Raw genomic sequence first — 55,866 nt, 5'->3', positions numbered from 1 at the left:
ATAGCCCCACAGCTTCGCGGCCAGCGGCAGCGTCTCCCGGCGGCGGCGCTGCTTCGCCAGCAGCACCTGCCGCGCCTCCGCGTCCTCGCCGCTGTTGCGCAGGACCGTCGCCAGGCGTTCGTACGGCTCCGGGGAGTACTCCGGAGTCGCCGACTCCACCCACTCCAGGCGCTTGCTGAGCGGGAAATCCTCGTACGAGACCAGGTTCTCGTACACGAACCCCGCCATCGCGAGACCGCCGGGCCCCGGCCAGCTCGCAGCCAGGTCCACCAGCGTCACCACCTTCGCGCCGTTCAGCACGACGCGCCCCTCCTGCGGGCACTCCGCGTTGAACCGCAGCTCCGGCGCGGCGATTCTGCGCAGCGACAGCTCCTCCAGAGGGCTCAGCACGAACCGCGCGTGGTGCAGGTCGATCGCGTCGCCGAAGCGCCCGTCGTCCAGCCGCACCCCGCCGTGGCACTCGAAGCGCTGCATCCGCGTGCCCCGCGCGGGCGTGGCCGTACTACCGGTCCCGAACGGCGGAGTGGATCCCGGATTGCCCGTGGACTCGCTCACCCACGCGCCCGTCATATGGAGCGTCCGCTCCACGCTCAGCTGCGGCGCGTTCAGCGCGCGCCGCTCCGCCGCCGCCCGCAGGCGACTGCCGCGCAGGCTCAGCGAGACCCCGATCTTCGCGCCGCGCAGGCTGAACTCGCCGTATATCTCCATCAGCTCGGCCTGTAAGTCCTGCGCGACCGACAGCCCGTCGGCGGTGATCGCACGGCCCCGCCGGTCCGGCCTGACGTTGATCTGACTGATCAGCAGGTCCGTGCCGATCTGCGCGTCCGTGAGCCGGATGCCGTGCTCGACCCGGCAGCGTGGCAGATGCAAATCACCCTCCGTACGCAACCGGGCCGCCTCCAGCCGCGGTATCGCGCAGCCCACCATCCGTACCGTGGTGAAGTGCGCCTCCGGCATCAGCACCTCGCTGTCGAAGCGGCAGCCGTTCAGCTCGACATACGGGGCGATATTGCCGCCCGCGAGCTTGAGGGTCCCGGTGATCTGCACCCCGCGGAGCTTGAGCGCGGCGACCCGGCCCGGCCGCGCCGACGGACCGCTGAGCAGCAGCCGGGCGACCGCGGACGCGCTGACGCTGCGCTCGTCGCCCCAGGGGCGTGGGGAGAACGGATCGTTCAGCAGCGGATTGGCCTCGCTCAGATCGCAGGTCGATCCGTTCCGGAAGGCGTTCCACATCCGCTGCTCGGTGGCCGTCAGCCCATCCGGAAGTACGTCGTCCGGCGGCACTGTCACTACCTGTTCCTCCGCTTCTCTCGCCTGTAAAGGCTCGTACAGCTGTTCTTCCCGCTCAGTAACGGAGCGAACGCTAGTAGTCATTCGCAACGGCTGGGGCCACCGTGGCGTGTATCAGCCAGTGATACGGACGACCAGGGGCGGATTTCGGTCTGCGAGAATTGATTCCGTGCTGCAATCTCACTTTCTGGCCCGCATCGATCTGCGCGGCGACGCCCTCCCCGACGGCGGAGCCCTGCGCGACCTCCTGCCCCGAGCCGAGTTCGACGTGGCAGCCGCCCTGGAAAAGGTGCGGCCCATCTGCGAGGACGTACGCCATCGCGGCGACGCGGCGCTGATCGAGTACGCGGAGAAGTTCGACGGCGTGCGACTGAAGCGCGTACGGGTGCCCGCCCAGGCGCTCGCCGACGCCCTGGAGCAGCTCGACCCGCAGGTGCGGGCCGCCCTGGAGGAGTCGATCCGGCGCGCCAGGATCGTCCACCGCGCGCAGCGCCGCAGCGAGCACACCACCCAGGTCGTCCCCGGCGGCACCGTCACCGAGAGGTGGGTCCCGGTCGACCGCGTCGGGCTGTACGCGCCGGGCGGCCGGTCCGTCTACCCGTCCTCCGTGATCATGAACGTGGTGCCCGCGCAGGAAGCGGGCGTCGAGTCCATCGCCCTCGCCTCCCCGGCGCAGAACGAATTCGGCGGCCTGCCGCACCCGACGATCCTCGCCGCCTGCGCGCTGCTCGGCATCGACGAGGTGTACGCCGCCGGCGGCGCCACGGCCGTCGCGATGTTCGCGTACGGAACCGAGGGCTGCGCCCCCGTCAACATGGTCACAGGCCCCGGCAACATCTGGGTCGCCGCCGCCAAGCGCTACTTCGCGGGCCGCATCGGCATCGACACCGAAGCGGGCCCCACCGAGATTGCGATCCTCGCCGACCACACCGCCGACCCGGTGCACGTCGCCGCCGACCTGATCAGCCAGGCCGAACACGACCCGCTGGCCGCCGCCGTCCTCGTCACCGACTCGGCGGACCTCGCCGACGCGGTCGACAAGGAGCTGGAGCCGCAGGTCGCCGCGACCAAGCACATCACGGACCGGGTTGTGCCCGCCCTGTCGGGCAGGCAGTCCGCGATCGTGCTCGTCTCGGACCTGGAGGACGGCCTGAAGGTCGTCAACGCGTACGGCGCCGAGCACCTGGAGATCCAGACCGCCGACGCCGCCGCCCTCGCCGCCCGGGTCCGTAACGCGGGCGCGGTCTTCGTCGGCCCGTGGTCGCCGGTCTCCCTCGGCGACTACTGCGCGGGCTCCAACCACGTCCTGCCGACCGGCGGCTGCGCCTGCCACTCCTCCGGTCTTTCCGTCCAGTCCTTCCTGCGCGGCATCCACGTCGTGGAGTACACGCGCGACGCGCTCGCCGAGGTGAGCCGCCACGTGGTGACGCTGGCGGAGGCCGAGGACCTGCCCGCGCACGGCGCGGCGGTCAAGGCCCGCTTCGACGACTGGAAGGTGCCCCAGCAGTGACCGGCATCGACGTGACCCGTATCGACGATCTGCCCATCCGGGACGAGCTGCGCGGCAAATCCCCGTACGGCGCGCCCCAGCTCGACGTACCCGTCCAGCTGAACACCAACGAGAACCCCTACTCGCTGCCCGAGCCGCTGGTCGACCGCATCACCGAGCGCGTCCGCGAAGCCGCCCGTACGCTCAACCGCTACCCCGACCGGGACGCGGTCGAGCTCCGCACCGAGCTGGCCCGCTACCTCACCCGCACCGCCGGGCACGAGGTCGGCCTCGCCAACGTCTGGGCGGCCAACGGCTCCAACGAGGTCATCCAGCAGCTGCTGCAGACCTTCGCCGGACCCGGCCGTACCGCCATCGGCTTCGAGCCCTCGTACTCCATGCACGGCCTGATCGCCCGCGGCACCGGCACCGGCTGGATCTCCGGGCCGCGCAACGACGACTTCACCATCGACGCGACCGCCGCCGCCGCGGCCATCGCCGAGCACCGTCCCGACGTGGTCTTCATCACCTCGCCCAACAACCCCACGGGCACGGCGGTCGAGGCCGGGACGGCCCTCGCCCTGTATGAGGCGGCGCAGAGCGCGAAGCCCTCACTGGTCGTGATCGACGAGGCGTACGTCGAATTCAGCCACCGACCCTCCCTCCTGCCGCTGATCGAGGGCAGGCCGAACCTGGTGGTCTCGCGCACCATGTCCAAGGCCTTCGGTGCGGCCGGTCTGCGCCTGGGCTATCTTGCCGCGCACCCCGCCGTGGTCGACGCCGTCCAGCTGGTGCGCCTGCCGTACCACCTCTCCGCCGTCACCCAGGCCACCGCGCTCGCCGCGCTGGAGCACACGGATACGCTGCTGGGGTACGTAGAGCAGCTCAAGGCCGAGCGGGACCGCCTGGTCTCCGAACTGCGTGACATCGGCTACGAGGTCACCGACTCCGACGCGAACTTCGTCCAGTTCGGACGATTCCAGGACGCGCACGCGGTGTGGCAGCAGATCCTCGACCGGGGTGTCCTGGTCCGGGACAACGGCGTACCGGGCTGGCTGCGGGTCACCGCGGGCACCCCGGCAGAGAACGACGCGTTCCTCGATGCGGTGCGCGCACTCAAGAAGGAGCAGAATCGATGAGCCGCGTAGGCCGGGTCGAACGCACCACCAAGGAGACGTCCGTCGTCGTCGAGATCAACCTCGACGGCCGCGGGAAGGTCGATGTCGCGACCGGGGTCGGCTTCTACGACCACATGCTCGACCAGCTCGGGCGCCACGGCATGTTCGACCTCACCGTGAAGACCGAGGGCGATCTGCACATCGACTCGCACCACACCATCGAGGACACCGCCCTCGCGCTCGGCGCCGCCTTCAAGCAGGCCCTCGGCGACAAGGTCGGCATCTACCGCTTCGGCAACTGCACCGTGCCGCTGGACGAGTCCCTCGCCCAGGTCACCGTGGACCTCTCGGGCCGCCCGTACCTCGTACACACCGAGCCCGAGAAGATGGCGCCGATGATCGGCGAGTACGACACGACGATGACCCGGCACATCCTGGAGTCGTTCGTCGCGCAGGCCCAGATCGCGCTGCACGTCCACGTGCCGTACGGCCGCAACGCCCACCACATCGTGGAGTGCCAGTTCAAGGCGCTGGCCCGCGCGCTGCGGTACGCCTCTGAGCGCGACCCGCGCGCCGCCGGGATCCTCCCGTCCACGAAGGGCGCGCTGTAACTCCATGACCGGCCTCAACACCATCCTCATCATTGTCGGGCTTTTCCTCGCGGGCGGTGTGTACTCCTTCCACAAGCAGGAGATGCCCAAGGGCGTGATCGTGCTTCTCTCCATCGCCTCGGTGATGTGCCTGGTCGCCGGTGTCATGCGGATTCAGGGGATCTGGGAATGAGCGCAGCGAAGAAAGTCGTGGTGTTCGACTACGGATTCGGCAATGTCCGCTCCGCCGAGCGCGCCCTCGCCCGGATCGGCGCGGACGTCGAGATCACCCGCGACTACGACACGGCCATGAACGCCGACGGCCTCCTCGTCCCCGGCGTCGGCGCGTTCGCCGCCTGCATGGAGGGCCTCAAGCAGGCCCGCGGCGACTGGATCGTGGACCGCAGGCTCTCCGGCGGACGTCCCGTCATGGGCATCTGCGTCGGCATGCAGATCCTCTTCGCGCGCGGCATCGAGCACGGCGTGCAGACCGCGGGCCTCGACGAGTGGCCCGGCACGGTCGGCCCGCTGAAGGCCCCGATCGTCCCCCACATGGGCTGGAACACCGTCGAAGCGCCCGCCGACAGCCGCCTCTTCGCCGGTGTCGACCCCGACGCCCGGTTCTACTTCGTACACTCCTACGCCGCGCACGACTGGGAGCTCGAAGTCACCAACCCCGCCATCCGCGCGCCCCAGGTCACCTGGGCCACGCACGGCGAGCGCTTCGTCGCCGCCGTCGAGAACAGCGCGCTGTGGGCGACCCAGTTCCACCCCGAGAAGTCCGGCGACGCCGGCGCCCAGCTGCTGACCAACTGGATCGAGACGCTGTAATGCCTGAGGCTGTAACGCAGAAGCTTGAACTCCTCCCCGCGGTTGACGTACGCGACGGCCAGGCCGTCCGCCTCGTGCACGGCGAGTCCGGTTCGGAGACCTCGTACGGCTCCCCGCTGGAAGCCGCCCTGACCTGGCAGCGCGCGGGCGCCGAATGGCTGCACCTGGTTGACCTGGACGCCGCCTTCGGCACCGGCGACAACCGGGCGCTGATCGCCGAGGTCGCCGCGGCGATGGACATCAAGGTCGAGCTGTCGGGCGGCATCCGCGACGACGCCTCGCTGGCCGCCGCGCTGGCAACCGGCTGCACCCGGGTCAACCTGGGCACGGCCGCGCTGGAGACCCCCGAGTGGGTTGCCAAGGTCATCGCCGAGTTCGGCGACAAGATCGCGGTCGGCCTGGACGTACGCGGCACCACGCTGCGCGGTCGCGGCTGGACGCGCGACGGCGGCGACCTGTACGAGACCCTCGCCCGGCTCGACTCCGAGGGCTGCGCCCGCTACGTCGTCACCGACATCGCCAAGGACGGCACCCTCCAGGGCCCGAACCTGGAGCTGCTGCGCAATGTGTGCGCGGCGACCGACAAGCCTGTCGTCGCGTCCGGCGGCGTCTCCTCGCTGGACGACCTGCGCGCGATCGCGGCGCTGGTCCCGGAGGGCGTCGAAGGCGCGATCGTCGGGAAGGCGCTGTACGCGGAGGCGTTCACGCTGGAAGAGGCCCTCGAGGCGGTAGCGGAATGAGCGAGATGAGCAGCGGTTCTGTACGGCGTATCGGCTCGAAGGGTCCCTGGGAGGACGCCATCGGCTACTCCCGCGCGGTCGAGCTGCCGAACGGCCTGGTCCTGGTCTCCGGCTGCACGTCGGTCGTGGGCGGCCAGATCGCGGACGGCTCGCCCTACGAGCAGACCATGACCGCGTTCGCCGTCGCCTTCGACGCCCTGAAGGAGCTCGGGCTCGGCGCCGCGGATGTGGTGCGTACGCGGATGTACCTCACCCACGCCCGCGATGTGGACGAGGTCGGCCGCGCCCACAAGGAGCTGTTCGACGCGGTCCGCCCGGCCGCGTCGATGCTGATCGTCTCCGGCTTCATCGACCCGAGTCTCGTCGTCGAGGTCGAGGTCGAGGCGTACCGAGGAGGTGTGGAGCAGTGACTCTCGCTGTCCGAGTCATCCCGTGCCTGGACGTGGACAACGGCCGGGTCGTCAAGGGTGTCAACTTCCAGAACCTGCGCGACGCGGGTGATCCCGTGGAGATGGCCAAGCTGTACGACGCCGAGGGCGCCGACGAGCTGACCTTCCTGGACATCACGGCCTCCTCCGGGAACCGGGAGACGACCTACGACGTGGTGCGCCGCACCGCCGAGCAGGTCTTCATCCCGCTCACGGTCGGCGGCGGCGTCCGCGCGGCGGACGACGTCGACAAGCTGCTGCGGGCGGGCGCCGACAAGGTGGGCGTCAACACCGCCGCGATCGCCCGCCCCGACCTGATCCGTGAGATCGCGGAGCGCTTCGGCCGTCAGGTCCTGGTCCTGTCGGTCGACGCCCGGCGCACGCCGGAAGGTTCCTTCGAGGTCACCACGCACGGTGGCCGCAAGGGCACGGGCATCGACGCCGTCGAATGGGCGCACCGGGCCGCCGAGCTCGGCGCGGGCGAGATCCTGCTCAACTCGATGGACGCGGACGGTACGAAGGACGGCTACGACACCGAGATGATCGCGGCCGTACGCAAGCACGTCACGGTCCCGGTCATCGCCTCGGGCGGCGCGGGCAAGCTCGCCGACTTCCCCCCGGCGGTCGCGGCGGGCGCGGACGCGGTGCTGGCCGCGTCGGTCTTCCACTTCGGTGACCTGCGCATTTCCCAGGTCAAGGAGGCCCTGCGCGAGGCCGGACACCCCGTCCGCTGATGGTCGCCCACCGCTCGCCAGTTCGATGATTCGCTCGTAGTAGTGACTGCGGTAGTGATTGGGGTACCGGCTGCCCTAAGCTGCTCGCATGCCTGGAATCACGATCGAATTCACCGAAGAAGAACTGGCCGAGCTGCGTGCGGAGGCCAAGGAGCAAGGCGTCGCGATCAAGCGGCTGGCCCACGACATACTGACCGAGGACGTGGTGCGCCGACGGCAGAAGCAGCGCTTCATCGAGGGCGCTACGGAGAAGGCTCGCGAGCTCATCGTGGAGTTCGACCAGAGGTTTCCGAAGGGGCTCCGGTGACCCTGTACGTCGACGCCGGATGGGTCCTCAACATTCAGATCGAGGTCTCCCCGGAAAACACCCCCATCCGCGACTGGGGCGCGCTGCAGTGCATGGCCGTACGGCATCGGTACGAGCGCCTTGCCGGTGAGCCGTACTACGAGGAGGTCGCAACGAGGGCCGCGACCTTCCTGCACACTTCCCTGCGGCTGCGTCCGTTCACCGACTACAACGCTTCGATCGGCATGGCCTGTGCCTGGGAGTACATGGTGCAGTCCGGAGAGCCGATCACGCCGTTGTACGGCGACATGGCGAAGCTCGTCACGGACATCCGCAGCGACGAGGCGGACCTGCAAGAGGCCGCCCGTCTGCTGCGCTCATGGAAGGTCTGAGACGTAAGGGCCATGACCCCGCGCTGAAGACTCCGGCCGGAGGGAGATTCCGGCTGGAGGGAGCTACATCCCGAACGCCTTGATCTCCTCGTGCAGCCGGGTGATCGCCGCCTTGTCGCCCTCCAGCTCCACCCGCGCCGTGTCCTGCCGGCCGAACGCGAACATCGTCAGCTCGCCCGGCTCCCCGGTCACCGTCACCACCGGGGTCCCGCGGTGCGCGACCGCCGTCTGCCCGTCCGTACGGCGCAGCACCAGGCCCACCGGGGACTTGCGGCCCAGCAGCCGGGCCGCCTTCTCCAGCCGGACCCACAGGGCGTTCTCGAAGACCGGATCCAGCTTCCGCGGCGTCCAGTCTGGCTGCGCCCGCCGCACATCCTCGCTGTGGACGTAGAACTCCACGGTGTTCGCCGCCTCGTCGAGCTGCTTGATGCCGTACGGGGACAGCCGCGGCGGTCCCGTACGGATCAGCTGGATCAGCTCCTCGTACGGCTTCGCGGCGAACTCCGCCTGCACCCGTTCCAGACGGCTCTTGAGCGCGGGGATCAGTATCCCGCCGGCCGCGTCCGCGCGGCGCTCGCGCACCACCACATGGGCGGCCAGATCGCGGGCCGTCCAGCCCTCGCACAGGGTCGGAGCGTCTGGACCCGCCGCTTCCAACAGATCGGCGAGCAGAAGCCGTTCACGCTTCGCATGGGTCGACATGACGCCAGCGTACGGCGGCGCCACCCGGTCCGCCCAGTGGACGCACCGTCCACCGGCCCTGCCGTAACCGGCACAATGGCGGTATGACCAGCAGTATCCCCAGCAATGTCCCCAACGGCCCGCTCGATCCCGCCGTCGCCGCCCGCCTCAAGCGCACCGCCGACGGCCTGTTTCCGGCCATCGCCCAGCAGTACGACACCGGCGAGGTGCTGATGCTCGGCTGGATGGATGATGAGGCCCTGCACCGCACCCTGACCACCGGCCGCTGCACCTACTGGTCCCGCAGCCGCCAGGAGTACTGGGTCAAGGGCGACACCTCCGGCCATGTCCAGCACGTCAAGTCCGTCGCCCTCGACTGCGACGCCGACACCGTCCTGGTCAAGGTCGACCAGGTGGGCGCCGCCTGCCACACCGGGGCGCGCACCTGCTTCGACGCCGACGTACTCCCGCTCGGTCACGACGTACTCCCGCTCGGCGACATCGTGCCGTCGCCGGGCCAGTAGGGTCGGGCGCCATGGATCTCGACACCTTCCGCAAGCTTGCCACCGACCGTCGCGTCATCCCCGTCAGCCGCAAGCTCCTCGCGGACGGCGACACCCCGGTCGGGCTCTACCGCAAGCTCGCCGACGAGCGCGAAGGCACCTTCCTGCTGGAGTCCGCCGAGAACGGAAGGTCCTGGGCCCGGTACTCCTTCGTCGGCGTACGCAGCGCGGCGACCCTGACCGAACGCGACGGCCAGGTGCGCTGGCTCGGCACCCCACCCGTCGGCGTACCGGTCGACGGCGACCCGCTCCAGGCCCTGCGCGCGACCGTCGAGGCCCTGCACACTCCCCGCAATCCCGACTCCGGGATGCCGCCCTTCACCGGCGGCATGGTCGGCTATCTCGGGTACGACATCGTCCGCCGCCTGGAGAAGATCGGCCCCGGCGAGCGCGACGATCTCAAGCTGCCCGAGCTGACCATGATGCTCACCTCGGACCTCGCGGTCTTCGACCACTGGGACGGCACCGTCCTGCTGATCGCCAACGCCATCAACCACAACGACCTCGACACCGGCATCGACGAGGCGTACGCGGACGCCGTCGCCCGCCTCGACGCCATGGAGGCCGACCTCGGGCGTCCGGTGGCCGTCACGCCCGCCGTCCTGCCGCCCTCCGAGCTGCCCGAGTTCTCCGCGCTGTGGGGCGGCAAGGACTACCAGGACGCCGTCGAGGACATCAAGGAGCGCATCCGCGCCGGGGAGGCCTTCCAAGTCGTGCCGTCGCAGCGGTTCGAGACCCCCTGCAGCGCGAGCGCGCTGGACGTCTACCGGGTGCTGCGGGCCACCAACCCCAGCCCGTACATGTACCTCCTCCGCTTCGAGGGCTTCGACGTCGTCGGCTCCAGCCCCGAGGCGCTGGTCAAGGTCGAGGACGGGCACGCCATGGTCCACCCCATCGCCGGGACCCGGCCGCGCGGCGCGACGCCGCAGGAGGACCAGGCTCTCGCGGATGAGCTGCTGGCCGACCCCAAGGAGCGCGCCGAGCATCTGATGCTGGTCGATCTCGGCCGTAACGACCTCGGCCGGGTCTGTGAACCGGGCAGCGTCGAGGTGGTCGACTTCATGTCGGTCGAGATGTACTCCCATGTCATGCACATCGTCTCGACCGTGACCGGCCGGGTCGGCGCGGACCGTACCGCCTTCGACGTACTGACCGCCTGCTTCCCCGCGGGCACGCTCTCCGGCGCGCCCAAGCCCCGCGCGATGCAGATCATCGACGAGCTCGAACCCTCGCGGCGCGGACTGTACGGCGGCTGCGTCGGCTATCTCGACTTCGCGGGCGACTCCGACACCGCGATCGCCATCCGCACCGCGCTGCTGCGCGACGGCACGGCGTTCGTACAGGCGGGAGCGGGTGTGGTGGCGGACTCGGACCCGGTCGCCGAGGACACGGAGTGCCGGAACAAGGCCGCCGCGGTGCTCCGCGCCGTCCACACGGCGAACCGCCTCAACGGCTGAACGAGCCGTAGGGGATAGTGGGGTACGTGAGTGCTGTACCTGTACCCCAGCCCGTCCCTCAGCCCGCCACCAACGCCTCCACCACCAACGCCTCCACCAGCGACGCCTCCGCGGCCGTCGCCACAAGCAGCCGCCGCAGCCTTGCCGCCGCGCTGCTCCTCGGCGCGGTCGGCGCGACCGTCGTGCTGCTCGCCTCCGGCCAGGTCTGGGCCGAGGGCACGGCCGCCGTCGCCGGCGGCACGCTGCCGCTCGACGCCAAGGGCGGCGACGTCACCGGCGTCCCCACCGCCCTCGCCATCGTCGGCCTCGCCGCCCTGGTCGCCGTCTTCGCCGTACGCAGCGCGGGCCGGTTCCTCGTCGCCGCCCTGCTCACCCTGAGCGGCGCGGGCGCGGCCATCGCCGCGTACCTCGGCGCCTCCGACAGCGCCGCCCTCAACGCGGAGGCCGCGAAGGCGACGGGCGACACGGCCGCCACGGTCGACGCGCTCACGCACACCGCCTGGCCCTACGCCACGGTGGCGGGCAGCCTTCTGATCCTGCTCGCGGGCCTGCTCGCGCTGCGGTACGGCAGGAGCTGGCCTGCCATGTCGGGCCGCTACGAGCGCGACGGCACCCCCCGGCCCCGCAAGGCCCCGGTCGTGGACCCGGAGCGGCCCGAGGACCTGTGGAAAGCCCTGGACCGCGGCGAGGACCCGACACGAGAAGCGTGACCCCCAGCGTGACCCCCGGCCGCGTCCATGTCCCGGCGTACAGGACAATGACAGTTGAGCGTCCGGCTCAGCACACAGAGCACAGGCTCACCACAGGGCAACAGCAACAAGGAGCGAACTCATGGCGGGCAGCAACCACGGACACACCCCGGCCGCCTGGACCGGTGCCACCATCTGTTTCATCGGCTTCTGCGTCGCAGGCGTCTTCATGGTGGCGGCCAATCCCCTGGGCTTCTGGGCCGGTATGGCCATCATCCCGATCGGCGGAGTGGTCGGCCTCGCCATGAAGGCCGCGGGCCTCGGCATGCCGAAGGAGCCGGAGAGCCTGACGCGCGCCAGGGCGGCAGCGGGGCAGAAGCAGCCTGAGGCCCAGACCTCCGAGGGCCAGACCGCCAAGTCGCACGCCCCCGAGGCGCAGACGACCTCCTCCTGACGCACCACGCACCACGCTCGGCGCAGCCCGGCGGTCGCAGGGCTGCGCCTTTCCCTATGAACGGGGAGAATCACCGGGTGGACGCCACGCCTTCCTCCGCCACACCCGTACCGCCACCGCCACCCGCACCCGCCCCGCTCGCGCGGCGCCTGGCCCCGCCGCTGGCCGCCCTCGCCGGGGTCGCCGCGGCCTTCACGTACGTCGGCACGGTCGATCCGAATGAACCCGGCCACTATCCGGTCTGCCCGCTGCTCCGCTACACCGGGATCTACTGCCCCGGCTGCGGCGGCCTGCGCAGCGCCCACGCCTTCATCCACGGCGACCTGGCCACCGCCTTCGGGGCCAACGCCGTGGCCGTCGTCGGCTACGGCGTCTTCGCCGTGGTCATGGTCATGTGGCTGATTCACGCCGTACGGGGAGCGCCCCTCAGGCCGTCCTGGAGGGGTGCGATCGCGCCAGTCTGGTGGTGGGCGCTGGGGGGCGTGCTGCTGGTCTTCAGCGTGGTCCGTAACCTGCCGTTCGGGGCCGCTCTCGCTCCCTGAGCCCGCCATGAAGCCCCAGGTGAGAGCGTTGGCGTCAACCGGATGCGAACCCTTGGCCCTCCTGCGGATACCATCGACATGGCTGATCCTCACCCATTGATCCCGATCCATGATCCTGAGATCCTGATCAACTCCACCGTCCCGGAAGGGGGCCGCTCGCGTGAGTGTGCTCGACGAGATCATCGAAGGCGTACGCGCCGACCTCGCAGAGCGGCAGGCGCGAGTCAGCCTTGACGAGCTCAAGCAGCGCGCCGCCAAGGCACCCGCGGCGAAGGACGGCGTCGCCGCACTGCGCGGCGAGGGCGTCACCGTCATCTGCGAGGTCAAGCGCTCCAGCCCGTCCAAGGGCGCGCTTGCCGCCATCGCGGACCCGGCGGCACTCGCCGCCGACTACGAGGCGGGCGGCGCGGCCGTCATCTCCGTACTGACTGAAGAGCGTCGCTTCGGCGGCTCGCTCGCCGACCTCGAAGCCGTCCGCGCCAGGGTCGACATCCCGCTGCTGCGCAAGGACTTCATCGTCACCGCGTACCAGCTGTGGGAGGCCCGTGCCTACGGCGCAGACCTGGTGCTGCTGATCGTGGCCGCCCTTGAGCAGGAGGCGCTGGTCTCGCTGATCGAGCGTGCCGAGTCGATCGGGCTCACCCCGCTCGTCGAGGTGCACGACGAGGACGAGGCCGAGCGTGCCGTCGCGGCCGGAGCGAAGATCATCGGCGTCAATGCCCGCGATCTGAAGACGCTCAAGGTCGACCGCTCCACCTTCGAGCGGGTCGTCCCCGAGATCCCGGCGCACATCGTCAAGGTCGCCGAATCGGGCGTACGCGGTCCGCACGACCTGATCGCCTACGCCAACGCGGGCGCCGACGCCGTGCTCGTGGGCGAGTCCCTGGTCACCGGCCGCGACCCGAAGTCGGCCGTCGCCGACCTGGTCGCCGCCGGCGCGCACCCGGCGCTGCGGCACGGCCGGAGCTGACCGACCGATGGCCGCCGCCACCGCCGACGCCTGCGCTGTCGCCCTGCCGGGCCGCCCGGCGGCGACGGCGTACGCGATCGTCGGCTTCGGCGGCGTCGGCCGTCCCGGTGGGGACCAGGCGGCGAGCGCCGTACGTGACCCGTACGCGCGCCTCGCCCGCGGCTGCAAGCCCCGCGGCTGCCGGGCCCCGGCCCGCAGGGTGCACGGCCGCCGCGTGCGGTACGTCATCGGCTCCGAGCCCGGCCAGGTCAACGGCATGCGATGGCGCGCCCGCGCCGCGCACCACCGCCGTTAACACGCTCTGACACGCCCTCGCGCGCCTTCGCACGACCGCGCACGCCCTGGCCGTGACAGACGTAGGCAAGGTGCTCGGCGTCCCGTGTCCCTTGCAGACCAGGCCCCCTTTCGAGGAGTACGTCGGATGTCTTCTGACTTCTTCATTCCCGACCCCGCAGGTCAAGTCCCCAACGCCGAGGGCTACTTCGGCGCGTTCGGCGGCAAGTTCATCCCCGAGGCGCTGGTCGCCGCGGTGGACGAGGTCGCCGTCGAGTACGACAAGGCCAAGTCCGACCCGGCCTTCATCGCCGAGCTCAACGACCTGATGGTCAATTACACCGGCCGCCCGAGCGCGCTCACCGAAGTGCCCCGGTTCGCCGAGCACGCCGGCGGCGCGCGGGTCTTCCTCAAGCGGGAGGACCTCAACCACACCGGCTCGCACAAGATCAACAACGTGCTGGGCCAGGCGCTGCTCACCCGGCGTATGGGCAAGACCCGGGTCATCGCCGAGACCGGCGCGGGCCAGCACGGCGTCGCGACCGCGACCGCCTGCGCCCTCTTCGGCCTCGAATGCACCATTTACATGGGCGAGATCGACACCGAGCGCCAGGCCCTGAACGTCGCCCGGATGCGAATGCTCGGCGCCGAGGTCATTCCGGTGACCTCCGGCAGCAGGACCCTGAAGGACGCGATCAATGAGGCGTTCCGGGACTGGGTCGCCAATGTGGACCGTACGCACTACCTCTTCGGCACGGTGGCCGGTCCGCACCCCTTCCCCGCGATGGTGCGCGACTTCCACCGCGTGATCGGCGTGGAGGCGCGCCGCCAGATCCTGGAGCGGGCCGGGCGGCTGCCGGACGCGGCCATCGCCTGCGTCGGCGGCGGGTCCAATGCCATCGGGCTGTTCCACGCGTTCATCCCGGACGCGTCCGTACGCCTGGTGGGCTGCGAGCCCGCGGGCCACGGCGTGGAGACCGGGGAGCACGCGGCCACCCTCACCGCGGGCGAGCCCGGCATCCTGCACGGTTCGCGGTCGTACGTCCTCCAGGACGAGGAGGGCCAGATCACCGAGCCCTATTCGATCTCGGCCGGACTCGACTACCCGGGCATCGGCCCCGAGCACGCGTATCTCAAGGAAACCGGGCGCGGAGAGTACCGGGCCGTGACCGACAAGGCCGCGATGGAGTCGCTGCGGCTGCTCTCCCGTACCGAAGGGATCATTCCGGCGATTGAGAGCGCACACGCGCTGGCCGGAGCCCTGGAGGTCGGCAAGGAGCTCGGCAAGGACGGGCTGATCCTCGTCAATCTGTCCGGCCGCGGCGACAAGGACATGGACACCGCTGCCCGCTACTTCGGGCTGTACGACGGCGAGGGGGACGCGAAGTGAGCGGCAACATCGAGCTGTTGAACACCACCTTGGCGCAGGCCAGGAGCGAGAACCGGGCGGCGCTCATCGCCTACCTCCCGGCCGGGTTCCCGTCCGTCGAGGGCGGGATCGCGGCTGTCAAGGCGGTGCTGGACGGCGGCGCGGACGTGATGGAGGTCGGGCTGCCGCACAGCGACCCGGTCCTGGACGGCCCGGTCATCCAGACCGCCGACGACATCGCGCTGCGCGGCGGCGTCAAGATCGCCGATGTGATGCGTACGGTCCGCGAGGCCCACCGGGCCACCGGCAAGCCGGTCCTCGTCATGACGTACTGGAACCCGATCGACCGGTACGGCGTCGAGCGCTTCACCGCCGAGCTTGCCGACGCGGGCGGCGCGGGCTGCATCCTGCCCGATCTGCCGGTGCAGGAGGCCGGAGTGTGGCGCGAGCATGCCGAGAAGCACGGCCTCGCCACGGTCTTCGTCGTCGCGCCGAGCAGCAAGGACGAGCGGCTGGCGAAGATCACGGCGGCCGGTTCCGGCTTTGTGTACGCGGCGTCGCTGATGGGCGTCACCGGCACCCGCGAGTCGGTGGGCGAGCAGGCCCAGGACCTGGTCCGGCGGACCAGGGCCACGACCGAGCTGCCGGTCTGTGTGGGCCTGGGGGTGTCCAACGTGGCGCAGGCGGCGCAGGTCGCCGGCTTCGCGGACGGGGTGATCGTCGGGACGGCGTTCGTCAAGCGGATGCTGGACGCGCCGGACGAGGCCGCAGGTCTTGAAGCGGTACGGGAACTGGCGGGCGACCTCGCCAAGGGGATGCGCCGGGGCGCGTAGCCGGTACGTGGCTCGTAGCTCGTACGGGTGGTTATGGGACCGGGGAGGCACGCGAGTGCCTCCCCGGTTCGTTTGTGGGTCGTGAGCGAGAAGAACAGTGGGATGCACCCAGAGCGAAACAAGTCCGCGCGCGAGCGGCTCCAGCAGGAGCGCGCCCGCGAGAAGAAGCGCGAGAAGCGCCGCCGGACGCTGATCGTGTCGGCGGCTGTGGTGGCCGTGATCGGCCTCGCCGCCGTGGTCGGCGTGATCGCCGCCAACGCCGGAAAGGACGACGGCGACTCCGAAACCGGTCCGCTGCTCGCGCCCTCGGGAGCGCAGGGCGAGGACCAGCTCGCGATCCCGGTGGGCGCGAGCGACGCGCCGTCCACGCTCACGGTGTGGGAGGACTTCCGCTGTCCGGCCTGCGCCCAGTTCGAGAACGGCCTGAGAGACACGATTCACGAACTGGAACAGGCGGGACAGATCAAGATCGAGTACCACCTCGCCACCATCATCGACGGGAACATGGGCGGCAGCGGCTCGCTGCGCGCGGCCAATGCGGCGGCGTGCGCGCAGGACGTCGGCAAGTTCGCCCCGTACCACGACGTTCTGTACCAGAACCAGCCGCCGGAGACACAGGACGCCTTCGGCGAGAACAGCAGGCTGATCGAGCTGGCGGGCAAGGTCGAGGGCCTGGACACGCCCGCGTTCCGCAGCTGTGTGGAGGAGGGCAGGCACGACGGCTGGGTGAACAAGTCGAACACCGCTTTCCAGGGCGGCGGCTTCAGCGGCACCCCGACCGTGCTGCTCAACGGAGAGCCCATTTTCCCGAAGAAGGGCTCCGAGCAGATCTCCGTCGCCAACTTCAAGAAGTGGATCGCGGAGGCGAACCAGGGCAAGAAGCCGGGCACCAAGAGGCCGACCCCGACCCCGACCGCCGCAAGCTCCTGATATATCGGGCTTTGTCGGCGTGGCTCGTTATCCACACGTTGCCGGGTGGGTTGCCGCGCGTCCCACCCGGCAGGGTAGCGTCGGTCCTGCCATGGAACTTGCCTACATTCCCAGCCCGTCGACCGGCGTGATCCATCTTGGACCGGTCCCACTGCGCGGCTATGCGCTCTGCATCATTCTCGGTGTCTTCGCGGCCGTCTGGTTCGGCAACAAGCGCTGGCTCGCACGGGGCGGCAAAGCCGGCACCGTGGCCGACATCGCCGTCTGGGCAGTGCCCTTCGGTCTTGTCGGCGGCCGGCTCTACCACGTGATCACCGACTACCAGCTGTACTTCAGCGAGGGTGAGAACTGGGTCGACGCCTTCAAGATCTGGGAAGGCGGCCTCGGTATCTGGGGCGCGATCGCGCTGGGCGCGGTCGGCGCCTGGATCGGCTGCCGCCGCCGCGGGATCCCGCTGCCCGCCTGGGCGGACACGCTCGCGCCCGCCATCGCCATCGCGCAGGCGATCGGCCGCTGGGGCAACTGGTTCAACCAGGAGCTGTACGGCAAGCCGACAGACCTGCCGTGGGCCGTCAAGATCACCGAGGGTGCGAACCGCGAGGCGGGCCTCTACCACCCGACGTTCCTGTACGAGTCGCTGTGGTGCATCGGCGTGGCCGTACTGGTCGTCTGGGCCGACCGGCGCTTCAAGCTCGGACACGGCCGGGCGTTCGCGCTGTATGTCGCGGCGTACTGCGTGGGCCGCGCCTGGATCGAGTACCTGCGGGTGGACGCGGCGCACGAGGTGCTGGGCCTGCGCCTCAATGTGTGGACCGCGATGGTCGTCTTCGTGCTGGCGGTCGTGTACATCGTGATCTCGGCGCGGGTACGGCCGGGACGCGAGGAAGTCGTGGAGCCGGAGAAGGCCGAGCCGGAAGGCGACGACACAGGCGAGGCGGCCGAAGCCACCGAGGACGCCAAGGACGCCGAGGACGCCGACGACGCCAAGGACGCCGACGACGCCAAGGACGCCAAAGCCGAAGAGGACACCGAGGCTGCCGAGGCCGCTTCGGAGGACAAGGCAGACGCGGAGTCGGCCAAGAAGGGCTGACCGCAGCATCACGCGAGGGAGCGACGAGGCCGCCGGGACCGAAGGTTCCCGGCGGCCTCGCGCTTTGTGTGTGTTTGTATGTGTGCCCCCTACGACGGCTCCCGCCGGGCGAGGGAGAGAGTGCGCCGAGCGGCGGCGACCACCGCCGCGTCGACGAAACGGCCGTCCGGCAGGGCGAGCGCGCCCTGGTCCGTGGCCGCCGCTTTGACGATCTCCTCCGCCGCCTCGATCTCCTCGCGCGTGGGGCGGAACGCGCGCTCGATGACCGGCAGCTGGCGCGGGTGGATGGCTGCCCGCCCCAGGAAACCCAGCGAGCGGCCGTGGGCGCACGAGGCGTAGAGAGCGTCCAGATCCCGGATGTCGGGGAAGACGGACTGTGTCGGCGGCGCGAGACCGGCCGCGCGGGCGGCGATCACGGTACGGGTGCGCGGCCAGTCCAGGCCCGCGCCGTCCCGTACCCCGAGGTCGGCCCGCAGGTCCGCTTCGCCGAGGGCGATGCCGTGGACGGCGGGGTGGGCGGTGGCGATCGCGTACGCGTGCTCGATCGCGAGCGCGGATTCGAGGAGTCCGTACAGGGGGACACCGGGGGCGCGGGCCGCGATCCGCTGAATGTCAGTGGCGTGTGCGACCTTGGGAATACGCAACGCACAGAGGCCCGGGAGTCCGGTGAGGGCCTCGATGTCATGGGGGGTGTTGATGCGGACATGGACAGGGAGCGGTTGGAGGGACGAGAGAAGTTCGGCGGTGGCGGCCAGTGCGTAGTCCTTGCGGCCCGGGGACACCGCGTCCTCCAGGTCGACGATCACGGCGTCCGCGCCGGATGCCAGGGCCTTGTGCACGACCTCGGGGCGGTCGCCGGGGGCGTACAGCAGGGTGAGGGGCGTGGTCATAGGGCGCCTTGGGTGCGCAGTGCGGCGATATCGGCCCGGGACAGGCCCAGTTCGGTGAGGACCGTGTCCGTGTCGGCGCCGTGCGGCCGGCCCGCCCAGCGGATGGCGCCGGGGGTGTGGGACAGGCGGAAGAGGACGTTCTGCATGCGCAGGGGCCCGAGTTCGGGGTCGGGGACCTCGGTGATGGTGTCCAGCGCCCGGTATTGGGGGTCTGCCATGACGTCGCGAATATCGTAGATCGGAGCGATCGCCGCTTCGGCCTTCTCGAACGCGGCCAGGGCTTCATCGCGGGTGTGGCGGGCGATCCAGCCGCCGACCGCCTCGTCCAGTACGTCCGTGTGCTCGGCGCGGCCCGTGCCGGTGGCGAACCACGGCTCATCGATCAGGTCCGGGCGGCCCACCAGGTGCATCACGCGTTCGGCGATGGACTGGGCGGAGGTGGAGACGGCCAGCCAGGAGCCGTCGGCCGTGCGGTAGGTGTTACGGGGAGCGTTGTTGCGGGAGCGGTTGCCGGTGCGCTGCTGGACGTAGCCGAGCTGGTCGTACCAGAGTGGCTGCGGGCCGAGGACGGTCAGAATCGGCTCGATGATCGCCATGTCGACCACTTGGCCGCGCCCTGTCGTGGTGCGGCCGGTGAGCGCGGTCAGCACGGCGTACGCGGTGGCGAGAGCCGCGATCGAGTCGGCGAGGCCGAATGGCGGGAGGGTGGGCGGTCCTTCGGGTTCGCCGGTGATGGCGGCGAAGCCGCTCATCGCCTCGGCGAGGGTGCCGAAGCCGGGGCGATGGGAGTACGGGCCGAACTGACCGAAGCCGGTGACGCGGGCCAGGACGAGACGGGGGTTGACCGCGCTCAGCTCGTCCCAGCCGAGCCGCCACTTCTCCAGGGTGCCGGGGCGGAAGTTCTCGATGACCACATCGGCGGTGGCCGCGAGGCGCAGCAGGGTCTCGCGGCCACCGGCGGTGGACAGATCGAGGGTGACGGTGCGTTTGTTGCGGCCGAGCACTTTCCACCACAGGCCGACGCCGTCCTTGGCCGGGCCGTGGCCCCGGGAGGGGTCGGGGCGGGTGGGGTGCTCGACCTTGATGACCTCCGCGCCGAAGTCGCCGAGCATGGTGGCGGCGAGGGGGCCCGCGAAGAGGGTGGCCAGGTCGAGGACGCGCAGTCCGCCCAGGGGAGCGCTGATGGGTGTCATGAGGCGCCGGTTTCCGTGGCGTCGATTTCCGTGCGGTACGGCATGGAGGTGGAGGCCCCGTGGCGCTGGACGCACAGGGCCGCGGCGGTCGATGCCCAGGTGAGGGCCTGCTGCATGGGCCTGCCCTCGCCGAGCGCGACGGCGAGGGCGCCGACGAAGGTGTCGCCCGCCGCCGTGGTGTCCACGGCCCTGACCCTGGGGGCGGGGACGGCGAAGGGCTCGGTCTCCCGGCTCGCGTACAGGCAGCCGGCGGCGCCGAGCGTGATCACGACCTCGGGGACCTGAAGCAGCAGGGCCTCGGCTGCGATGTGCGGGTCGGCGACACCGGCGAGGATCGCCGCCTCGTGCTCATTGGGGACCAGCAGATCGGTGACGGCGAGGAGTTCGGGAGGGAGGGGCTGGGCGGGTGCGGGGGTGAGCACGGTCCGTACGCCGTGGCGGCGGGCGGCTTCGGCGCCGTCGAGCACGGCGGTCAGGGGGAGTTCGAGTTGGAGGAGCAGCGAGTCGGCGGCGGCGATGCGGGCCTCGTCGCCGGGGGTGAGGGAGGTGACGGTGCCGTTCGCGCCGGGGATGACGACGATCGCGTTGCCGCCTTCGTGGTCGACGACGATATGCGCGGTGCCGGAAGGGCCTTCGGCCGTACGGAGATGCTCGGTGTCTACGCCGGAGGAGACGAGCGTCTGCCGGAGCCGTACGCCGAAGTCGTCCGAGCCGACCGCGCCGATCATCGCGACGTCGCCGCCGCTGCGGGCGGCGCGGGCGGCGGCGACGGCCTGGTTGGCGCCCTTGCCCCCCGGGATCGTACGGAACTCACGCCCCGTGACGGTCTCGCCGCGCTTCGGCGCGTGCGCGACGTACGCCACGAGGTCCATGTTGGTGCTGCCGAGCACCACGATGCCGGTCATGGGCGGAGTGCCTCCTGGTGCGTGAGGTGGGCGAGGGTGTCGAAGCCGATGGAGTCGAAACCGGCGACGGAGGTGGTGAGGCGGTTCTTCAGGGGCGCGGTCCAGCGGTCGGGGACGGCGTCCGGGTGCCCGGCGAGCAGCCCGGCGATGGACCCGGCGGTCGCGCCGTTGGAGTCGGTGTCCCAGCCGCCGGACACGGCCCGGCAGATGGAGCCGGAGAAGTCGCCGTCGGCGTGGGTGAGGGCGGCGGCGAGGAGGGCGGCGTTGGGGATGACGTGAACCCAGTGGTAGGTGCCGTAGGCGGCGTGGATGCGGTCGACCGCCTGCTCGAAGTCCTGCCCTCTGCTCGCCAGCGCCATGTCGATGCCGAAGCGGACGGCCCGGGCGAGGCGGGAGCGTGGCGGGACGACGGAGAGGCCGGTCCGCAGCGACTGGTGGACATCGCTCCGGCCGCCCGCCACGGCGGCGATGGTGGCCGCGATGAACATCTCGCCGTACAGGCCATTGGCGGTGTGGGTGAGCGAGGCGTCGCGGTACGCCTGTGCGGCGGCGGTCGCGGGGTCGCCCGGGTGGGTCCAGCCGTGGATGTCGGCGCGGATGGCCGCCCCGATCCATTCGCGGAAGGGGTTGTGGTGGCGGGCGGTGAGAGGGGGCTCGATCCCGGAGAGGAGGTTGCGGTAGGCGACGCGTTCGGCCGTGAAGGTACGGCCCGCCGGGAGCTCGTCCAGCCAGAGGCGGGCGAGGTGGTCGGTGGTGAAGGCCTTTGTGTGGCGCTGGAGGAGCAGCAGATTGAGGAGGGGATAGTTGAGGTCGTCGTCCTCGGGCATGCCGTCGATGTTCTCGGCGAGGGAGTTGGCCGCGCTGCGCCGGTTCCAGGGGTACGCGGCGGTGAGCTCGGCGGGCACGCCGGTGGCGGTGAACCAGGTGGTGAGGGGCCAGTTGCCGGTGGCGCGGGCGAGGTCGCGGATGGCGGTGAGGGGCAGCTTCTCGACGGGTTTGCCGAGCAGACACCCGGCGGCGCGGCCGAGCCAGGCGGCGTGGAGGGCGTGCGGGTAGTCCTTCCCCGGGTCGTGGCGCGGACCGGGCTGGGTCTGCCGGGTCGGCCGGGTCGGCCGGGTCGGCCAGGTGGGGCACGCGGCGATGATCGCGGGCAGGTCGGACGGTTCGTCGTTCGCCAACGGGGAGGACAGTAGGGCCAGTTCGTCCAGGAACTGTTCGGCCAGGGCCCGGAGTTCGGCGGGGGCCGGGTCGGGGGAGGCACCCGCGCGGGTGGGGGCGAGATGGCCGCCGACCGCCAGCCAGCGGGCGCGGATCTCGTGGGCGTCGCGGCCGTCCTCCGCCGCCTGGCGCAGTTCGTGGCCGAGCAGGTCCTCGGGCTGTACCCAGGTGAGGCGCAGGCCGCCGGTCATCGCGCCTCCGCCAAGGGCCCGGCCGCCCCTGTCGCGTCGGCCGCCCCGGTCGAGCCCTCTGCCCCGGCGTTTGCCTCTGCCCCGGCGTCCGTCTCCGCCAGGCGGGCGAACGCCGACTCGTGGGCGCGGCGGCGTTCCGTATCGCGGGCGAAGATCTCACGGGCCACCGCGGCCAGTTCCGCCGCCGGGGCCCGCAGATCGAGGCGGCTCGCCTCGGTGACCCGTTTCGACCAGTCCCGCGGGACGGCGGCCTCGCCGTACAGCGCACCCGCCAGCGCCCCGGCCATCGTCGCGATCGAGTCGCAGTCCCGGCCGTAATTGACCGAGCCCAGGACCGTACGGCAGTAGTCGCCCCCGCCCACCAGCAGCATCCCGAGTGCGATGGGGAGTTCCTCGATGGAGTGCAGCCGGGAGGGGCGGCGGGCGGCGAGGGACGGGGCGCGGTAGTCGGGGCCGACCGTGTCGAAGGGGGCCACCGCCGTACGAAGGGGTTCGAGGGCCGACTCGAAGTGCGAGTGGCGGGCGGCGACTTCCGTCACTGCCTCGATCGCCGCGCGCGTGCCGTCCTTGGCGAGGTGGAGCGCCGCGTCGACGACCGTGGTGGGCGTCGCGCCGGGGGCGCAGGCAGCGGCGACCGCCGCCGCGAAGACGCCCGCCGCCTCCCGGCCGTACGAGGACTGGTGCGCGCCCGCGATGTCGAGGGCCTCGGCGTAAGCGGCGGCCGGATGGGCCGCGTTGACCAGGCCCACCGGTGCCATGTACATCGCAGCGCCACAGTTGACGATATTGCCGACGCCCGCCTCACGCGGGTCGTTGTGCCCGTAGTGGAGGCGGGCGACGAGCCATTTCTCGGCGAGGAAGACGCGTTGGAGCGGGAGCGCCTCGGCTTCGAGCTCAGGGATCCAGCGGGGGTTCGAGATCAGGTCGGGGACCAGGTGGTCGGCGACGGCGTACGCGTCGAGGTGGTCGCGCACGGTCGCGTACACGCGGATCAGCGCGTGCGTCATCAGGGTGTCGTCGGTGATGTGGCCGTCGCCCTTGTGGTACGGCGCGATGGGGCGGGCGGTGCGCCAGGCGTCGCCGTCCCACGGGCCGACGACGCCCTGGACGCGGCCGCGGTGCCGTTTCACGATCTGCTCGGGGGAGTAGCCCTCGACCGGGCCGCCGAGCGCGTCGCCGACGGCTGCTCCGGTCAGGCTGCCGCTGATCCGTTCATCAAGTGTGGGTGTCGTCATGTCGGGATTGTCCACCCGTGGCGGTCAGTTCTGCGTGTGCGAGCAGCCCGGCGAGTTCCACGAGATCCGTACCGGCGAGCCGGGGGAGCGCGCAGCCCGCGAGGACGCGGCAGGCGTCGCGCCAGCTGACGGGTACGGCGTCGCCGCCGCCGAGTACGCCGGTCAGCGCGCCGGCCAGCGCGGGGGCGGAGTCGGCGACCCGGGAGAGGCAGACGGCCGCGGGTACGGCTTCGGCGACTCTGCCGCGGGCGGCGGTGGCGAGGGCGAGGGCGACCGGGACGGTCTCGGCGGCGGCGATGCCGTAGCTGTAGACGTGGTCCACGATCTGATGCTCAAGCAGGGGTACGAGGGCGAAGGCGCTGCTCGCGTCGCGGGCGAGTTTGACGGCGTGGTGGGCGTTGCGGCCGATCTCGGTGGCGTCGGGGAGCTCGGCGAGTGCGGTGTCGACGGCGGTGTCGACGGACGCGCCGCCGAGGGCCGCGGCGACGGCGGCGGCCATGGCGCGGGCGCCGTGCACCCCGTCCCCGTCCTGCGTGTAGCGCGCGTCGAACTCGGCGAGCGCGGCGGCGGCGGTGGGGTCGCCGGGGTGGGCGACGGCGAGGACGGCGGCGCGTACGCAGGCGGCGTCGTCGAAGTAGTGCGGGTTGTCGTGCCCGGTCGCGGGCGGACGCAGCCCGGCGGCGAGATTGCCGAGCCCGGCGCGTACGGAGATCCGGGCGCGGAGGTGGAGCACGGCGGACTCGACCTCGGGGGCGCGGTCGGCGGCGGCGGCGACCTCGCTGGCGAGGGAGTTCCAGGCGAGATCGACGGCGGCGCGGGTGCGGCGGGCCGGGGCGAGCCCGGAGAAGAGGTGCCCGGCGGCGGTGAGCACGGTCTCGGCGGCGAAGGCGGCCCATTCGGCGTCGTCGGAGGGGCCGAGGCGGAGGGGTTCGGGGGGCTGGTTGAGGGCGATGGGGACGGGGAGGGTGGTGGTGGAGTTCTGCTCGGCGAAGGTATCGAGCTCGCGGGTGAGGCGACGGGTCCACTCGGGCATCCGCGCGGCCCGATGCCGGGCGGCGGGCCACCCGGCGGCATCCCCTGCGGCGAGCCCGAGGAGCAGCCCTTCGATGGCCCGCACGGGCTGTTCGCGCGGTGCCTCGCGGTTTCGCGCCGGGGCGGGTGGCCTTGGGGCGGGGCGCGAGGGGGTGGCCGGTGGCTCGGGTGGGGGTTGTTTCCCCTCCCCGCCCCTTCCCGTAACTGGGGCGCCGGTCCCAGACCCCGGTGGTCTCGGCGCTGCGCGCGAGGGGGTGGGCTGTGCCCCGGGTTCCGCGCATGGGGTGCCCTGGCCTTCGTGGGAGCGGGTGGGCTCGCTGGGCCCAGCCCCGGAGGGGCCGGAGGGCCGGGCTCCGGGGCTCCGCGTGGCGCCGTCGGGTGCGGGCCCGGGCGCCACGGAGGGTCGGTCTCCGGGGCGCGGGCGGGTGGCGCCGTCGGGTGCGGGCCCGGGCGCCTCGGAGGGCCGGGCTCCGGGGCGGCGGGTGGAACCCTCGCCTACGGGCCCGGAGGGGCCGGAACCGAGGGGCCCGTACCGTTCTCGGGGGCTCATCGCTCCGCCCGCTGGTCGTCGTCCGGGGTGAGGAGTTCCGCGATGTCCAGTACGTGGTAGCCGCTCATCGACGGGAGGCAGCTGCCCCGTACCGGGCCGATCGCCGAGGACCATTCCGGGGGAATCGACCCGGCTCCGCCCAGCGCTCCCGCCAGCGAGCCCGCCACCGCCGCCGTCGTGTCCGCGTCGCGGCCCATGTTGACCGCCGTCAGCACCGACGTACGAAAGTCCCCGCGGGCCGCCGCGAACGCCCCGAACGCCAGGCCCACCGCCTCCGGCGCCAGATCCGTCCACGGATAGCCGCCGATGACGACCGACGAGCGGACCGCCCGCTCCATCGAGAGCGTGTCCGCGTGGTGGGTGCGCTCCGCCGTGATCACCGCGCGGCGCAAGGAGCGCGCCGTCCAGGAGTCCATCGGGACCACGGACAGGGCCGCCCCGATCACCCCCGCCGGGCCCGTGCCCGTCATCGCCGCGGCGACCCCCGCCGCCACCGCCTGGCCGCCGTAGATGCCCTCGCCGTCGTGGCTCACGCAGCCGTCGATCGCCACCAGCCGCGCCGCCTCCGCCGGGTGGCCCGCCGCGTACACGCCGAACGGCGCCGCCCGCATCGCCAGCCCGTCGCTCCAGGCGTGCCGGTGCTGCGCCGAGATGGGCGCCGCCAGCCCGCGTCGCAGGTTCTCCAGCGTGCCGCGCTCGCTGAAGCCCGCCCCCCGGAATGGGCCTTCGTCCAGGTCGGCGATCCAGTGGTGCCACGCCTTCTCCACATGGGCGACGGTCAGGGCCGAGCCGTGCCGGGCCAGGAGGAGGCCGGAGAAGATGGCGTACTCCGTGTCGTCCGTGCCCGCCGGGTCGTCGCTGACGAAGCCTTCGATACGGCCCCAGCGGCGGCGGATCTCCGAGGGCCGTAAGTTCTCGGCGGGGGCCCCGAGCGCGTCGCCCACCGCCAGGCCCAGCATCGCCCCGCAGGCCCGGTCACGGAATGCCGCAGGCGAGCCCGACGCAACCCCCGCAACCGGCATCGCATTCATGGAGGACATGGAGGATCTCTGCCACCCCCACCGCACGACGAGTCTGCGAAGCCCTTCTGTCACCCGCCCGAACGCAGGTAAGTACGGCCTGCCTTGCTGGCGAGCCCCTTACGTAGAGCGTATTTTCGAATCGTGTCCATCATTGAAAACGAAGCGGCCCTCCACGTGGCGCACCGCGACAACCACACCCACCGTGACGTCAGCGGCGGCTGGCTGCGCCCCGCCGTGTTCGGTGCCATGGACGGACTGGTCTCCAACCTCGCCCTGATGACCGGCGTCGCGGGCGGCGTGGGTGCGGGCGGCGGCGCGGTCTCCCCGCACACGATCGTTGTCACCGGGCTCGCCGGACTCGCCGCGGGCGCATTCTCCATGGCCGCCGGCGAGTACACCTCCGTCGCCTCCCAGCGCGAGCTTGTCGAGGCCGAACTGGACGTCGAGCGCCGCGAGTTGCGTGCCCACCCGGTCGATGAGATGGAAGAGCTGGCCGCGCTGTACGTCTCGCGCGGCGTGACCCCCGCCCTCGCCCGCGAGGTGGCGATGCAGCTCTCCCGGGACCCCGAACAGGCCCTGGAGATCCACGCCCGCGAAGAGCTCGGCATAGACCCGGACGAGCTGCCCTCGCCCACCGTCGCCGCGGTCTCGTCCTTCGGCTCGTTCGCGCTGGGCGCGCTCCTGCCCGTACTGCCCTACCTCCTCGGCGCTACCGCCCTGTGGCCCGCCGTGCTCCTCGCGCTCGTCGGCCTCTTCGCCTGCGGAGCGCTCGTCGCCCGGGTGACGGCGCGCGGCTGGTGGTACAGCGGTCTGCGGCAGCTGACCCTCGGCGGCGCGGCGGCAGCCCTCACCTACGGGCTCGGGGCGCTCATCGGCGCTGCTGTGTGAGCCGCGTGAGCCGTGGGACCGGCGGCTTCACTATCACTGGCCCGCGGGAATAGCGCGGCCTTCCGCAAGGTTGTGACGTACATCTGCGGCAGACCTGTGTCCAGAGGCGGCCTTGAGTGCGAGACTATGCGTCGCGATGCATAAGTGGCCGTAACTCGATGGTTTCGCGCTCTTAACCACGGGGCATGACCCGTGAACGCTGTGGGCAATGAAGCCTGCTCTGCGACGGGTCTGCGGACGGCGATCTGTCCGCCTGTGACCCACCTCCACCGCTTCGCGCGGTGTCCGCATGTTGGAACGAACTATCCGGTTTTCGAGAAGCATTCCATCATGTAACCTGCACGAAATTTCGCAGAGGGCCAACGTCGTCCCTCGGCAATTCTCTATGCCACGACGACGACGGGAGAGCCGATGCGTTCCGACGCCTGGTCGCCCATGGACGGTCGCCCCGCCCCCCAGGGCATGTACGACCCCCGTAACGAACACGACGCCTGCGGCGTCGGGTTCGTGGCCACCCTCACCGGTGTTGCCAGCCATGAGCTGGTCGAGCAGGCGCTGACCGTACTGCGCAACCTTGAGCACCGTGGTGCCACCGGCTCCGAGCCCGACTCGGGTGACGGTGCCGGCATCCTGTTTCAGGTCCCGGACGCCTTCCTGCGCGAGGTCAGCGGTTTCGCGCTTCCCGATGCCGGTGCGTACGCCGTCGGAATCGCTTTCCTCCCCACGGTCACGGACGAGAACGCGGACGCCGTCTCACAACTCGAGACGATCGCCGCCGAAGAAGGCCTGACCGTCCTCGGCTGGCGTGACGTCCCCGTCACCCCCGAGCTCCTCGGTAACGGCGCCCGCGCCACCATGCCCGCCTTCCGCCAGCTCTTCGTAGAAGACGGCGTAACGAGCGGTATCGAGCTCGACCGCAAGGCCTTCGTCCTGCGCAAGCGCGCCGAGCGCGAGGCCGGGGTCTACTTCCCCTCCCTCTCCGCCCGCACCATCGTTTACAAGGGCATGCTGACCACCGGCCAGCTGGAGCCCTTCTTCCCGGACCTGTCCGACCGGCGCTGCGCCACCGCCATCGCGCTCGTCCACTCGCGCTTCTCCACGAACACCTTCCCGAGCTGGCCGCTCGCCCACCCGTACCGCTTCGTCGCCCACAACGGCGAGATCAATACGGTCAAGGGCAACCGCAACTGGATGCGCGCCCGCGAGTCCCAGCTCGCCAGTGACCTCTTCGGCGCCAAGAAGGCCGAAGAGCTGGAGCGGATCTTCCCGGTCTGTACGCCGGACGCCTCCGACTCCGCCTCCTTCGACGAGGTCCTGGAGCTGCTCCACCTCGGTGGCCGTTCGCTGCCGCACTCCGTGCTGATGATGGTCCCCGAGGCGTGGGAGAACCACGACTCCATGGACCCGGCCCGGCGGGCCTTCTACCAGTACCACGCCACGATGATGGAGCCCTGGGACGGCCCGGCCTGCGTCACCTTCACCGACGGCACCCAGGTCGGCGCGGTCCTCGACCGCAACGGTCTGCGCCCCGGCCGCTACTGGGTCACCGACGAAGGCCTCGTCGTCCTCTCCTCCGAGGTCGGCGTCCTCGACATCGACCCCGCGAAGGTCGTCCGCAAGGGCCGCCTCCAGCCCGGCCGGATGTTCCTCGTCGACACCGCCGAGCACCGCATCATCGAGGACGACGAGATCAAGTCGTCCCTCGCCGCCGAGCAGCCGTACCAGGACTGGCTGGAGGCCGGTGAGATCGAGCTCGGAGACCTTCCCGAGCGCGAGCACATCGTCCACACCCACGCCTCGGTCACCCGCCGCCAGCAGACCTTCGGCTACACCGAGGAAGAGCTGCGCGTCATCCTCGCGCCGATGGCCCGCACCGCCGGTGAGCCGCTCGGCTCCATGGGCACGGACTCCCCGATCGCGGCCCTCTCCGAGCGGCCCCGACTGCTCTTCGACTACTTCACCCAGCTCTTCGCACAGGTCACGAACCCGCCGCTGGACGCCATCCGCGAGGAGCTCGTCACCTCGCTGCGCTCCTCGGTCGGCCCCCAGGGCAACATCCTGGAGCCGACCGCCGCGACCTGCCGCAATGTCACGCTGCCCTTCCCGGTGATCGACAACGACGAGCTCGCCAAGCTCATCCACATCAACGCCGACGGCGACATGCCCGGCCTGACCACCGCCACGCTCTCCGGTCTCTACCGCGTCAGCGGCGGCGGCGACGCCCTCGCCACCCGTATCGCCGAGGTCTGCACGGAGGTCGACGTCGCCATAGAGGACGGCGCGCGCCTCATCGTGCTGTCCGACCGCCACTCCGACGCCGAGCACGCGCCGATCCCCTCGCTGCTGCTCACCTCCGCCGTGCACCACCACCTCATCCGCACCAAGCAGCGCACGCAGGTGGGTCTGCTGGTCGAGGCCGGCGATGTACGCGAGGTGCACCATGTCGCGCTCCTCATCGGCTACGGCGCGGCGGCCGTCAACCCGTACCTGGCGATGGAGTCCGTCGAGGACCTGGTCCGCGCCGGTACGTTCATCGAGGGCATGGAGCCCGAGCAGGCCATCCGCAACCTGATCTACGCCCTCGGCAAGGGCGTCCTGAAGGTCATGTCCAAGATGGGCATCTCGACCGTCGCCTCCTACCGTGGCGCGCAGGTCTTCGAGGCCGTCGGCCTGAACGAGGCCTTCGTCGAGAAGTACTTCAACGGCACCGCCACCAAGATCGGCGGCGCGGATCTCGACGTCATCGCCAAGGAGGTCGCCTTCCGCCACGCCAAGGCGTACCCCGCCTCCGGCGTCCCCTCCGCGCACCGCGCGCTGGAGATCGGCGGCGAGTACCAGTGGCGTCGCGAGGGCGAGCCGCACCTCTTCGACCCCGAGACGGTCTTCCGCCTCCAGCACGCCACGCGCACGCGCAGCTACGACATCTTCAAGAAGTACACCGACCGGGTGAACGAGCAGTCCGAGCGCCTGATGACGCTCCGTGGTCTGTTCGGCTTCAAGACCGGCGCAGACCAGCGGCCCTCGATCCCCCTCGAAGAGGTCGAGCCGGTCTCCGAGATCGTCAAGCGCTTCTCCACCGGCGCCATGTCGTACGGATCGATCTCCAGCGAGGCGCACGAAACCCTCGCCATCGCCATGAACCGCCTCGGCGGCAAGTCCAACACCGGCGAGGGCGGCGAGGACGCCGACCGCCTGTACGACCCGGAGCGCCGCTCCTCGATCAAGCAGGTCGCCTCCGGCCGCTTCGGCGTCACCAGCGAGTACCTCGTCAACGCCGACGACATCCAGATCAAGATGGCGCAGGGCGCCAAGCCCGGCGAGGGCGGCCAGCTGCCCGGCCACAAGGTCTACCCGTGGGTCGCCAAGACCCGGCACTCCACCCCGGGTGTCGGTCTGATCTCCCCGCCCCCGCACCACGACATCTACTCCATCGAGGACCTGGCTCAGCTGATCCACGACCTCAAGAACGCCAACCCGGCGGCCCGCATCCACGTGAAGCTGGTCTCCGAGGTCGGCGTCGGCACCGTCGCGGCGGGCGTCTCCAAGGCGCACGCGGACGTGGTCCTCATCTCCGGCCACGACGGCGGCACCGGCGCTTCCCCGCTCACCTCCCTCAAGCACGCGGGCGGCCCCTGGGAGCTCGGCCTCGCCGAGACCCAGCAGACCCTGCTGCTCAACGGCCTGCGCGACCGCATCGTCGTCCAGACCGACGGCCAGCTGAAGACCGGCCGCGACGTCGTCATCGCCGCGCTGCTGGGCGCCGAGGAGTTCGGTTTCGCGACCGCGCCGCTCGTCGTCTCCGGCTGCGTCATGATGCGCGTCTGCCATCTGGACACCTGCCCGGTCGGCATCGCCACGCAGAACCCGGTCCTGCGTGACCGGTTCTCCGGCAAGGCCGAGTACATCGTCAACTTCTTCGAGTTCATCGCCGAGGAGGTCCGCGAACTGCTGGCCGAGCTGGGCTTCCGTACGGTCGAAGAGGCCGTCGGCCACGCCGAGCTGCTCGACACCGAGCGGGCCGTGGACCACTGGAAGGCGCAGGGCCTGGAGCTCGAACCCCTCTTCTACGTCCCCGAGCTGCCCGAGGGCGCGGTCCGCCACCAGACGATGGAGCAGGACCACGGTCTGGGCAAGGCCCTCGACAACGAGCTGATCGAGCTCGCCGCCGAGGCGCTCAACGCGACCACCGCCGAGGACGCCCAGCCGGTCCGCGCGCAGATCGCGATCCGCAACATCAACCGCACGGTCGGCACGATGCTCGGCCACGAGGTGACGAAGAAGTTCGGTGGCTTGGGCCTGCCCGAGGACACCATCGACATCACCTTCACCGGTTCGGCGGGCCAGTCCTTCGGCGCGTTCCTGCCGCGCGGTGTGACTCTCCGCCTGGAGGGCGACGCCAACGACTACGTCGGCAAGGGCCTCTCCGGCGGCCGTGTCATCGTCCGCCCGGACCGGGGCGCCGACCACCTCGCCGAGTACTCCACCATCGCGGGCAACACCATCGCCTACGGTGCGACAGGCGGCGAACTGTTCCTGCGAGGCCGCACCGGCGAGCGCTTCTGCGTCCGCAACTCCGGCGCCACGGTCGTCTCGGAGGGCGTGGGCGACCACGGCTGCGAGTACATGACCGGCGGCCACGCGGTGGTGCTGGGCGAGACCGGACGTAACTTCGCGGCCGGTATGTCCGGCGGCGTCGCGTACGTCATCGACCTCGACCCGGACAACGTCAACTCCGGCAACCTCGCGGCGGTGGAGACGACCCTCTCCGACGCCGACAAGCTGTGGCTGCACGACGTCGTGCGCCGCCACTACGAGGAGACCGGCTCGACCGTCGCGGCAAAGCTGCTAGCCGAGTGGACCCTCGCGGTGGACCGCTTCAGCAAGATCATCCCGACCACGTACAAGGCAGTGCTCGCCGCCAAGGATGCCGCTGAGCTCGCCGGTCTCTCCGAGCAGGAGACCACCGAGAAGATGATGGAGGCGGCGACCAATGGCTGACCCCAAGGGCTTCCTGACCACCGGCCGCGAAGTCGCCAAGACCCGCCCGGTCGAGGAGCGCGTCAAGGACTGGAACGAGGTCTACGTTCCCGGTTCGCTGCTCCCGATCATCAGCAAGCAGGCCGGGCGCTGCATGGACTGCGGCATCCCGTTCTGCCACGACGGCTGTCCGCTGGGCAACCTCATCCCCGAGTGGAACGACTTCGCGTACCGCGGGGACTGGTCGGCGGCGAGCGAGCGGCTGCACGCGACCAACAACTTCCCCGAGTTCACCGGACGCCTGTGCCCGGCTCCCTGCGAGTCGGCGTGCGTCCTCGGCATCAACCAGCCCGCCGTCACCATCAAGAACGTCGAAGTCTCGATCATCGACAAGGCGTGGGACACGGGCGACGTCAAGCCGCAGCCGCCGGAGCGCCTGTCCGGCAAGACGGTCGCGGTCATCGGCTCGGGCCCGGCGGGCCTCGCCGCCGCCCAGCAGCTGACCCGCGCGGGCCACACGGTCGCCGTCTACGAGCGCGCCGACCGTGTCGGCGGCCTGCTGCGCTACGGCATCCCCGAGTTCAAGATGGAGAAGGTGCACATCAACCGCCGCATCGAGCAGATGCGCGCGGAGGGCACCAAGTTCCGTACGGGCGTGGAGATCGGCCGCGACATCGACGCGACGAAGCTGCGCAGGCGGTACGACGCGGTGGTCATCGCCGCCGGCGCCACCGTCTCGCGCGACCTGCCCGTCCCGGGCCGTGAGCTGAACGGCATCCACTTCGCGATGGAGTACCTGCCGCTCGCCAACAAGGTGCAGGAGGGTGACTACGTCACCCCGCCGCTCACCGCCGAGGGCAAGCACGTCGTGGTCATCGGCGGCGGCGACACGGGCGCGGACTGCGTGGGCACGGCCCACAGGCAGGGCGCGGCCTCGGTCACCCAGCTGGAGATCATGCCGCAGCCGGGCGAGGAGCGGAACGCCAACCAGCCGTGGCCGACCTTCCCCATGCTCTACAAGGTCACCTCCGCGCACGAGGAGGGCGGCGAGCGGGTCTACTCCGTCTCGACCACGCACTTCGAGGGCGACGAGGACGGCAACGTCCAGTTCCTGCACCTCATCGAGGTGGAGTTCAAGGGCGGCAAGCTGGAGCAGAAGCCCGGCACGGAGCGCCGGATTCCGGCGCAGCTGGTCACCCTCGCGATGGGCTTCACCGGCACGGACCAGGAGAACGGTCTGGTCCAGCAGTTCGGCCTGGAGCTGGACGCGCGCGGCAACATCGTGCGGGACGCGGACTTCCAGACCAACGTCGACGGCGTGTACGTGGCCGGTGACGCGGGTCGCGGCCAGTCGCTGATCGTGTGGGCGATCGCCGAGGGCCGCTCGGCGGCGCGCGGCGTGGACCGCCACCTGACGGGTGTGAGCGAGCTGCACGCGCCGATCCGTCCGACGGACCGTTCGCTGACGGTCTGACGTACCCCAGATACGTCCCGTACAACGGCGTACGGAACTGAGCACGGCGCCTGCCTGTCCCCGACCGGACAATGGTGGGCGCCGTGGTGCGTTCCGTGACCGGAAGCCCTGCACTCCGAGCGGTGGTGTGCACGTCCTGCACGAACCCGTAGCATGCCGTGCGGGCGAGCTGGGGGTGGGGCATGAGCTCACGGCGTGGACGGTTACGGAGAGTGCTGGGGCGCGGACTGATCCTGTTGTGCGCCCTGCCCGTCTTCCTCTGCGGCCTGGGATCCTCCCCGGTCACAGCTGCTACCGGTGGCCCCTTGAGCGGTGAACTCGTCACCTCCTCGGACATCATCGAATCAGGCCGCCCGGCGGATCTCCTGATCTCCATCCAGAACCGGCAGTCCGTCCCCGTGACACTGCATCGCCTCGATGTGATGACGTCTGCTGGGCTCAGGACCTGTGCCTGGCAGCGGACCGGACCGGACGCCGCCGGCGCGACGATCTGCGACGGCACTCCGCCGCCGCTCTCCACGACCCCGGGCCGCCGCGTGGAGCCGGGTGACAGTGTCATCTACCGCTACGAGCTGCGAACCGGCGGGCGTACGTGGCCGGGGGCCAAGCTGATCGTCGTCGCGGTGCACGGCGATTACGTCCTCAACGGCAAGGCCAAGCGGGCCTCGCTCACGCTCAGTAAGCGGGTTCAGTCCACCGTACTGGGCGAGGCGCAGTTCATCAGCGGTATCGGAGTTCCCTCGTTCCTCCTGCTCCCGGGGTTCCTGCTGCTTGCCACGTATCGCCTCCTCGCACGGCGAAGCCGTCAGGCTGACGCCGGTGTGCCACAACTCGACGTCAACGCCATCGAGTTCATTGCCCTGTCGGCATCACTTTCGATTCTGGCGATACCGTTTTTTTGGGTTGTCTCGTGGCTGGCCGGAGAGCCCAGAACGTATCTGGACGGCTACGACACCCGGGATCTGCTGAGCGTGTGGATCGGTTCGGTCCTTGCCGGGGCTGTCGCCTTCTCCGTGCCCGCTTCTGTGGCGGGTCTTCGTCTGAGGTTGCGGACTCCGCAGCCGACGGACAGCCCGGAGCAGGCGCTGAGCCGACTGGCCAGGGCCGGCGAAACGCTCAACCGGACGCAGATCCGGTTCCGCCACGCCGGTCCCAGTGGTGACGTACCGGCGCAGGCGTTCGTCTACGCGGCTCCGGCTGCCGAAGGAGAGCCGTACTGGGCGATGCCCGCCATCCAGTACACCTGTGAAGCGGAAGCCCCGCCGGAGGTTCAGCGAGAACTGCTGGAATTGCTTCGTGGCGGCGACTCGGCCAAGGGGGTCCGCGATTTTCTGCACCGGCACTCGAGGGAAGTGAAGCTTGCCTGGGAACCGGGAATACTCCCGGGTCCGGTCCAGGTGAGTGCCGCGCGAGTGCAGGCCGAGGTCTCCGCCGCCCCGCTGCTGCGCATGGTGGTTCCGCAGGCCCGGTGACGAGAGGGAGGGGCGGTCCCGGAGACCGCCCCCGGCGCGAACGCCTGGATGACCCTCCTCCCACCCGGGGAAACCCAGGCCACCGGTGAGCCACGTCACGGGAATTGGATCGAATCGAAAGGAAGGGTACGGGATCAGATGGAGGTGTCAAGCCTGTGCTGCGAGTCCAGCAGGTCCGCCTGACATACACCTGGGTCAGGACCACCCCTTGGTTGTTGAACGAGGCAATCCGCGCGTCTTCAGCACCCGCGATGACGATGCCCGCCGACTACGCGCGCGCCTTCGAAGCCGTCAGGAACGGCAGCGCGGGCCAGGAGCCCAGCACACCCACCGGCCCCTGGCCGCTCAGCGCCAACGGCCGGGCGCTGAGCGTCCCTTGGGTCCTGCGCGACGGAGCATTGGCAGAGATCGTCAACGTGTGGCAGAGGGCCCTGGGCTCGCGCGACTACGCCTCGCTCAGCACCCAGCGATTCTGGCGCGCGCAGATCCCCCTGGCCGCACCCCGCCCACCCGTGCAATTCGCTTCACCACAAGGCCGGACGGCTGTGACCGGGGCCGCCCTGTGCCATCCGCTGGGCAACTCCGTCGCGGTCACGGTCATTGTCAAGGGCGATTATGGCGTCGACGAGCTGACAGCGCGCGTGGCCGAGATCGACCAGAAGGCACGGTTCGGTCTGGCCGACGATCACACTGCCGAGACCTACTCTCTCCGCACCCTCGGCCCCGAACTGCTGCGTCGGCTCAACGCGCACCGAGTCCGCGAGACACCGGATGCCGAAGAACAGGAAGGGGAGCCGTTGGTCATTGTCTCTGTCGTACAGGCGAATCCGGACAGCACGGACGAGGAGTGCCGCGCGTCGGAAGGCAGCGGAGTGCACCATCTGCTGCATGCCCTGGCGACTCGCACACACCTCGCGGAGTGTCCGATGCCGAGGCATCTCGGGAGTCACAGTCTGCCGGGTCGTACGCACCAAGGAGGAGGCGTTCACTACCGGCTGGACCGGGCACGAGTCGTCTGGGCCCCCTACCGGTTCAGAAGGTCCGACCGGAGCCGCTGGCTCGGCTGCTATCACCAGAACCTTGCACTGGCGAGCATGCTCACCGACTCCTGGCTGGGTGTGATCGCCTGGGCCGCGGACACGATCTCCAACGGACCTCTGCCACCGGGAGGATTCGAGGTCACAGAGCGATGCGCCATGCTCCTGGGCCTCGTTTACGAAGAGAACGCCCGACCGGCCCCTGTCTACCGCACACGGAGCACTGCCGCACAGATAGTCGACAGTGGACTGGTGCCCGCGCTGCAGGACGTGCGGGGATACGTCGGTGCTCTCAAGAAGCTCAAGCCTGCTTTGTTGACACCCGGATGAAAGGCAAGGTACCTCGTGACCATGCAATCAAACCCGCAGAACGGACCCATCGAGCGTGGCGTGTATGAACACTTCACGGGCAATCGCTATCACGTCGACGGCTTCGGCTACTTGGTGCTGGGCGACGGCCAGGAGGAAACAGTCGGCGAGCAAGTGGTGGTGTACCACGCCATGTTCACTTCGGAAGCCTATGGAAAAGAGGCGGTCTGGGTCCGGCCGCTCAAAAACTTCACCGAAGAGATCATGGTCGACGGCCGACCGGCCAAGCGCTTCCGTTACCTCGGTGATGAGGGGGCCGGTCCTTCGGAATGAGCGCGTCGGAAGGGCTCACCGCGGTGTCAGACGATAGGTCAGAGCCTGTACCGCGACCACACAGAGCCATGTCCACCAGGGCAATCCCGCCAGGGCCACCCAGACAGCGGAGGTAGCGGCCAGGCCGACAGGATAAACGAGAGGGGTGTGCTTCTTGTAGCGCATACGCACGGGAATCGACGCAACCCCCTCTCGTGCGTCCTTGGCCGCGTCACGTACATCTCCGAGGAGATTGCGCATCGTCATCAGGACGAACACCAACAGGACGGCTTCGGCATCGGCTCCGGCCAAGGGCGCGATCAGGGCGATTTTCAGACCTCCGTTGAGCAGCGGCGATATCGCTGCCAGCATCGGTATCCGTTTTTTGAGCGAGTATCCCGCGGCCAGTGCAAGGAAGGGTACGCACGCTGGGTCGGCGACCAGAACCGTACCCGCGATCGAGGGAACAGCCCAGGCCGGCCAGGGCCAGTGAAGCCGTCCCACGTCACGGTGCTGCCACTCCAGATGGATGAGAAACCCGAACCACAGACAACTGAGGCCGAGCAGTTGGCGCGGCTGCGCGTCGAGCGACAGGAAGAGCAGGACCAGATCGACGTACGAGTAGATGCGTAACTGCCCCAGGTAGTTGAGCGCACGCTCCATGACCCCCCCGTATGCAAGCGACGGTGGTTCAGATTCTGAATACGGACTTACCGTCCATGAACTCGTCGAGCGCCGCAACCCCCAATTCGCGCCCTTGTCCCGAGAGTTTCACCCCTCCCCACGGCACTTCGGTTGCGAAATATCCGAAGCAATTGACCCAGCAGGTGCCCACACGAACCTCGGTGACGAATCGGTCGGCGAAATCCAGGTCCGACGTCCATACCGACGCGGACAGGCCGTAGTCGGTGTCATTCGCCGCCGTGATGGCTTCTTCCGTGCTGTCGACGGGATATACGCAACCGACGGGTCCGAAGACCTCTTCGCGTGTGATCCGCATGCTGCTCGTGGCCCCGGTCACGATCGTCGGCGCGTAGAACAGGCCGCCCTGGTCCGCCCCTTTTCCTCCCGTCGCACAGTCGGCGCCTTCCTTGAGGGCGCCCTTGACGTAGCTGTCGATGCGTTCGAAGTGCGCCCGGTCGATCTGCGGTCCCTGCTCGGTCTTCTCGTCGAGCGGATCTCCGAGACGCCTCGCCTCCGCAGCGGTCACCACTCGGTCGAGGAACTCCTCATAGATGCCCCGCTGGACGTAGGTCCTGCTGCCCGCGCAGCAGTTCTGCCCCTGGACGTCGAACATCGCGGTGATCGTCCCGTCCACCGCCGCGTCGAGGTCGCAGTCGGCCATGACGACATTGGCGCCCTTCCCGCCGAGCTCAAGTGTCAGACGGGGCATACGGCTCGCAGAACCGGCCACGATGGACCGTGCCGTTTCCTGTGAGCCCGTGAACGTGATCTTGTCCACGCGGGGGTCGGCCACCAAGGCGCGTCCCGCGACATCGCCGGTACCGAGTACCACATTGACGACACCTGGCGGGAAGCCCGCTTCCGCCGCCAGAGCTGCCAGCGCCTGAGCGGAAAGGGGGGCCCGCTCGGCGGGCTTGATGACGACTGTGCAGCCGGCGGCGAGCGCCGGGGCGATCTTCCACGAGATGCACGCGAACGGGAAGTTCCACGGAATGATCGCCGCGCATACTCCCACGGGCACGCGGCGCACGAAGACACTTGCCTCGCCGACCTTGGGCATGGACGTCGTCCGGGCCTGGAGCATCGCCTGTGCGTAGTAGCGGTACACCTCGGCGGACTGCGGAACGTCCCAGCCGCGCACACCCGCCAGGCGCTTTCCGGTATCCGTCGCCTCCAGGAGGGACAGCCTCTCGGTGTCGCGCTCGATGAGGGCGGCGAACCGGTCGAGAGTGTCGGCGCGCTCCTGAGCGGTCATCCGGGGCCATGGCCCTTGGTCGAAAGCGGCGCGCGCGGCGGTCAGCGCGGCGTCCACGTCGGCCGGACCCGCGGCCGGCAGTACGGCCAGAGTCCGCTCCGTCATGGGGTCGGTGTCCGTGATCTCTCCACTGCCCACGGGGTCTGTGAACTCGCCCGCGATGAACGGCCGGAGGTCGAGACCCGGGATGAGGGACGAGACGACCCGGTCCCGGAGTTCAGTGGCAGAAGCCTTACTGGTCATGAGCTTCCTCTCGGCTGCTTTCGGCCCGTCAGGGGATTACCAGGATGTCGTCGAAGAGTTCTTGCGGATAACGTACGAAGAGTGACTGGCGCGGGAAAAGGAACTGCGGACACGAGGCGGGAAGTGTCAACTGTTCCTGAGGCGTGTGAAAAATTCTCGCCGCGTCCGCCTCGGTCTGCCCCGAATCTATCCAGGACTCTTTTTCCCGAGCGTTGATGAAATCAAGATTATCGGCCAGGGCGTGCGTGCTTCCGATTTCGATCGCCCAGTTCGCCCGGTCGCCCGACAGGGCAAGCCAGGGGAAATAGCCGATGCCGCCGCCGTAGTAACTGTAGTCATCGCCTGCGTTAGTGCTCGGAGGTTGTACGAGACGCACTTCCGTGTGCAGTTTCCGATACACCCGTAGCACATGCCAGAGGGTGGCCAGCATGATGAGTGGAACGTCACGAATATCTTCCGCAGGAAGCGGTAGGAGCCGTTGGCTGAAATAGTCGGAGCGACCCCTCCCGATTTCCCCGGAAGTCCGCATGAAATGGTGATAGCAGGATGAGAAGAGCCATAAGTTGGCAGTGCCGAAGAGGGACTCCGGGCAGTAGTTCCGTACGACGTCAAGGCAGTCCGACGCCTCGTACATCCGGTGCCTGATCACGCTGAGTCCGGCCGCGAGACCGGTCTGGAAGCTGATCTTCTGGAACATCGGCGGGTCGAATTCGCCGCGCAACCGGGGCAGCTTCGTCTCCAGCAACGACCAGCCGCTCTCGCCAATCTGGTCGACGCTCCGCTGTGGGTGGAAGAAGTCAGGGATGAGCTGACTCAGGTCCGGGACCATGAGGAGCTCCGGGCTGGACAGAGTGGCGAAGTAGTCCGCCACCCAGCGGGACCCCCAGAGCAGGGAGAAGGTGGCCAGATTGAGCGTGTTCTGGACTGGTATGTAGATCGCCTCGGAGTTGGCTCGCCAATCCGTCCGGGCGAAGTACTGACTCAGATCCAGGCCCCACCAGTGGAACCGCTCGAACGGTGACACCATCAACAGGTCGGCGGGTCGTTGCGCCGTATTCTTCTGGACTGCGAGTGCCAGCATCAGGGGAGAGCCGCTCCGGCTGAACTCAAATAAGCTTTGCAGATCCCGCCGCTTGATTCTCAGCTTGATGCAACGGCCGCCGAGTGAACTGTTGTCCACGAACTCCAGCCGTGAAGTGGACTTGATCTGCCATTCCAGAGTTATGTTTTCGGAGTCCTTCCACAGGGATGGCACCGTAACTCTTAAGTCCACCTTCTGGGTGTCCGGAATGACATGTGAAACCTGTGGGGCCCCACTACCGGTCGTCCACCAGTCGAGCATGTCGTGAAACGTGCGTTCGGCGATATGGCCACGCTGTTCCGCGTCTTGGCCGGTGATGGCGGTTTTGGTAGGCAATGTCCCCACCTAAATGATCATTCGGCTCGGGAGGCCAGGCGTGTGTCAACTGGAAATTCTGGCAGAGAGTACCGCAAGGGGGTACCCGTACATGTGTTCCTGCGGGTGCGGGTCGCCTACGGCGGGCCTGTTCCCCACCCCGCCCCTTCCCGAACTGGGGGCTCCGCCCCCAGACCCCGCGCCTCAATCGCCGGCGGGGCTTGAGTTGCCGGCGATTGAGGCGTAGGTCAAGCCTGCGCGGCGTACGAGACGAAGGTCGTCCACGAGTCGGGGGAGAGGGCCAACTGCGGGCCCTGCTGGTGCTTGGAGTCCCGGATGTGGACGGTGGTGGGGCAGGTGGCGACCTCGACGCAGTCGCCGGAAGCGCTGCTGCTGTAGCTGGACTTGTGCCAGGAGAGGGCAACTTCCACGCAGTCGTCCCCAGAGGCGCTGCTGTAGCTGCTCTTGAACCAGGCCAGTTCGGTGGTGCTCATAGATCTCCTCGCATCCGGTGCAACAAGCTCACTGTGTCTTCAGGGGTGAGAGCTTGTGACCGCATCGTGGCATACCGCATCTGGAGAATGCTGACCACTTTCGGGTCCGAGATTAATTGGCCACTCTCCTGCCCCTCGCAGTAGGCGTACCACTTGTTCTCCGGTGTCTCCAGCAACCGCATCGGACCTGCCAGCCCGGCGTGGCTCTCCCGCACCGTAGGCATGATCTGGATCTCGACGTTCCGGAGCTTGGCGAGCTCCAGAACGTGGTCGATGAGTTCGCGAGTGACGTCCGCCCCGCCCGTACGGCGCCGGAACAGGTGCTCTTCCAGGATGAAGCTGAACGCCGTGTTCGGCCGCTCGCGGAGCAGCCGCTGCCGTTCTTCTCGTGCTACCCAGTTGACTTCGATTTGCTCGTCGCTCATCGGTGGCAGCTGGTCCGAGAACAGGGCCCGTAGGTATGGTCCGGTCTGCAACAGGCCGGGGATCAGGCGGCATTCGTACGTGTGCAACGTGATCGCCTTGGCTTCGAGCCGCGCCCACTGCCGGAACCACGCCGCCAGCCCGTTCTTCCGCGTCAGATACTTCGCCGAGTTCCGCAACGCCCCAGTGTTGCCCAGCGCTGCCTCCGCCCGCTCCACGAAGTCCTCGTCGGCCATGCGCCGCCCCAGCTCGATCGACGCGACCGTGTGTTTGGAGAACCGCACCAGCAGCGCGAACTCCTCGCGGCTGAGACCCGCGTGCTCGCGCAGGGCCTGGACCACCGCGCCGAAAGTCCGCAGACTGTCCGTGGCCTCGGGCTCCCCGCCACCCGGGCCGTTCTCGTCGACCGCCATATCCGGCCACCTCCCGCACGTCTGTCCCTTGACACACATTCAACAGCCCATGCTCACGGGGAGTTACGAGTACTGTCTACCCCTTGTGCGCGTACGCTGACGCAGCGTACGCGGCGCTGACCTGGAGAATCGGTCCGCCCACGCGCCAGATTGGGCCCATGAACCTGTCTGGGACCCGTACCGACTCCGAACCGGCCCTCACCGTACGTGTGTTCACGCAGTGCTTCAGCGCGACGGCGCGCGGCGCACGCCTCGCCCGCCGCCTCGCGCTGCACCAACTACACACCTGGGGAATCCCGTACGGCACTGAACTGTCCGACAAAGCAGCCCTGTTGGTCGCGGAACTGGCGTCGAATGCCGTCACTCACGGCCGCGTACCGGGCCGGGACTTCGAGCTCCGGCTGACCCTCACGCCGGGGTACTTGTGTATCGAGGTCTCCGACACCCGCGCGGAACGCCGCCCACCGGCGCCCGGGTCGGTGCTGCCGCCACCGCCTCTCGCCGAGTCGGGGAGGGGACTGGTTCTGGTGGAGGCGCTTGCCGACCGGTGGTCGGTGCTGGAGCGCACCCCGGTCGGCAAGACGGTCCGCGTGGAACTGGAACTGCCCGTCAGCCGAGCGGGTTGAAGGGGATGCCGGCCGGCATGGCCTTCTGGAGGAGGCCGTTGAAACTGGCGTCCTTGAGCCCGAAGTTGGCACTGCCGAAGTTGGCGTTGCTCAGCTTGTCGCGGACGCCCGCGGGGTAGCCGTTCCAGCCGACCAGGGCGGGCGACTGCCACTTGCCGTAGTGGTTCTCCGGCGGCTCGTCGCCGGCGGTCGCGAGGCGGAAGGCGTGCGTGCTGATGCCGTCCTTGTGGTACACGATCTTGGCGCGCGTGCCCTCCCACCGGACCTGGGTGCTGTTGTAGACGGAGAAACCGCCGTGGGCGGAGGTGGACACGTACTTGGCCTGGTCGTTCTGCACCCAGACCACGACGTGCTCCCAGTCGTGGCGGTGCCCGCCGATACTGCTGCCCGCCAGGGCCTGGTCCTTCTCGAAGTAGAGGTCGTAGACGATGGCGCACCAGCCGTTGTTGCACTTGGCCCGTGAGTAGCCGTTGGTGTTGTCGAGATCCGACTGGTCGCGGCAGTTGCCGTTGAGTGCCCCGGTGGGGTTGAGGCCGCCGTTCAGGTTCCCGTTGGCGTCTATCGCGGGAGTGGAGTAGCAGCCGTCCTTGTCGTAGTCGTAGACCGGCTGGAATCTCTTTTCCTGGGCATCCGCGTTGGAGGGCAGGGCGGGGGGCGGGGCGGCGAACGCGCTGCCCGGGAAGGCGACGACCAGCGCCAGGGCGCTGCCCAGGACGAGCGAAATCTTACGGATACGGTTGTGGCTGCGGGAGTTTTTCCGCACGGGGTTCTCCTGATGAGCTGCGGGGGGTGTTTGACATGCGCAGCTCATCCTCCGGGCGGACGTTGAAGTGTCAATGCCCCCTGGGGTGAGCGGTGATGACGGGCTGACCAATACCGGAAGCCGGGCCCGGCGGAATGTCCGCCGGGCCCGCTTTACCACTTACCTGTAGGTGACGTCCGAGGTGGCGTACAGGCAGTTGGTGCTGTCGGGGCCCGTCCCGACAGCGGTGTTGTTGTTGTACTTCTGGCAGGGAATGATCTTCCGGCTGCTGTCGCCGATGATGGTGATCTTGCGCAGCGTCGCGACGTCATTGCGATTGACGTTGATGCCGACGATCCGCGAACCGGGGGCCGTCACCTCAACGGTGTTGAGGTTGACCTTCCGCGTGTACGACGTGGAGCAGTCGCCGCACGAGCGGTACAGGGTCTTGAAGTCCTGCGCGGCGAAGTTGGAGATGTTGAGCGTGCCGCCGCCGTTGTGCTGGAAGATCTTGTCGGAGGCCTTCCGTGCACCTCCGCCGGTGACGTTGTACGTGGAACCGTTGGGGCCGCGGAAGGTGGCGGCGTCCTCGCCGACGTCCTCCCACCAGACGTTCTGGAGGGTGCAGCTGCCCTCGCAGTGGATGCCGTCGGCGCCGGGCGGGCCGATGATGACGTTCTTCAGCACCGTGCCGGCGGCGAGCTTGAGGATCGGCAGCTGGTCTTCGGCCTGGTCACCGGTGCCGAGGGCGCCGCTGCCGTAGAGGCGCTTCATCGCGTAGTCCTTCGTGCCGGACAGCGAGATGGTGGCGGTGACGGGCTGGCTGCCGTTGGCGGAGGGCCAGGTGGCGGCGGTCGCCGTGGTGGACAGGGTGACGTTTGCCGCGAGGGCGGCCCCGGTCATGCCGAGGGCGGCGCCGAACGCGACGAGGGCGCGGCGGGGGGTGAGGGTGCGGCGGTATGCGGTGCGCAATGCGGCTCTGCTGGTCATGGATCCCAATCCTTGGTGGAACGGTGGGGGTGGACCTTGCGCTTGCGCTGGTCAGTCGCCGCCGGACGGGGATGGGTTGCTGCACCGTGGAGTTTTTTTATCTTCAACGTGAGAGCGTTCTCAGCGCTTGCCCGAACGGCTCGCGCGTGTGGCCGACGTCTTCTTAGGTGCCCGTCCTCCGGCAGCCGGATGTCGAGCATCGCCCGCCGGCGGACCCGGCACGGTACCGGCCTGGGCACCCACCGCTGGGTGGGACGGGCCGACATTCATGAAGCTTTCCTCGAACTGGCCTGCTGCCTGATCACCTGGCCCGGCGATGAGGATGTGTGACTGATCCCGGAATCCGACTCCGGCTCCGGCTCAGCGGATGACTCTCCGACCTACGCCATCCAGGGGACATTTAATGCCCGCTTTTCCAATTCCACGGTGAGCGCCTTCCGGTTGAGGCAAATTACTGGTGACGATCGGGGTGACAGGAGGGATGCGCCGCACCGAGGTGGATCGCCGCACGGATGAGTGACAGCCGACTGGCTCAATATTCGCCATGCATTCGTTGATGCATATTGATCAATTCCCGCGACATCACCCGAGTGAGTCGGAACGGGGTTGGGTGTCTGCGTAATATGCCGCCGACAGAAGAGGCGATTCCATTCAACGAGGAACGCCGGAAGTCACCATCCCCCCACAGGAGTTGGCTCCTCGATGACACTGAATATTCCCGATGCGCCGCGTCGGCGCACAATGACGGCTTGGATCGCGGGGGTACTCACCCTGCTGGTCGCCGCTGCCGTTGTGGCAGTGACACCCACCAAGGCAAATGCGATCGCGACACCTGTACCTCTTGGTACGGCAGCCGACTTCGCCGTATTGGGCGGCCAGTCGGTCTCCAACACAGGCCCTTCGGTAATCACCGGAAGCGTCGGCGTGAGTCCGGGATCGTCCATCACCGGATTCCCGCCGGGGATCGTCGTGGACGGGACTTTCCACCGTAACGACGCAGTGGCCATGCAGGCCCAGGATGACCTGACCACGGCGTACAACAACGCCGCCGGACAGGCATCGGACGCCACCCTTCCCCCGGATGCCGGTGGCCTGACGCTGGTTCCGGGCGTCTACACAGCCCCTTCCACTCTCGGGCTCACGGGCACGCTCACCCTGGATGCCGGTGGCAACCCGGACGCCGTCTGGGTGTTCCAGGTCGGTTCGGCGCTGACGACGGCAAGTGCCAGCAACGTGGTCCTCGTCAACGAGGCATCGCCGTGCAATGTGTTCTGGCAGATCGGAAGCTCAGCCACCCTCGGCACCGACACCAACTTCGTGGGCACCATCATGGCCCTGACCTCGATCACTTTGAACACGGGGGCGAGCATCGAAGGCCGGGCGCTGGCCCGCAATGGGTCCGTGACGCTGGACAGCAACCAGATCACCAGGCCGCTGTGTGAGGACGACACCACCACTACCGGTGATGACGCTGCGGGTGATGATGCGGCCGGTGATGACGCTGCGGGTGACGATGCTGCGGGTGATGACGCGGCCGGTGATGACGCGGCGGGTGACGATGCTGCGGGTGATGACGCGGCCGGTGATGACGCGGCCGGTGATGACGCGGCGGGTGACGATGCTGCGGGTGATGACGCTGCGGGTGACGATGCTGCGGGTGATGACGCTGCGGGTGACGATGCTGCGGGTGATGACGCGGCCGGTGACGACGCGGCGGGTGATGACGCGGCCGGTGACGACGCGGCGGGTGATGACGCGGCCGGTGACGACGCGGCGGGTGACGACGCCGCCGGTGACGATGCTGCGGGTGACGACGCCGCCGGTGACGACGCGGCCGGCTACGACGCGACCGGCTACGACGGGAACGGCATCCCCGACGACGGATGCTTCCCAGGCACCTGCGAGAGCCCGGGGAAGCCGGGCAAGCCGGGGAAGCCGGGCAATCCTTGGAAGCACGAGGGGAGGCCCAAGTTGCACGCTCACCACTGAGTGAGTTCTTCCCCCGCAGTTCGGTGGGAAGGGTGAGTCGCGCGTAGGCCCTTCGGCGGAGTGTGCGCAAGGAGGGTCGCCCCCACACGCGAGTAAGACGGGTGGCGCGCGGCGGATCGTCATCGATTCCGTCGCGCGCCACCCGCGGAAGTAGGAGAAGCAGGTGCGAGCAGTCATGACGGGAAGGACCGGGTGGGGCCGTGCTGGGCGGCGTTGAGTCGACGAATGCGAAGCAACCGCAGCGGACCGGCGCTGAGCCGGCAGCGCAGGACGGTGGCGGGGGACCGCGTAGAACTCGTGGGATTTCAGGGCTACCCCGCCTGCTGACCGCGGGAACGGGAGCCGCGGTGGCCCTGTGTCTCGCAGTGACTCTGTTCCATGTGCTCCTGGTGTTTCTGTACGTGGTGCCCCCGAACACCATCTCGAAGGCGTACAGCCAGCAGATCAACGGGTGGGTCCGGCCCTTGTTCCAGCAGAACTGGCGGCTCTTCGGCCCGAATCCGCAGTCGGTCAACCGGAAGATGTCGGCGAGGGTCAGGCAGACAGCACCGGGCGGCACCACACAGGTGAGCGGCTGGATCGATCTGACCGCCACGGACGATGCTGCCGTCAAGCACAACGTCTTCCCGAGCCATACGGCACAGAACATGCTGCGCCAGGCTTGGAACACTTACCTCAAAACGCACGGCGGCGACGACCAGCCGCGCTCGGAGCGGGCTGTGATGATCGAGAAGTATCTGCGCAACATCGCAGCGGACCGCGTCGCCGCCCAACGTGGCGGCACCTTCGACTCCATCCAGCTGCGGGTGATCACGCTGCCCATCGCCGCGCCCCGCACAGCGGAGGGATCCCGCCCGGCCGCCGCGGCACCGGCGCGGGCCGTAACCCGGTATCTGCCCTGGTGGAAGGTGGCCTCGCATGGAACGGACTGATCAGGCACCAGTCGTGGCACCCACAGCGTCCTCAGGCGCCACCGAGCGGGCGGCCGTACACATGCCGCAGCGCGTACTCAATCGGATCCATGCGTTCCTCGTCCTCCTGACCGAGCGGCCGGTCTCCCTGTACGCGGCGGCAGCGCTGCGCATTGGGTACGGGCTGCTCTATCTCGCGTTCCTGCTCCGCGAGTTTCCACACCGCGACGAGATGTGGGGCCCCGGTTCACCGTGGACGCCCGAGCTGGCCAGGCAGATGTACGACCAGAGCGGGTGGGCCAGCGTCCTCATCCTGTCCGACAGCCGGGTGTACTTCGAGATCTGCTACGCCGTGGCTCTCGTCACGTGTGCGCTGTTCTTGCTGGGCTGGCGGACGCGGGCGGTGTCCGTGCTGTTCGCGGTCGTGGTGGTCTCGTTCCACGCCAGGGCGATCTTCATGGCGGACGGCGGGGACAATCTCATGGTCCTCATGGCCGTCTACCTCGTTTTCACCGCGTGCGGCCGGCGCTGGTCCCTCGACGCGCGCAGGACCAGGCTCCGGGCGTCGGCGGGCAAGACGGCAGGCCCGCACGGCGGCGGTGTCCGGAACCAACTCCGAGACGCCCGCATCATCTTGATTACCGTGCTGCACAACTGCGGCATGTTCGTCATCGCCGCCCAGGTCTGCTTCCTCTACGGATGCGCAGGCCTGTACAAGGTGCAGGGCCCCAAGTGGGGCAACGGCACCGCCCTCCACTACGTCCTGAACATCGACGTGTTCCGGCCCTGGCCCGAGTTGTCCCAGATGATCGACGGCCATCACCTGCTGATTGCCGTCGTCGGCTATCTGACGGTGCTGGTGCAGGTCGCCTTTCCGTTCGTCCTGTTCGGCAGGCTCAAATACCCCGTCCTGATCGTGCTGCTGGGCATGCACGTGAATATCGCGGTGCTCATGGGACTGCCGCTCTTCTCCGGCGCGATGATCGTCGCCGACGCCGTGTTCCTGCCGGACCGCTTCTATCGCGCCGTAGGGGGGCTGTTGCGGCGCACCGTCCAGCGCGCAGGCGTCATGAGAGCGGGAGCCCCGCCCGGGACAGCACCCGCCGCGGTACCGCAGCAGCCCGGACCGGCCGGCTGACGCAAAAAAAGAGCGCGGCTATGTAGACCGGACGAGGCGGAGTAGTGCGCGTCGTAGTGCGCGTCACGGAGCAGGCTGCCGAGCAACGGTGACGTAGCCTCAATTCTCCCGTGATGTGGTACGGACGGACCGAATGGAGACTCGCATGGCGGCCATCAGCCTCCGCAAGATCGAGGAAACCGCGCCCGCGCTGGTCAGCCTCTACAAGAGCGCCGGGGTCTCCCTGGAGAAGCACCGGCTCAGCGGAGAACGCGCGGCCGTCTATCTCGTACTCGACTACTCCGGCTCCATGAAGGACTACTACAAGGACGGCAGCGTCCAGGCCCTCGCAGACAGGGTGCTCGGGCTGTCGGCCCATCTCGACGACGACGGCCGGGTGCCCGTCGTCTTCTTCTCCACGGACATCGACGCCGTCACCGACATAGCCCTGGAGAACCACCACGGGCGCGTCGACGAGATCGTGGCGGGCCTCGGGCACATGGGCAAGACCAGCTACCACCTGGCCATGGACGCGGTCATCGACCACTACCTGGACAGTGGCTCCACCGCGCCCGCGCTCGTCGTCTTCCAGACGGACGGCGGGCCGATCAACAAGCACGCCGCCGAGCGCTATCTCTGCAAGGCGGCGAAGCTGCCGCTGTTCTGGCAGTTCATCGGCTTCGGCAACACGCGCAGCTCGCAGTTCAACTTCCTGCACAAACTGGATGAGCTGGCTGTGCCGGCCAAGCGCGCCGTCGACAACGCCGGGTTCTTCCACGCCGGGCTCGACCCCCGGCAGGTCCCGGACGCCGAGCTGTACGACCGGTTGGTGGCGGAATTTCCGCTCTGGCTGGCCGCCGCCCGCGCGCAGGGCATTGTCCGATGACGGCGCGGATGCGGGTGCTGCGGGCTGCCGACCGTACGGCCGTCCCCTGGAAGAACGGCGGCGGCGTCACCCGCGAGATCGCCGCCTCGCCCGAGGGCGCTCCCATGGACGATTTCGACTGGCGGATCAGCCTCGCGGAGGTCGGTGCGGACGGGCCATTCTCCGTGTTCCCTGGCGTCGACCGCACCCTGACCGTGGTCGAGGGCGCGGGGATGGACCTCATGGTGGGCGGCGAGCACCACATCGTGGACGAGCAGTACTGGCCCCACGACTTCCCCGGAGACCTGGAGACCGACGGCCACCTCCTGGAGGGGCCCGTCGTGAACCTCAATCTGATGTACCGCAGAAGCCGTACACAGGCGGAGACCGCAGTCGTACGCGGCACCGTCCGGCTGCTGGTCCCCGAGGGTGGGGCGGTCCTCGCCGTGGCACTTGAGGACGGCGCTGTGCTCGACGCTCCGGAAGGTGTGGAGCTTGGGCGTTACGACGCGCTGGTGGCGACGGGCGAATCGCCGGGTGTGCTGCGGACACAGGGGTACGCGATGGTGGTCACGCTGTCGCCCGCGTGAACGCCGCTTGAACGGGGGCTATGCCACCCCGGGCACCCAGTAGCTGTGCACCTTCGAGATGGTCGGAGGTTCCTGTGACCGGGGCAGCCCCAGTCGCTCGGCGATCGGCATGACGATCGTGCCGAATTTCTCCATCGCCTCCTCCGACTCCCACAGATCCAAGATGTGCAGACCGGAAGAGCTCGGAATGCAGACGTGCGACAGACACCCGGCGAAGGGGTCGCCCGGCAACTTTCGCAGCTCGGCGTTGAGGGCGTCGTACTGATCGGTTGTGATGCCCTGCAGGGCGGAATGCGCGAAGATCGCCATCGGATTCTCCTCGACTGGTGGCGAGCATCCACTTCCAGCACAGCACGTCCACTCGGGAACGGCATCCGAGCCGGAAACCGGACAGCAGATGTCGGGATTCCACGCTTCGATGGAGTCATGACCTCTTCAACGCCTCCTTCTGCGAGTGCCGCATGGGCGGATTTCCTCGCGGCGGAACCCGCCTTCGCCGAGTCCGTCCAGAAGCGCTTCCAGCAGTACAAGCACCACGTCCTGGCCACCCTCCGCAAGGACGGCTCACCCCGGTTGACCGGCCTCGAAGTGGACTTCCGCTTCGGCGAACTGTGGCTCGGGATGATGCCGTACTCCCGTAAGGCGCAGGACCTCCAGCGCGATCCGCGCTTCGCGATCCACGCGAACCCGGGGCCCGACGATGAGATGGAGGGAGGCGATGTACGGATCGGTGGGCGCGCCGTGGAAGTGACCGACCCGGAGGTGATCGGCCGCTTCGTGGCGGAAGTCGAGCCACCGGAGCCGTTCCATCTGTTCCGGGTGGAGGTGGGGGAGGTGGTGCAGACCTCCGTCGAGGGTGCGGAACTGGTCGTACGGTCCTGGCGACCGGGCGCGTCGGTGCGCACGCAGCGCCGCCGCTGATACCCCTCCGTTAATCCCAGTGCGGTCCGACCACCCCGCGTGATACTCCACTTCCATGGACGATCTTGTAACAGCGCGGCTCATACTCCATCCGATGAGCCCCGGCGAAGCCGAACAGGTGATGGGGGGCGAGCCGGACAGTAGCGCCCGATGGGCACCCGGATACCCCACCGGAGGGGACATGGCCGCAGCCAGGCGCTTCCTGAGCGTCTGTGCGAGCACCGGGGACCCTCAGCCGTTCGGCAACTATGAGATCCGGTCCCGCGACGACGGGCAGGCGATCGGCGGTCTGGGCTTCCATGGCCCCGCGGACGACGACGGCGGCGTCACCATCGGCTACGGCCTGATCCCATCGGCGCAGGGCAAGGGGTACGCCTCCGAGGCGCTTCGCGCACTGCTGGAGTTCGCCCGCGCACGCGGCATCACCTGCGTCCACGGCGACACGGACCACGACAACGCCGCGTCCCAGCACGTCATGAGTGCGGTCGGCATGGATCTGGTCGCAGAAGACGAACAACTGAAGCACTACAAGATCACCTGGACGGACGGAAATCGTAATCTTTAGCTATTTCGCGAGCCCACGGACGAAGACCCAAAAGGCTGCCTATGCAGGAGAGCTGTTTGCGGTTCTTATGCTGGCGTCTATGGCTGCTTTCTTCATGGAAACAGAAGAGCCGTGGTTCGCTCTTCTCTTTGCTACAGGCTCCCTGACGTACCTCCTCGATGCTTGGAGGCGCGTGCGTTCCTCGAAAATGGAGCCGCAGGAATAGCGGCTTATGCGTCGAGCACCCGCGCTCGGCACTCGGCCGGGGTGCCCCACGCATCCCGCAACGGCCGTGCCTTGCGCAGCCAGAGCGATAGATCCAGCTCATCCGTATAGCCGACGGCTCCGTGCAGTTGGAGTGCGGTGCGGGCCGCCTCGTACGCCGCCTCGCCCGCCATTACCTTCGCGGCGGCGATATCGGCGGGGCCCATGGACAGCGCCGCCCCGTACAACAGCGGGCGGGCGAATTCGAGGCGGATCAGGGTGTCGGCCAAGCGGTGCTTAACCGCCTGGAAGGAGCCGATGGGCGTGCCGAACTGTGTGCGCTGCTTGACGTACGCCACGGTCCGGTCGAGCAGCGCGAGCCCGACGCCCAGGGACTGCGCGGCGGTGACGAAGGCGGCCACATCGGCGGCGTAGGCGGCGGCGACGTCCACGCGCGGACCCTCGGCCAGCACCTCGCCCCCGGCGAGCGGCACGGCAAGCCGCCGCGCGGGGTCGAGGGACGCGCGTACGACCCCGTATCCGGGCGCGATGCGCAAGGCGGCGCCCCCCGAGGCGACCAGCGTCATGGTCGCCGCGTCCGGGTCCAGTGCGTACGGGCTGCCCCCCGGCCGCAGCGCCAGACTCGCCATCGACTCGCCCGACGCCAGGCCCGGCAGCAGCCGCTTCGCCGCCGACCCGTCGCCCAGTTCCGCCAAGCGGGTCAGCAGCGCCGCCGCAGCCACCGTCTCCACCAGCGGGCCCGGGACCGCATGGCGGCCCAGCTCCACGAAGGCCACGGCCAGTTCCGCCGGGAGCGGGCCCACACCCCCGTACGCCTCCGGCACCGCCAGCGCGAAGACCCCCGCCTCGGCGAGGCGTGCCCACACCGCCCGCCCTGGCGCGTGGTTTCCGGCCGCCCACGCCCGTACGGCCGACGGCGTGTCCGACGCGCTCAGCATCGCGTCCAGTGAGTGTTCGAAAGCCCGCTGTTCCTCGGTGAGCAGGAAACGCATCAGCGGCGGCCCTTCGGGAGGCCGAGCAGGCGCTCGGCGATGATGTCGCGCTGGATCTCGTTCGTACCGGCGTAGATCGGTCCGGCGAGCGCGAAGACGTACCCCTCCGCCCACGCGCCGTCCGCGAACTCCGCCTCCGCCTTCGCGCCGCCCAGCAGATCGAGCGCGGTCTCGTGCAGGGCGATGTCGTACTCGGACCAGAACACCTTGTTGAGACTCGACTCGGCCCCGATGGTCTCGCCCGCCGCGAAGCGCGACGCGCCCGCGTACGTGAAGAGCTGATAGGCGCGTGCGCCGATCACCGCGTCGGCGACCCGGTCGCGCAGCGCCGTATCCGAAGGGTCGTGTGCGCGCCACTGGTGTACGAGACGGTCCGCCGCCGCCAGGAAACGGCCTGGGGAGCGCAGCGTCAGCCCCCGCTCGTTGCCCGTTGTCGACATGGCGATACGCCAGCCCTGCCCCGGCTCGCCGATCACGTCCTCGTCCGGCACGAAGACCTCATCCAGGAAGAGTTCGGCGAACGCGGGCTTGCCGTCGAGGCGGCCGATGGGCCGGACCGTCACGCCGGGCGCGGACAGGTCGAACATCAGGTAGGTGAGGCCGTGGTGGGGTTTCGGGGCGTGGGCGTGGGCGAGGGCGTGGGCGTCCGGATCGGTGCGGAAGATGCCGAACGCGCGGTCCGCGAACGCTGCCCGCGACGACCAGGTCTTCTGGCCGCTGAGCAGCCAGCCGCCGTCCGTCCGTACGGCACGCGACCTCAGCGACGCGAGGTCGGAGCCGGACTCCGGCTCGGACCAGGCCTGCGCCCAGATGACCTCGCCACTCGCCATCGCGGGCAGAACCCGCGCGCGCTGCTCCTCGCTCCCGTGGTCGAAGAGCGTGGGGGCGAGGAGGTTGATGCCGTTCTGCGAGACGCGGCCGGGCGCGCCCATCGCGTAGTACTCCTCCTCGAAGGCCAGCCAGCTGAAGATGTCGACGCCCCGGCCGCCGTACTCCCGTGGCCAGGACACGACCGACCAGCGGGCCGCGTACAGCCGCGCCTCCCACGCGCGGTGCTCGGCGAAGCCCTCCGCCGTCTCCAGAGACGGAAGGGCGGCGGGCACGTTCGCGGCGAGCCAGGCGCGGGCCTCCGCCCGGAAGGCCTGCTCGTCTGCGGAGTGGTGAAGGTCCATTCGCGCATCCTTCCCTAACAAGTGTTTGGTAGGTTAACTTGCTGACGTGACCGACAACAGAGCGGCGTACGTGCCCGGTCATGGGCTCCTGACCGGCCGTACCGCCGTCATCACCGCCGCGGCGGGCGCGGGCATCGGCGGAGCCACCGCCCGCAAGTTCCTGGAGGAGGGCGCGCGCGTCCTCATCGGTGACGCGCACGCCCGCAGGCTGGGCGAGTCGCAGGCGAGCCTCGCGGCGGAGTTCGGCGCGGCGGCCGTCTCCGCGCTGCCCTGTGACGTCACCGACGAGGCGCAGGTCCGGGCGCTGTTCGCGAAGGCCGTACGGGACCACGGCGGCCTCGACATCGTCGTCAACAACGCCGGTCTCGGCGGCACGGCCGAGCTCGTCGACATGAGCGACGAGCAGTGGGACACGGTCCTCGACGTCACCCTGAACGGCACCTTCCGCTGCACGCGTGCGGCCCTGCGCTCCTTCAGGGAGTCCTTCAGACAGACGGGGCGCGGCGGGGTGATCGTCAACAACTCCTCCGTCGTCGGCTGGCGCGCGCAGGCGGGCCAGGCGCACTACGCCGCCGCGAAGGCGGGCGTCATGGCGCTCACCCGGTGCGCGGCGATCGAGGCGGCGCAGTACGGCGTACGGGTCAACGCCGTCGCGCCCAGCCTCGCCATGCACCCCCACCTGGTGAAGGTCACCTCCGCCGAGCTGCTCGCGGAACTGACCGGCAAGGAGGCCTTCGGCCGCTACGCCGAGCCGTGGGAGATCGCCAACGCCATCGTCTTCCTGGCGAGCGGCTACTCCTCGTACGTCACCGGCGAGGTCCTGTCGATCAGCAGCCAGCATCCGTAGGCCCAGGGGGACGAGGGCGAGAATGGGACCGTGCCCGAGAAACGTAAGAAAAAGAGCCAGGTGGTGACCGTGGCCGCCTCACCCGCGCGCCGCCGCGAACTCCTCGACACCGCCGCCGAGGTCTTCGCCGCGCAGGGCTACAACGCCACCACCGTCCGCACGATCGCCGACCAGGCCGGGATACTCGCCGGCAGCCTCTACTACCACTTCGATTCCAAGGAATCGATGCTGGACGAGATCCTCTCCACCTTCCTTGACGAGCTGTGGCAGGGGTACGACTCCGTGCTCGCCGCCGGGCTCGGCCCCAGGGAGACCATCGAGGCCCTCGTCATCGAGTCCTTCCGCGAGATCGACCGGCACCGCGCCGCCGTCGCGATCTACCAGAAGGAGTCCAGGCACCTGTCCGCGCAGCCCCGCTTCCACTACCTGACCGACTCGCAGCAGAAGTTCGAGAAGGCGTGGCTGGGGACGCTGGAGCGCGGGGTCGCGGACCGGGTGTTCCGGGCGGATCTGGACGTCCGGCTCACGTACCGGTTCGTACGCGACACGGTGTGGGTCGCGGCGTCCTGGTACCGGCCGGGCGGGCAGCACAGCCCGGAGGAGATCGCCCGCCAGTACCTGTCGATGGTGCTCGACGGAATCGCCGTACGTATGTCGTGAAGGAGTGATCATGGCCGAGGCCTACATCGTGGAAGCGGTACGGACGCCGGTGGGCAGGCGCAAGGGAGGTCTCGCCGCGGTCCACCCCGCCGACCTGGGCGCGCATGTGCTGGGGGCCCTGGTGGCGCGGACCGGCGTGGACCCCGCGGCGGTCGAGGACGTCGTCTTCGGCTGCCTCGACACGGTGGGGCCGCAGGCCGGTGACATAGCGCGTACGAGCTGGCTGGCGGCCGGGCTGCCCGAGGAGGTGCCGGGCGTGACCGTCGACCGGCAGTGCGGGTCCTCGCAGCAGGCGGTGCACTTCGCGGCGCAGGGGGTGCTCTCCGGGACGCAGGACCTGGTCGTGGCCGGTGGCGTACAGAACATGACGCAGATCCCGATCGCGTACGCGTCCCGGCAGGCGACCGTGCCGCTGGGGCTGACCGAGGGGCCGTTCGCGGGCAGCGAGGGCTGGCAGGCCAGATACGGGGGCAGGCCGGTCAACCAGTTCCACGGCGCGCAGCTGATTGCCGAGAAGTGGGGGATCTCGCGGCGCGACATGGAGGAGTTCGCGCTCACCTCCCACCGGCGGGCGGTCCGCGCGATCGACGAGGGCCGCTTCGAGCGGGAAATCGTGGCGTACGGGGAGGTACGGGTGGACGAGGGCCCGCGCCGCGACACCACCCTGGAGAAGATGGCGGCGCTGAAGCCGGTCCTGGAGGGCGGCACGATCACCGCCGCGTGCTCGTCGCAGGTCTCGGACGGCGCGGCGGCGATGCTGATCGCGAGCGAGCGGGCGGTCGCCGAGCACGGGCTGACCCCGCGGGCCCGGATCCATCACCTGTCCGTACGGGGTGAGGACCCGATCCGGATGCTGACGGCCCCGATCCCGGCGACGGCGTACGCGCTGAAGAAGACGGGCATGTCGATCGCGGACATCGACCTGGTCGAGATCAACGAGGCCTTCGCGCCGGTGGTACTGGCGTGGCTGAAGGAGACGGGGGCGGATCCGGACAAGGTCAACGTCAACGGTGGCGCGATCGCGCTGGGGCACCCGCTGGGCGCGACGGGCGTGAAGCTGATGACGACGCTGCTGCACGAGCTGGAGCGCACGGGAGGCCGCTACGGGCTGCAGACGATGTGCGAGGGCGGCGGGCAGGCGAACGTGACGATCATCGAGCGGCTGCTCTGACCGTGCTGGGGCGTGCTGGGGCGTGCTGCGGGGAGACACGCCGCGCCCGTGTGACCCAGGCGACCACCGTCACCGGCTCGGGCGTGCTACGGTGAAGGAGTTGCAGTTTTGGTACCCATGAACTTTGTGTGCGCCTGACGGG

Annotated in this window: 57 protein-coding genes (1 of these 57 only partly in view); 38 read left to right on the top strand and 19 right to left on the bottom strand. The window is 69.4% G+C overall.

Annotated features, from left to right (window positions below; all coding sequences use genetic code 11):
- A protein-coding gene (locus tag ACIHCQ_RS15265) for an oxidoreductase (RefSeq protein WP_399662058.1) crosses the window boundary here: on the bottom strand, nt 1–1,233 show its 5' portion. The gene continues 312 nt to the left of window position 1, outside the view; 1,233 of the gene's 1,545 nt are visible here — the first part of the coding sequence; it begins with the start codon at nt 1,231–1,233; the stop codon falls past the left edge of the window.
- 226 nt (nt 1,234–1,459) lie between these two features.
- On the opposite strand from ACIHCQ_RS15265, the gene hisD reads away from it, so the two are divergent.
- From hisD to ACIHCQ_RS15215, 10 genes are all read left to right on the top strand, one after another.
- Nucleotides 1,460–2,800 carry a histidinol dehydrogenase gene (gene hisD, locus ACIHCQ_RS15260; protein WP_399661996.1) on the top strand — a complete coding sequence of 447 codons (1,341 nt, stop codon included), beginning with the start codon at nt 1,460–1,462 and terminating at the stop codon, nt 2,798–2,800.
- Nucleotides 2,801–2,811: 11 nt separating this feature from the next.
- The gene (locus ACIHCQ_RS15255; RefSeq protein WP_399662056.1) at nt 2,812–3,918 is read left to right on the top strand and encodes a histidinol-phosphate transaminase; all 1,107 of its coding nucleotides are present in this window, start codon (nt 2,812–2,814) and stop codon (nt 3,916–3,918) included.
- The gene (hisB, locus tag ACIHCQ_RS15250; protein WP_399661994.1) at nt 3,915–4,508 is read left to right on the top strand and encodes an imidazoleglycerol-phosphate dehydratase HisB; all 594 of its coding nucleotides are present in this window, start codon (nt 3,915–3,917) and stop codon (nt 4,506–4,508) included. Before ACIHCQ_RS15255 ends, hisB begins: the two co-directional genes overlap by 4 nt.
- Nucleotides 4,509–4,512: 4 nt before the next feature.
- Entirely contained in the window at nt 4,513–4,680 is a 168-nt protein-coding gene (locus tag ACIHCQ_RS15245) for a hypothetical protein (RefSeq protein WP_399661992.1), read from the top strand.
- Nucleotides 4,677–5,318: an imidazole glycerol phosphate synthase subunit HisH gene (hisH, locus tag ACIHCQ_RS15240; protein ID WP_399661990.1), complete on the top strand. Its 642-nt coding sequence runs from the start codon at nt 4,677–4,679 to the stop codon at nt 5,316–5,318. Before ACIHCQ_RS15245 ends, hisH begins: the two co-directional genes overlap by 4 nt.
- Nucleotides 5,318–6,058, top strand: a complete 741-nt coding sequence (gene priA / locus ACIHCQ_RS15235) for a bifunctional 1-(5-phosphoribosyl)-5-((5-phosphoribosylamino)methylideneamino)imidazole-4-carboxamide isomerase/phosphoribosylanthranilate isomerase PriA (RefSeq protein WP_399661988.1) — start codon at nt 5,318–5,320, stop codon at nt 6,056–6,058. Before hisH ends, priA begins: the two co-directional genes overlap by 1 nt.
- 5 nt (nt 6,059–6,063) lie before the next feature.
- On the top strand, nt 6,064–6,468 hold the full coding sequence (locus ACIHCQ_RS15230; protein ID WP_399661986.1) for a RidA family protein: 405 nt from the start codon (nt 6,064–6,066) through the stop codon (nt 6,466–6,468).
- The gene (gene hisF, locus ACIHCQ_RS15225; protein ID WP_399661984.1) at nt 6,465–7,220 is read left to right on the top strand and encodes an imidazole glycerol phosphate synthase subunit HisF; all 756 of its coding nucleotides are present in this window, start codon (nt 6,465–6,467) and stop codon (nt 7,218–7,220) included. The genes ACIHCQ_RS15230 and hisF overlap by 4 nt, the downstream gene beginning before the upstream one ends.
- 88 nt (nt 7,221–7,308) lie before the next feature.
- Nucleotides 7,309–7,527, top strand: a complete 219-nt coding sequence (locus ACIHCQ_RS15220; protein WP_399661982.1) for a hypothetical protein — start codon at nt 7,309–7,311, stop codon at nt 7,525–7,527.
- Nucleotides 7,524–7,898, top strand: coding sequence for a hypothetical protein (locus tag ACIHCQ_RS15215; RefSeq protein ID WP_399661981.1), 375 nt, complete (start codon nt 7,524–7,526; stop codon nt 7,896–7,898). Before ACIHCQ_RS15220 ends, ACIHCQ_RS15215 begins: the two co-directional genes overlap by 4 nt.
- 63 nt (nt 7,899–7,961) lie before the next feature.
- Here the strand turns inward: ACIHCQ_RS15215 and ACIHCQ_RS15210 are convergent, their stop codons facing one another.
- Nucleotides 7,962–8,600, bottom strand: a complete 639-nt coding sequence (locus ACIHCQ_RS15210; protein ID WP_399661979.1) for a TIGR03085 family metal-binding protein — start codon at nt 8,598–8,600, stop codon at nt 7,962–7,964.
- A gap of 83 nt (nt 8,601–8,683) precedes the next feature.
- On the opposite strand from ACIHCQ_RS15210, the gene hisI reads away from it, so the two are divergent.
- The 11 genes from hisI (at nt 8,684) to lgt (ending at nt 17,749) form a co-directional block, all read left to right on the top strand.
- A complete protein-coding gene (gene hisI, locus ACIHCQ_RS15205) occupies nt 8,684–9,103 on the top strand; it encodes a phosphoribosyl-AMP cyclohydrolase (protein ID WP_399661977.1) in 420 nt (139 codons plus the stop codon).
- Between the two features lie 11 nt (nt 9,104–9,114).
- Complete coding sequence (locus tag ACIHCQ_RS15200) at nt 9,115–10,599, top strand: anthranilate synthase component I (RefSeq protein ID WP_399661976.1); 1,485 nt, start codon at nt 9,115–9,117, stop codon at nt 10,597–10,599.
- 17 nt (nt 10,600–10,616) lie between these two features.
- Nucleotides 10,617–11,309 carry a TIGR02234 family membrane protein gene (locus ACIHCQ_RS15195; RefSeq protein ID WP_399661974.1) on the top strand — a complete coding sequence of 231 codons (693 nt, stop codon included), beginning with the start codon at nt 10,617–10,619 and terminating at the stop codon, nt 11,307–11,309.
- A gap of 121 nt (nt 11,310–11,430) precedes the next feature.
- Nucleotides 11,431–11,742, top strand: coding sequence for an HGxxPAAW family protein (locus ACIHCQ_RS15190; RefSeq protein WP_399661972.1), 312 nt, complete (start codon nt 11,431–11,433; stop codon nt 11,740–11,742).
- 56 nt (nt 11,743–11,798) lie between these two features.
- Entirely contained in the window at nt 11,799–12,284 is a 486-nt protein-coding gene (locus ACIHCQ_RS15185; RefSeq protein ID WP_399661970.1) for a DUF2752 domain-containing protein, read from the top strand.
- A gap of 160 nt (nt 12,285–12,444) precedes the next feature.
- The gene (gene trpC, locus ACIHCQ_RS15180) at nt 12,445–13,254 is read left to right on the top strand and encodes an indole-3-glycerol phosphate synthase TrpC (RefSeq protein WP_399661968.1); all 810 of its coding nucleotides are present in this window, start codon (nt 12,445–12,447) and stop codon (nt 13,252–13,254) included.
- Nucleotides 13,255–13,330: 76 nt separating this feature from the next.
- Nucleotides 13,331–13,549, top strand: coding sequence for a tryptophan biosynthesis modulator TrpM (gene trpM / locus ACIHCQ_RS15175; RefSeq protein ID WP_399662054.1), 219 nt, complete (start codon nt 13,331–13,333; stop codon nt 13,547–13,549).
- A 126-nt stretch (nt 13,550–13,675) separates the two neighbouring features.
- On the top strand, nt 13,676–14,917 hold the full coding sequence (gene trpB, locus ACIHCQ_RS15170) for a tryptophan synthase subunit beta (RefSeq protein WP_399661966.1): 1,242 nt from the start codon (nt 13,676–13,678) through the stop codon (nt 14,915–14,917).
- Nucleotides 14,914–15,729, top strand: coding sequence for a tryptophan synthase subunit alpha (gene trpA / locus ACIHCQ_RS15165; RefSeq protein ID WP_399661965.1), 816 nt, complete (start codon nt 14,914–14,916; stop codon nt 15,727–15,729). The genes trpB and trpA overlap by 4 nt, the downstream gene beginning before the upstream one ends.
- Before the next feature lie 102 nt (nt 15,730–15,831).
- Nucleotides 15,832–16,659, top strand: a complete 828-nt coding sequence (locus tag ACIHCQ_RS15160) for a thioredoxin domain-containing protein (RefSeq protein ID WP_399661963.1) — start codon at nt 15,832–15,834, stop codon at nt 16,657–16,659.
- 91 nt (nt 16,660–16,750) lie between these two features.
- Nucleotides 16,751–17,749, top strand: a complete 999-nt coding sequence (gene lgt, locus ACIHCQ_RS15155) for a prolipoprotein diacylglyceryl transferase (protein WP_399661961.1) — start codon at nt 16,751–16,753, stop codon at nt 17,747–17,749.
- Nucleotides 17,750–17,838: 89 nt separating this feature from the next.
- Here lgt and ACIHCQ_RS15150 read toward each other — a convergent pair whose 3' ends face one another.
- The 7 genes from ACIHCQ_RS15150 to ACIHCQ_RS15120 form a co-directional block, all read right to left on the bottom strand.
- Entirely contained in the window at nt 17,839–18,639 is an 801-nt protein-coding gene (locus ACIHCQ_RS15150; RefSeq protein WP_399661958.1) for an HpcH/HpaI aldolase/citrate lyase family protein, read from the bottom strand.
- Nucleotides 18,636–19,832 (bottom strand): CaiB/BaiF CoA transferase family protein, encoded by a 1,197-nt coding sequence (locus ACIHCQ_RS15145; protein ID WP_399661957.1) that lies wholly within the window; start codon nt 19,830–19,832, stop codon nt 18,636–18,638. The genes ACIHCQ_RS15150 and ACIHCQ_RS15145 overlap by 4 nt, the downstream gene beginning before the upstream one ends.
- Nucleotides 19,829–20,737: a ribokinase gene (rbsK, locus tag ACIHCQ_RS15140; protein WP_399661956.1), complete on the bottom strand. Its 909-nt coding sequence runs from the start codon at nt 20,735–20,737 to the stop codon at nt 19,829–19,831. Before rbsK ends, ACIHCQ_RS15145 begins: the two co-directional genes overlap by 4 nt.
- Nucleotides 20,734–22,146: an ADP-ribosylglycohydrolase family protein gene (locus ACIHCQ_RS15135; protein WP_399661954.1), complete on the bottom strand. Its 1,413-nt coding sequence runs from the start codon at nt 22,144–22,146 to the stop codon at nt 20,734–20,736. Before ACIHCQ_RS15135 ends, rbsK begins: the two co-directional genes overlap by 4 nt.
- Complete coding sequence (locus ACIHCQ_RS15130) at nt 22,143–23,381, bottom strand: ADP-ribosylglycohydrolase family protein (RefSeq protein WP_399661952.1); 1,239 nt, start codon at nt 23,379–23,381, stop codon at nt 22,143–22,145. The genes ACIHCQ_RS15135 and ACIHCQ_RS15130 overlap by 4 nt, the downstream gene beginning before the upstream one ends.
- A complete protein-coding gene (locus tag ACIHCQ_RS15125; RefSeq protein WP_399661950.1) occupies nt 23,362–24,498 on the bottom strand; it encodes an ADP-ribosylglycohydrolase family protein in 1,137 nt (378 codons plus the stop codon). The genes ACIHCQ_RS15130 and ACIHCQ_RS15125 overlap by 20 nt, the downstream gene beginning before the upstream one ends.
- A 461-nt stretch (nt 24,499–24,959) precedes the next feature.
- Nucleotides 24,960–25,994 (bottom strand): ADP-ribosylglycohydrolase family protein, encoded by a 1,035-nt coding sequence (locus ACIHCQ_RS15120; RefSeq protein ID WP_399662052.1) that lies wholly within the window; start codon nt 25,992–25,994, stop codon nt 24,960–24,962.
- A 132-nt stretch (nt 25,995–26,126) separates the two neighbouring features.
- Here ACIHCQ_RS15120 and ACIHCQ_RS15115 point away from each other — a divergent pair, with 132 nt between their 5' ends.
- From ACIHCQ_RS15115 to ACIHCQ_RS15090, 6 genes are all read left to right on the top strand, one after another.
- Nucleotides 26,127–26,873: a VIT1/CCC1 transporter family protein gene (locus tag ACIHCQ_RS15115; protein ID WP_399661948.1), complete on the top strand. Its 747-nt coding sequence runs from the start codon at nt 26,127–26,129 to the stop codon at nt 26,871–26,873.
- A gap of 411 nt (nt 26,874–27,284) precedes the next feature.
- Nucleotides 27,285–31,871, top strand: a complete 4,587-nt coding sequence (gltB, locus tag ACIHCQ_RS15110) for a glutamate synthase large subunit (protein ID WP_399661946.1) — start codon at nt 27,285–27,287, stop codon at nt 31,869–31,871.
- Nucleotides 31,864–33,324 (top strand): glutamate synthase subunit beta, encoded by a 1,461-nt coding sequence (locus tag ACIHCQ_RS15105; protein ID WP_399661944.1) that lies wholly within the window; start codon nt 31,864–31,866, stop codon nt 33,322–33,324. The genes gltB and ACIHCQ_RS15105 overlap by 8 nt, the downstream gene beginning before the upstream one ends.
- Before the next feature lie 305 nt (nt 33,325–33,629).
- The gene (locus ACIHCQ_RS15100) at nt 33,630–34,796 is read left to right on the top strand and encodes a hypothetical protein (protein WP_399661942.1); all 1,167 of its coding nucleotides are present in this window, start codon (nt 33,630–33,632) and stop codon (nt 34,794–34,796) included.
- A 251-nt stretch (nt 34,797–35,047) separates the two neighbouring features.
- A complete protein-coding gene (locus ACIHCQ_RS15095; RefSeq protein ID WP_399661940.1) occupies nt 35,048–36,163 on the top strand; it encodes a hypothetical protein in 1,116 nt (371 codons plus the stop codon).
- 21 nt (nt 36,164–36,184) lie between these two features.
- Complete coding sequence (locus tag ACIHCQ_RS15090) at nt 36,185–36,475, top strand: DUF1653 domain-containing protein (RefSeq protein WP_399662050.1); 291 nt, start codon at nt 36,185–36,187, stop codon at nt 36,473–36,475.
- Between the two features lie 15 nt (nt 36,476–36,490).
- Here ACIHCQ_RS15090 and ACIHCQ_RS15085 read toward each other — a convergent pair whose 3' ends face one another.
- From ACIHCQ_RS15085 to ACIHCQ_RS15065, 5 genes are all read right to left on the bottom strand, one after another.
- Nucleotides 36,491–37,117 carry a hypothetical protein gene (locus tag ACIHCQ_RS15085; protein ID WP_399661938.1) on the bottom strand — a complete coding sequence of 209 codons (627 nt, stop codon included), beginning with the start codon at nt 37,115–37,117 and terminating at the stop codon, nt 36,491–36,493.
- A gap of 28 nt (nt 37,118–37,145) precedes the next feature.
- Nucleotides 37,146–38,636: an aldehyde dehydrogenase family protein gene (locus ACIHCQ_RS15080; RefSeq protein ID WP_399661936.1), complete on the bottom strand. Its 1,491-nt coding sequence runs from the start codon at nt 38,634–38,636 to the stop codon at nt 37,146–37,148.
- 28 nt (nt 38,637–38,664) lie between these two features.
- Complete coding sequence (locus ACIHCQ_RS15075; RefSeq protein ID WP_399661934.1) at nt 38,665–40,062, bottom strand: hypothetical protein; 1,398 nt, start codon at nt 40,060–40,062, stop codon at nt 38,665–38,667.
- Between the two features lie 218 nt (nt 40,063–40,280).
- Nucleotides 40,281–40,526: a DUF397 domain-containing protein gene (locus ACIHCQ_RS15070; protein WP_399661932.1), complete on the bottom strand. Its 246-nt coding sequence runs from the start codon at nt 40,524–40,526 to the stop codon at nt 40,281–40,283.
- Entirely contained in the window at nt 40,523–41,362 is an 840-nt protein-coding gene (locus ACIHCQ_RS15065; protein WP_399661930.1) for a Scr1 family TA system antitoxin-like transcriptional regulator, read from the bottom strand. The genes ACIHCQ_RS15070 and ACIHCQ_RS15065 overlap by 4 nt, the downstream gene beginning before the upstream one ends.
- A 158-nt stretch (nt 41,363–41,520) precedes the next feature.
- On the opposite strand from ACIHCQ_RS15065, the gene ACIHCQ_RS15060 reads away from it, so the two are divergent.
- Entirely contained in the window at nt 41,521–41,988 is a 468-nt protein-coding gene (locus ACIHCQ_RS15060) for an ATP-binding protein (RefSeq protein WP_399661928.1), read from the top strand.
- Here the strand turns inward: ACIHCQ_RS15060 and ACIHCQ_RS15055 are convergent.
- Together ACIHCQ_RS15055 and ACIHCQ_RS15050 are read right to left on the bottom strand one after the other, a co-directional pair.
- Nucleotides 41,972–42,751, bottom strand: a complete 780-nt coding sequence (locus tag ACIHCQ_RS15055; protein WP_399661926.1) for an NPP1 family protein — start codon at nt 42,749–42,751, stop codon at nt 41,972–41,974. The genes ACIHCQ_RS15060 and ACIHCQ_RS15055 overlap by 17 nt on opposite strands.
- Before the next feature lie 159 nt (nt 42,752–42,910).
- Entirely contained in the window at nt 42,911–43,720 is an 810-nt protein-coding gene (locus tag ACIHCQ_RS15050) for a pectate lyase (protein ID WP_399661925.1), read from the bottom strand.
- Between the two features lie 702 nt (nt 43,721–44,422).
- On the opposite strand from ACIHCQ_RS15050, the gene ACIHCQ_RS15045 reads away from it, so the two are divergent.
- From ACIHCQ_RS15045 to ACIHCQ_RS15025, 5 genes are all read left to right on the top strand, one after another.
- Nucleotides 44,423–45,709, top strand: a complete 1,287-nt coding sequence (locus ACIHCQ_RS15045) for an ice-binding family protein (RefSeq protein ID WP_399661923.1) — start codon at nt 44,423–44,425, stop codon at nt 45,707–45,709.
- Between the two features lie 365 nt (nt 45,710–46,074).
- Complete coding sequence (locus ACIHCQ_RS15040) at nt 46,075–46,641, top strand: DUF5819 family protein (RefSeq protein ID WP_399661921.1); 567 nt, start codon at nt 46,075–46,077, stop codon at nt 46,639–46,641.
- Between the two features lie 61 nt (nt 46,642–46,702).
- Nucleotides 46,703–47,758: an HTTM domain-containing protein gene (locus ACIHCQ_RS15035; protein ID WP_399662048.1), complete on the top strand. Its 1,056-nt coding sequence runs from the start codon at nt 46,703–46,705 to the stop codon at nt 47,756–47,758.
- Nucleotides 47,759–47,903: 145 nt separating this feature from the next.
- Nucleotides 47,904–48,623 carry a vWA domain-containing protein gene (locus ACIHCQ_RS15030; RefSeq protein ID WP_399661919.1) on the top strand — a complete coding sequence of 240 codons (720 nt, stop codon included), beginning with the start codon at nt 47,904–47,906 and terminating at the stop codon, nt 48,621–48,623.
- The gene (locus ACIHCQ_RS15025; protein WP_399661917.1) at nt 48,620–49,192 is read left to right on the top strand and encodes a HutD family protein; all 573 of its coding nucleotides are present in this window, start codon (nt 48,620–48,622) and stop codon (nt 49,190–49,192) included. Before ACIHCQ_RS15030 ends, ACIHCQ_RS15025 begins: the two co-directional genes overlap by 4 nt.
- 18 nt (nt 49,193–49,210) lie before the next feature.
- Here ACIHCQ_RS15025 and ACIHCQ_RS15020 read toward each other — a convergent pair whose 3' ends face one another.
- Nucleotides 49,211–49,501 carry a hypothetical protein gene (locus ACIHCQ_RS15020; RefSeq protein WP_399661915.1) on the bottom strand — a complete coding sequence of 97 codons (291 nt, stop codon included), beginning with the start codon at nt 49,499–49,501 and terminating at the stop codon, nt 49,211–49,213.
- A gap of 117 nt (nt 49,502–49,618) precedes the next feature.
- On the opposite strand from ACIHCQ_RS15020, the gene ACIHCQ_RS15015 reads away from it, so the two are divergent.
- Together ACIHCQ_RS15015 and ACIHCQ_RS15010 are read left to right on the top strand one after the other, a co-directional pair.
- Nucleotides 49,619–50,113 carry a pyridoxamine 5'-phosphate oxidase family protein gene (locus tag ACIHCQ_RS15015; RefSeq protein ID WP_399661913.1) on the top strand — a complete coding sequence of 165 codons (495 nt, stop codon included), beginning with the start codon at nt 49,619–49,621 and terminating at the stop codon, nt 50,111–50,113.
- Between the two features lie 55 nt (nt 50,114–50,168).
- Entirely contained in the window at nt 50,169–50,678 is a 510-nt protein-coding gene (locus tag ACIHCQ_RS15010) for a GNAT family N-acetyltransferase (RefSeq protein ID WP_399661911.1), read from the top strand.
- A gap of 209 nt (nt 50,679–50,887) precedes the next feature.
- On the opposite strand, the gene ACIHCQ_RS15005 is transcribed toward ACIHCQ_RS15010, so the two are convergent.
- Both ACIHCQ_RS15005 and ACIHCQ_RS15000 read right to left on the bottom strand, forming a co-directional pair.
- A complete protein-coding gene (locus ACIHCQ_RS15005; RefSeq protein WP_399661909.1) occupies nt 50,888–51,874 on the bottom strand; it encodes an acyl-CoA dehydrogenase family protein in 987 nt (328 codons plus the stop codon).
- Nucleotides 51,874–53,046, bottom strand: coding sequence for an acyl-CoA dehydrogenase family protein (locus tag ACIHCQ_RS15000; protein ID WP_399661907.1), 1,173 nt, complete (start codon nt 53,044–53,046; stop codon nt 51,874–51,876). Before ACIHCQ_RS15000 ends, ACIHCQ_RS15005 begins: the two co-directional genes overlap by 1 nt.
- Before the next feature lie 46 nt (nt 53,047–53,092).
- Here ACIHCQ_RS15000 and ACIHCQ_RS14995 point away from each other — a divergent pair, with 46 nt between their 5' ends.
- Genes ACIHCQ_RS14995 through ACIHCQ_RS14985 form a run of 3 tightly spaced genes read left to right on the top strand, consistent with a single transcriptional unit; the run spans nt 53,093 to nt 55,724 of the window.
- Nucleotides 53,093–53,893, top strand: a complete 801-nt coding sequence (locus tag ACIHCQ_RS14995) for an SDR family oxidoreductase (protein ID WP_399661905.1) — start codon at nt 53,093–53,095, stop codon at nt 53,891–53,893.
- Between the two features lie 30 nt (nt 53,894–53,923).
- A complete protein-coding gene (locus tag ACIHCQ_RS14990; RefSeq protein ID WP_399661903.1) occupies nt 53,924–54,553 on the top strand; it encodes a TetR/AcrR family transcriptional regulator in 630 nt (209 codons plus the stop codon).
- A gap of 10 nt (nt 54,554–54,563) precedes the next feature.
- Nucleotides 54,564–55,724 carry an acetyl-CoA C-acetyltransferase gene (locus ACIHCQ_RS14985; protein WP_399661902.1) on the top strand — a complete coding sequence of 387 codons (1,161 nt, stop codon included), beginning with the start codon at nt 54,564–54,566 and terminating at the stop codon, nt 55,722–55,724.
- Nucleotides 55,725–55,866: the final 142 nt, after the last annotated feature.

This window comes from Streptomyces sp. NPDC052236, from assembly GCF_044548015.1.
GTDB lineage: Bacteria > Actinomycetota > Actinomycetes > Streptomycetales > Streptomycetaceae > Streptomyces.
Note: the sequence above shows the minus strand (reverse complement) of the source record. Positions and strands in the feature narration are given on the sequence as shown.

Coding starts and splice junctions, on each gene's coding strand:
- ACIHCQ_RS15070 (WP_399661932.1), bottom strand. CDS start 40,526: ATGAGCACCACCGAACTGGCCTGGTTCAAGAGCAGCTACAGCAGCGCC.
- rbsK (WP_399661956.1), bottom strand. CDS start 20,737: ATGACCGGCATCGTGGTGCTCGGCAGCACCAACATGGACCTCGTGGCG.
- ACIHCQ_RS15230 (WP_399661986.1), top strand. CDS start 6,064: ATGAGCAGCGGTTCTGTACGGCGTATCGGCTCGAAGGGTCCCTGGGAG.
- priA (WP_399661988.1), top strand. CDS start 5,318: ATGCCTGAGGCTGTAACGCAGAAGCTTGAACTCCTCCCCGCGGTTGAC.
- ACIHCQ_RS15245 (WP_399661992.1), top strand. CDS start 4,513: ATGACCGGCCTCAACACCATCCTCATCATTGTCGGGCTTTTCCTCGCG.
- ACIHCQ_RS15025 (WP_399661917.1), top strand. CDS start 48,620: ATGACGGCGCGGATGCGGGTGCTGCGGGCTGCCGACCGTACGGCCGTC.
- ACIHCQ_RS15105 (WP_399661944.1), top strand. CDS start 31,864: ATGGCTGACCCCAAGGGCTTCCTGACCACCGGCCGCGAAGTCGCCAAG.
- ACIHCQ_RS15045 (WP_399661923.1), top strand. CDS start 44,423: ATGACACTGAATATTCCCGATGCGCCGCGTCGGCGCACAATGACGGCT.
- ACIHCQ_RS15080 (WP_399661936.1), bottom strand. CDS start 38,636: ATGACCAGTAAGGCTTCTGCCACTGAACTCCGGGACCGGGTCGTCTCG.
- ACIHCQ_RS15000 (WP_399661907.1), bottom strand. CDS start 53,046: ATGGACCTTCACCACTCCGCAGACGAGCAGGCCTTCCGGGCGGAGGCC.
- ACIHCQ_RS15185 (WP_399661970.1), top strand. CDS start 11,799: ATGAACGGGGAGAATCACCGGGTGGACGCCACGCCTTCCTCCGCCACA.
- ACIHCQ_RS15120 (WP_399662052.1), bottom strand. CDS start 25,994: ATGAATGCGATGCCGGTTGCGGGGGTTGCGTCGGGCTCGCCTGCGGCA.
- ACIHCQ_RS15210 (WP_399661979.1), bottom strand. CDS start 8,600: ATGTCGACCCATGCGAAGCGTGAACGGCTTCTGCTCGCCGATCTGTTG.
- trpB (WP_399661966.1), top strand. CDS start 13,676: ATGTCTTCTGACTTCTTCATTCCCGACCCCGCAGGTCAAGTCCCCAAC.
- gltB (WP_399661946.1), top strand. CDS start 27,285: ATGCGTTCCGACGCCTGGTCGCCCATGGACGGTCGCCCCGCCCCCCAG.
- ACIHCQ_RS15200 (WP_399661976.1), top strand. CDS start 9,115: ATGGATCTCGACACCTTCCGCAAGCTTGCCACCGACCGTCGCGTCATC.
- ACIHCQ_RS15005 (WP_399661909.1), bottom strand. CDS start 51,874: ATGCGTTTCCTGCTCACCGAGGAACAGCGGGCTTTCGAACACTCACTG.
- hisI (WP_399661977.1), top strand. CDS start 8,684: ATGACCAGCAGTATCCCCAGCAATGTCCCCAACGGCCCGCTCGATCCC.
- lgt (WP_399661961.1), top strand. CDS start 16,751: ATGGAACTTGCCTACATTCCCAGCCCGTCGACCGGCGTGATCCATCTT.
- hisB (WP_399661994.1), top strand. CDS start 3,915: ATGAGCCGCGTAGGCCGGGTCGAACGCACCACCAAGGAGACGTCCGTC.
- hisH (WP_399661990.1), top strand. CDS start 4,677: ATGAGCGCAGCGAAGAAAGTCGTGGTGTTCGACTACGGATTCGGCAAT.
- ACIHCQ_RS15010 (WP_399661911.1), top strand. CDS start 50,169: ATGGACGATCTTGTAACAGCGCGGCTCATACTCCATCCGATGAGCCCC.
- ACIHCQ_RS15065 (WP_399661930.1), bottom strand. CDS start 41,362: ATGGCGGTCGACGAGAACGGCCCGGGTGGCGGGGAGCCCGAGGCCACG.
- ACIHCQ_RS15160 (WP_399661963.1), top strand. CDS start 15,832: ATGCACCCAGAGCGAAACAAGTCCGCGCGCGAGCGGCTCCAGCAGGAG.
- ACIHCQ_RS15095 (WP_399661940.1), top strand. CDS start 35,048: ATGACGATGCCCGCCGACTACGCGCGCGCCTTCGAAGCCGTCAGGAAC.
- ACIHCQ_RS15085 (WP_399661938.1), bottom strand. CDS start 37,117: ATGGAGCGTGCGCTCAACTACCTGGGGCAGTTACGCATCTACTCGTAC.
- ACIHCQ_RS15135 (WP_399661954.1), bottom strand. CDS start 22,146: ATGACCGGCGGCCTGCGCCTCACCTGGGTACAGCCCGAGGACCTGCTC.
- ACIHCQ_RS15090 (WP_399662050.1), top strand. CDS start 36,185: ATGCAATCAAACCCGCAGAACGGACCCATCGAGCGTGGCGTGTATGAA.
- ACIHCQ_RS14985 (WP_399661902.1), top strand. CDS start 54,564: ATGGCCGAGGCCTACATCGTGGAAGCGGTACGGACGCCGGTGGGCAGG.
- ACIHCQ_RS15035 (WP_399662048.1), top strand. CDS start 46,703: ATGCCGCAGCGCGTACTCAATCGGATCCATGCGTTCCTCGTCCTCCTG.
- ACIHCQ_RS15130 (WP_399661952.1), bottom strand. CDS start 23,381: ATGACGACACCCACACTTGATGAACGGATCAGCGGCAGCCTGACCGGA.
- ACIHCQ_RS15060 (WP_399661928.1), top strand. CDS start 41,521: ATGAACCTGTCTGGGACCCGTACCGACTCCGAACCGGCCCTCACCGTA.
- ACIHCQ_RS15190 (WP_399661972.1), top strand. CDS start 11,431: ATGGCGGGCAGCAACCACGGACACACCCCGGCCGCCTGGACCGGTGCC.
- ACIHCQ_RS15220 (WP_399661982.1), top strand. CDS start 7,309: ATGCCTGGAATCACGATCGAATTCACCGAAGAAGAACTGGCCGAGCTG.
- ACIHCQ_RS15145 (WP_399661957.1), bottom strand. CDS start 19,832: ATGACACCCATCAGCGCTCCCCTGGGCGGACTGCGCGTCCTCGACCTG.
- ACIHCQ_RS15150 (WP_399661958.1), bottom strand. CDS start 18,639: ATGACCACGCCCCTCACCCTGCTGTACGCCCCCGGCGACCGCCCCGAG.
- ACIHCQ_RS15015 (WP_399661913.1), top strand. CDS start 49,619: ATGACCTCTTCAACGCCTCCTTCTGCGAGTGCCGCATGGGCGGATTTC.
- ACIHCQ_RS15050 (WP_399661925.1), bottom strand. CDS start 43,720: ATGACCAGCAGAGCCGCATTGCGCACCGCATACCGCCGCACCCTCACC.
- ACIHCQ_RS15020 (WP_399661915.1), bottom strand. CDS start 49,501: ATGGCGATCTTCGCGCATTCCGCCCTGCAGGGCATCACAACCGATCAG.
- ACIHCQ_RS15030 (WP_399661919.1), top strand. CDS start 47,904: ATGGCGGCCATCAGCCTCCGCAAGATCGAGGAAACCGCGCCCGCGCTG.